Annotated in this window: 62 protein-coding genes (1 of these 62 cut by a window edge); 28 read left to right on the top strand and 34 right to left on the bottom strand. The window is 61.4% G+C overall.

Annotated elements, in window-relative coordinates; genetic code table 11:
- Positions 1–423: 423 nt before the first annotated feature.
- Positions 424–849 carry a universal stress protein gene (locus A3OO_RS0100880; protein WP_018405945.1) on the bottom strand — a complete coding sequence of 142 codons (426 nt, stop codon included), beginning with the start codon at positions 847–849 and terminating at the stop codon, positions 424–426.
- 156 nt (positions 850–1,005) lie between these two features.
- Here A3OO_RS0100880 and A3OO_RS0100875 point away from each other — a divergent pair, with 156 nt between their 5' ends.
- Entirely contained in the window at positions 1,006–1,386 is a 381-nt protein-coding gene (locus A3OO_RS0100875) for a PRC-barrel domain-containing protein (protein ID WP_018405944.1), read from the top strand.
- Positions 1,387–1,856: 470 nt separating this feature from the next.
- Here the strand turns inward: A3OO_RS0100875 and A3OO_RS20940 are convergent, their stop codons facing one another.
- The 3 genes from A3OO_RS20940 to A3OO_RS0100855 form a co-directional block, all read right to left on the bottom strand.
- The gene (locus tag A3OO_RS20940; protein WP_018405943.1) at positions 1,857–2,225 is read right to left on the bottom strand and encodes a CsbD family protein; all 369 of its coding nucleotides are present in this window, start codon (positions 2,223–2,225) and stop codon (positions 1,857–1,859) included.
- Between the two features lie 1,035 nt (positions 2,226–3,260).
- Entirely contained in the window at positions 3,261–4,634 is a 1,374-nt protein-coding gene (locus A3OO_RS0100860) for an HWE histidine kinase domain-containing protein (RefSeq protein ID WP_018405942.1), read from the bottom strand.
- Complete coding sequence (locus A3OO_RS0100855) at positions 4,627–5,709, bottom strand: HWE histidine kinase domain-containing protein (protein WP_245257069.1); 1,083 nt, start codon at positions 5,707–5,709, stop codon at positions 4,627–4,629. Before A3OO_RS0100855 ends, A3OO_RS0100860 begins: the two co-directional genes overlap by 8 nt.
- 401 nt (positions 5,710–6,110) lie before the next feature.
- On the opposite strand from A3OO_RS0100855, the gene A3OO_RS0100850 reads away from it, so the two are divergent.
- The 3 genes from A3OO_RS0100850 (at position 6,111) to A3OO_RS0100840 (ending at position 7,630) form a co-directional block, all read left to right on the top strand.
- Positions 6,111–6,944: a sensor histidine kinase gene (locus tag A3OO_RS0100850; protein WP_083909722.1), complete on the top strand. Its 834-nt coding sequence runs from the start codon at positions 6,111–6,113 to the stop codon at positions 6,942–6,944.
- A gap of 206 nt (positions 6,945–7,150) precedes the next feature.
- Entirely contained in the window at positions 7,151–7,333 is a 183-nt protein-coding gene (locus A3OO_RS20935; RefSeq protein ID WP_018405939.1) for a hypothetical protein, read from the top strand.
- A 114-nt stretch (positions 7,334–7,447) separates the two neighbouring features.
- A complete protein-coding gene (locus A3OO_RS0100840; protein ID WP_018405938.1) occupies positions 7,448–7,630 on the top strand; it encodes a hypothetical protein in 183 nt (60 codons plus the stop codon).
- Between the two features lie 173 nt (positions 7,631–7,803).
- Here the strand turns inward: A3OO_RS0100840 and A3OO_RS23375 are convergent, their stop codons facing one another.
- Complete coding sequence (locus tag A3OO_RS23375; protein ID WP_156824719.1) at positions 7,804–7,947, bottom strand: hypothetical protein; 144 nt, start codon at positions 7,945–7,947, stop codon at positions 7,804–7,806.
- A gap of 434 nt (positions 7,948–8,381) precedes the next feature.
- Here A3OO_RS23375 and A3OO_RS20930 point away from each other — a divergent pair, with 434 nt between their 5' ends.
- Positions 8,382–8,591, top strand: coding sequence for a hypothetical protein (locus A3OO_RS20930; protein WP_018405936.1), 210 nt, complete (start codon positions 8,382–8,384; stop codon positions 8,589–8,591).
- A gap of 489 nt (positions 8,592–9,080) precedes the next feature.
- On the opposite strand, the gene A3OO_RS0100820 is transcribed toward A3OO_RS20930, so the two are convergent.
- The 3 genes from A3OO_RS0100820 to A3OO_RS0100810 all read right to left on the bottom strand — a co-directional run bounded on the left by A3OO_RS0100820 (position 9,081) and on the right by A3OO_RS0100810 (position 10,238).
- Positions 9,081–9,296, bottom strand: coding sequence for a hypothetical protein (locus tag A3OO_RS0100820; RefSeq protein ID WP_245257068.1), 216 nt, complete (start codon positions 9,294–9,296; stop codon positions 9,081–9,083).
- A gap of 280 nt (positions 9,297–9,576) precedes the next feature.
- Positions 9,577–9,846 carry a hypothetical protein gene (locus A3OO_RS0100815; RefSeq protein WP_156824717.1) on the bottom strand — a complete coding sequence of 90 codons (270 nt, stop codon included), beginning with the start codon at positions 9,844–9,846 and terminating at the stop codon, positions 9,577–9,579.
- Positions 9,843–10,238 (bottom strand): S24 family peptidase, encoded by a 396-nt coding sequence (locus tag A3OO_RS0100810; protein WP_198008729.1) that lies wholly within the window; start codon positions 10,236–10,238, stop codon positions 9,843–9,845. The genes A3OO_RS0100815 and A3OO_RS0100810 overlap by 4 nt, the downstream gene beginning before the upstream one ends.
- Positions 10,239–10,566: 328 nt before the next feature.
- On the opposite strand from A3OO_RS0100810, the gene A3OO_RS0100805 reads away from it, so the two are divergent.
- On the top strand, positions 10,567–10,782 hold the full coding sequence (locus A3OO_RS0100805) for a transcriptional regulator (protein ID WP_342446748.1): 216 nt from the start codon (positions 10,567–10,569) through the stop codon (positions 10,780–10,782).
- Between the two features lie 16 nt (positions 10,783–10,798).
- On the opposite strand, the gene A3OO_RS23365 is transcribed toward A3OO_RS0100805, so the two are convergent.
- On the bottom strand, positions 10,799–10,936 hold the full coding sequence (locus tag A3OO_RS23365) for a hypothetical protein (RefSeq protein ID WP_156824716.1): 138 nt from the start codon (positions 10,934–10,936) through the stop codon (positions 10,799–10,801).
- 364 nt (positions 10,937–11,300) lie between these two features.
- Between A3OO_RS23365 and A3OO_RS0100795 the strand changes: the two genes are divergently transcribed.
- Positions 11,301–11,531, top strand: a complete 231-nt coding sequence (locus tag A3OO_RS0100795) for a hypothetical protein (protein ID WP_018405929.1) — start codon at positions 11,301–11,303, stop codon at positions 11,529–11,531.
- A 212-nt stretch (positions 11,532–11,743) separates the two neighbouring features.
- Here the strand turns inward: A3OO_RS0100795 and A3OO_RS0100790 are convergent, their stop codons facing one another.
- On the bottom strand, positions 11,744–12,073 hold the full coding sequence (locus A3OO_RS0100790) for a hypothetical protein (RefSeq protein WP_156824715.1): 330 nt from the start codon (positions 12,071–12,073) through the stop codon (positions 11,744–11,746).
- 180 nt (positions 12,074–12,253) lie between these two features.
- Here A3OO_RS0100790 and A3OO_RS0100785 point away from each other — a divergent pair, with 180 nt between their 5' ends.
- Positions 12,254–12,736 carry a thermonuclease family protein gene (locus A3OO_RS0100785; protein WP_018405927.1) on the top strand — a complete coding sequence of 161 codons (483 nt, stop codon included), beginning with the start codon at positions 12,254–12,256 and terminating at the stop codon, positions 12,734–12,736.
- A 256-nt stretch (positions 12,737–12,992) separates the two neighbouring features.
- Here A3OO_RS0100785 and A3OO_RS0100775 read toward each other — a convergent pair whose 3' ends face one another.
- From A3OO_RS0100775 to A3OO_RS20900, 16 genes are all read right to left on the bottom strand, one after another.
- Positions 12,993–13,256 carry a hypothetical protein gene (locus A3OO_RS0100775; RefSeq protein WP_018405925.1) on the bottom strand — a complete coding sequence of 88 codons (264 nt, stop codon included), beginning with the start codon at positions 13,254–13,256 and terminating at the stop codon, positions 12,993–12,995.
- The gene (locus tag A3OO_RS0100770) at positions 13,250–13,900 is read right to left on the bottom strand and encodes a hypothetical protein (RefSeq protein WP_018405924.1); all 651 of its coding nucleotides are present in this window, start codon (positions 13,898–13,900) and stop codon (positions 13,250–13,252) included. The genes A3OO_RS0100775 and A3OO_RS0100770 overlap by 7 nt, the downstream gene beginning before the upstream one ends.
- Positions 13,897–14,322 (bottom strand): hypothetical protein, encoded by a 426-nt coding sequence (locus A3OO_RS0100765; RefSeq protein WP_018405923.1) that lies wholly within the window; start codon positions 14,320–14,322, stop codon positions 13,897–13,899. Before A3OO_RS0100765 ends, A3OO_RS0100770 begins: the two co-directional genes overlap by 4 nt.
- Entirely contained in the window at positions 14,322–14,768 is a 447-nt protein-coding gene (locus A3OO_RS0100760) for a hypothetical protein (RefSeq protein ID WP_018405922.1), read from the bottom strand. Before A3OO_RS0100760 ends, A3OO_RS0100765 begins: the two co-directional genes overlap by 1 nt.
- The gene (locus A3OO_RS0100755; RefSeq protein ID WP_018405921.1) at positions 14,761–14,976 is read right to left on the bottom strand and encodes a hypothetical protein; all 216 of its coding nucleotides are present in this window, start codon (positions 14,974–14,976) and stop codon (positions 14,761–14,763) included. The genes A3OO_RS0100760 and A3OO_RS0100755 overlap by 8 nt, the downstream gene beginning before the upstream one ends.
- Before the next feature lie 30 nt (positions 14,977–15,006).
- Positions 15,007–16,677, bottom strand: a complete 1,671-nt coding sequence (locus A3OO_RS22490) for a hypothetical protein (RefSeq protein ID WP_018405920.1) — start codon at positions 16,675–16,677, stop codon at positions 15,007–15,009.
- A 286-nt stretch (positions 16,678–16,963) separates the two neighbouring features.
- On the bottom strand, positions 16,964–17,113 hold the full coding sequence (locus A3OO_RS24140; protein WP_245257067.1) for a hypothetical protein: 150 nt from the start codon (positions 17,111–17,113) through the stop codon (positions 16,964–16,966).
- Positions 17,114–17,286: 173 nt separating this feature from the next.
- Entirely contained in the window at positions 17,287–17,781 is a 495-nt protein-coding gene (locus A3OO_RS0100735; protein ID WP_018405917.1) for a RuvC family protein, read from the bottom strand.
- Positions 17,778–18,089, bottom strand: a complete 312-nt coding sequence (locus A3OO_RS0100730; RefSeq protein ID WP_018405916.1) for a hypothetical protein — start codon at positions 18,087–18,089, stop codon at positions 17,778–17,780. Before A3OO_RS0100730 ends, A3OO_RS0100735 begins: the two co-directional genes overlap by 4 nt.
- The gene (locus A3OO_RS0100725; protein WP_018405915.1) at positions 18,086–18,439 is read right to left on the bottom strand and encodes a hypothetical protein; all 354 of its coding nucleotides are present in this window, start codon (positions 18,437–18,439) and stop codon (positions 18,086–18,088) included. The genes A3OO_RS0100730 and A3OO_RS0100725 overlap by 4 nt, the downstream gene beginning before the upstream one ends.
- A complete protein-coding gene (locus A3OO_RS20915; RefSeq protein ID WP_018405914.1) occupies positions 18,436–19,998 on the bottom strand; it encodes a DUF3631 domain-containing protein in 1,563 nt (520 codons plus the stop codon). Before A3OO_RS20915 ends, A3OO_RS0100725 begins: the two co-directional genes overlap by 4 nt.
- Complete coding sequence (locus A3OO_RS0100715) at positions 19,995–20,240, bottom strand: hypothetical protein (RefSeq protein WP_018405913.1); 246 nt, start codon at positions 20,238–20,240, stop codon at positions 19,995–19,997. The genes A3OO_RS20915 and A3OO_RS0100715 overlap by 4 nt, the downstream gene beginning before the upstream one ends.
- 259 nt (positions 20,241–20,499) lie before the next feature.
- Positions 20,500–20,793 (bottom strand): hypothetical protein, encoded by a 294-nt coding sequence (locus A3OO_RS20910; protein WP_018405911.1) that lies wholly within the window; start codon positions 20,791–20,793, stop codon positions 20,500–20,502.
- A 96-nt stretch (positions 20,794–20,889) separates the two neighbouring features.
- A complete protein-coding gene (locus A3OO_RS0100700; protein WP_198008727.1) occupies positions 20,890–21,474 on the bottom strand; it encodes a hypothetical protein in 585 nt (194 codons plus the stop codon).
- Positions 21,475–21,568: 94 nt separating this feature from the next.
- Entirely contained in the window at positions 21,569–22,840 is a 1,272-nt protein-coding gene (locus tag A3OO_RS20905; RefSeq protein WP_018405909.1) for a tyrosine-type recombinase/integrase, read from the bottom strand.
- Between the two features lie 274 nt (positions 22,841–23,114).
- Positions 23,115–23,366, bottom strand: coding sequence for a CsbD family protein (locus A3OO_RS20900; RefSeq protein WP_018405908.1), 252 nt, complete (start codon positions 23,364–23,366; stop codon positions 23,115–23,117).
- A gap of 192 nt (positions 23,367–23,558) precedes the next feature.
- Between A3OO_RS20900 and A3OO_RS0100685 the strand changes: the two genes are divergently transcribed.
- Entirely contained in the window at positions 23,559–24,071 is a 513-nt protein-coding gene (locus tag A3OO_RS0100685; protein WP_018405907.1) for a DUF1643 domain-containing protein, read from the top strand.
- Between the two features lie 37 nt (positions 24,072–24,108).
- Here the strand turns inward: A3OO_RS0100685 and A3OO_RS0100680 are convergent, their stop codons facing one another.
- Genes A3OO_RS0100680 through A3OO_RS0100670 form a run of 3 tightly spaced genes read right to left on the bottom strand, consistent with a single transcriptional unit; the run spans position 24,109 to position 27,466 of the window.
- On the bottom strand, positions 24,109–24,432 hold the full coding sequence (locus tag A3OO_RS0100680) for a hypothetical protein (protein ID WP_018405906.1): 324 nt from the start codon (positions 24,430–24,432) through the stop codon (positions 24,109–24,111).
- Positions 24,429–26,912 carry a cytochrome c oxidase subunit I gene (ctaD, locus tag A3OO_RS0100675; protein ID WP_018405905.1) on the bottom strand — a complete coding sequence of 828 codons (2,484 nt, stop codon included), beginning with the start codon at positions 26,910–26,912 and terminating at the stop codon, positions 24,429–24,431. Before ctaD ends, A3OO_RS0100680 begins: the two co-directional genes overlap by 4 nt.
- On the bottom strand, positions 26,909–27,466 hold the full coding sequence (locus A3OO_RS0100670) for a cytochrome c oxidase subunit II (RefSeq protein WP_018405904.1): 558 nt from the start codon (positions 27,464–27,466) through the stop codon (positions 26,909–26,911). The genes ctaD and A3OO_RS0100670 overlap by 4 nt, the downstream gene beginning before the upstream one ends.
- Positions 27,467–27,592: 126 nt before the next feature.
- Between A3OO_RS0100670 and A3OO_RS0100665 the strand changes: the two genes are divergently transcribed.
- Positions 27,593–28,105, top strand: a complete 513-nt coding sequence (locus A3OO_RS0100665; protein WP_018405903.1) for a DUF2231 domain-containing protein — start codon at positions 27,593–27,595, stop codon at positions 28,103–28,105.
- Here A3OO_RS0100665 and A3OO_RS0100660 read toward each other — a convergent pair.
- Together A3OO_RS0100660 and A3OO_RS0100655 are read right to left on the bottom strand one after the other, a co-directional pair.
- Entirely contained in the window at positions 28,075–28,587 is a 513-nt protein-coding gene (locus tag A3OO_RS0100660) for a CopD family protein (RefSeq protein WP_026222564.1), read from the bottom strand. The genes A3OO_RS0100665 and A3OO_RS0100660 overlap by 31 nt on opposite strands.
- A gap of 279 nt (positions 28,588–28,866) precedes the next feature.
- Positions 28,867–30,453, bottom strand: a complete 1,587-nt coding sequence (locus tag A3OO_RS0100655; RefSeq protein ID WP_245257066.1) for an MFS transporter — start codon at positions 30,451–30,453, stop codon at positions 28,867–28,869.
- Positions 30,454–30,662: 209 nt separating this feature from the next.
- On the opposite strand from A3OO_RS0100655, the gene A3OO_RS0100645 reads away from it, so the two are divergent.
- Together A3OO_RS0100645 and A3OO_RS0100640 are read left to right on the top strand one after the other, a co-directional pair.
- Complete coding sequence (locus tag A3OO_RS0100645; protein WP_018405899.1) at positions 30,663–31,874, top strand: cation:proton antiporter; 1,212 nt, start codon at positions 30,663–30,665, stop codon at positions 31,872–31,874.
- Between the two features lie 125 nt (positions 31,875–31,999).
- Positions 32,000–32,242 (top strand): hypothetical protein, encoded by a 243-nt coding sequence (locus A3OO_RS0100640; protein WP_018405898.1) that lies wholly within the window; start codon positions 32,000–32,002, stop codon positions 32,240–32,242.
- A gap of 52 nt (positions 32,243–32,294) precedes the next feature.
- On the opposite strand, the gene A3OO_RS0100635 is transcribed toward A3OO_RS0100640, so the two are convergent.
- Positions 32,295–33,863, bottom strand: coding sequence for a phytoene desaturase family protein (locus tag A3OO_RS0100635; RefSeq protein WP_018405897.1), 1,569 nt, complete (start codon positions 33,861–33,863; stop codon positions 32,295–32,297).
- A gap of 120 nt (positions 33,864–33,983) precedes the next feature.
- On the opposite strand from A3OO_RS0100635, the gene msrB reads away from it, so the two are divergent.
- The 13 genes from msrB to A3OO_RS0100560 all read left to right on the top strand — a co-directional run bounded on the left by msrB (position 33,984) and on the right by A3OO_RS0100560 (position 51,145).
- Positions 33,984–34,385 carry a peptide-methionine (R)-S-oxide reductase MsrB gene (gene msrB, locus A3OO_RS0100630; RefSeq protein WP_018405896.1) on the top strand — a complete coding sequence of 134 codons (402 nt, stop codon included), beginning with the start codon at positions 33,984–33,986 and terminating at the stop codon, positions 34,383–34,385.
- A gap of 686 nt (positions 34,386–35,071) precedes the next feature.
- Positions 35,072–36,805 (top strand): formate--tetrahydrofolate ligase, encoded by a 1,734-nt coding sequence (locus A3OO_RS0100620; protein WP_018405894.1) that lies wholly within the window; start codon positions 35,072–35,074, stop codon positions 36,803–36,805.
- Positions 36,806–36,869: 64 nt separating this feature from the next.
- Complete coding sequence (locus A3OO_RS0100615; protein WP_018405893.1) at positions 36,870–38,063, top strand: aminotransferase class V-fold PLP-dependent enzyme; 1,194 nt, start codon at positions 36,870–36,872, stop codon at positions 38,061–38,063.
- A 90-nt stretch (positions 38,064–38,153) separates the two neighbouring features.
- Positions 38,154–39,095, top strand: a complete 942-nt coding sequence (locus tag A3OO_RS0100610; protein WP_018405892.1) for a D-2-hydroxyacid dehydrogenase — start codon at positions 38,154–38,156, stop codon at positions 39,093–39,095.
- A 157-nt stretch (positions 39,096–39,252) separates the two neighbouring features.
- Complete coding sequence (locus A3OO_RS0100605; protein ID WP_018405891.1) at positions 39,253–40,113, top strand: NAD(P)-dependent methylenetetrahydromethanopterin dehydrogenase; 861 nt, start codon at positions 39,253–39,255, stop codon at positions 40,111–40,113.
- A gap of 12 nt (positions 40,114–40,125) precedes the next feature.
- Positions 40,126–40,758 carry a methenyltetrahydrofolate cyclohydrolase gene (gene fchA, locus A3OO_RS0100600; RefSeq protein ID WP_018405890.1) on the top strand — a complete coding sequence of 211 codons (633 nt, stop codon included), beginning with the start codon at positions 40,126–40,128 and terminating at the stop codon, positions 40,756–40,758.
- 34 nt (positions 40,759–40,792) lie between these two features.
- Positions 40,793–41,965 (top strand): malate--CoA ligase subunit beta, encoded by a 1,173-nt coding sequence (locus A3OO_RS0100595; RefSeq protein ID WP_018405889.1) that lies wholly within the window; start codon positions 40,793–40,795, stop codon positions 41,963–41,965.
- 17 nt (positions 41,966–41,982) lie between these two features.
- Positions 41,983–42,870 carry a succinate--CoA ligase subunit alpha gene (sucD, locus tag A3OO_RS0100590; protein WP_018405888.1) on the top strand — a complete coding sequence of 296 codons (888 nt, stop codon included), beginning with the start codon at positions 41,983–41,985 and terminating at the stop codon, positions 42,868–42,870.
- A gap of 101 nt (positions 42,871–42,971) precedes the next feature.
- Positions 42,972–45,725, top strand: coding sequence for a phosphoenolpyruvate carboxylase (locus A3OO_RS0100580; protein ID WP_018405887.1), 2,754 nt, complete (start codon positions 42,972–42,974; stop codon positions 45,723–45,725).
- A 22-nt stretch (positions 45,726–45,747) separates the two neighbouring features.
- Complete coding sequence (locus A3OO_RS0100575) at positions 45,748–46,719, top strand: HpcH/HpaI aldolase/citrate lyase family protein (protein ID WP_018405886.1); 972 nt, start codon at positions 45,748–45,750, stop codon at positions 46,717–46,719.
- 169 nt (positions 46,720–46,888) lie between these two features.
- A complete protein-coding gene (locus A3OO_RS0100570; protein WP_018405885.1) occupies positions 46,889–49,018 on the top strand; it encodes a PA5441 family protein in 2,130 nt (709 codons plus the stop codon).
- Positions 48,988–49,740, top strand: a complete 753-nt coding sequence (locus A3OO_RS0100565) for a DUF3142 domain-containing protein (protein ID WP_018405884.1) — start codon at positions 48,988–48,990, stop codon at positions 49,738–49,740. Before A3OO_RS0100570 ends, A3OO_RS0100565 begins: the two co-directional genes overlap by 31 nt.
- Before the next feature lie 130 nt (positions 49,741–49,870).
- Positions 49,871–51,145, top strand: a complete 1,275-nt coding sequence (locus tag A3OO_RS0100560; RefSeq protein ID WP_026222561.1) for a glycerate kinase type-2 family protein — start codon at positions 49,871–49,873, stop codon at positions 51,143–51,145.
- Position 51,146: 1 nt separating this feature from the next.
- On the opposite strand, the gene A3OO_RS0100555 is transcribed toward A3OO_RS0100560, so the two are convergent.
- Together A3OO_RS0100555 and A3OO_RS0100550 are read right to left on the bottom strand one after the other, a co-directional pair.
- On the bottom strand, positions 51,147–51,410 hold the full coding sequence (locus tag A3OO_RS0100555) for a BrnA antitoxin family protein (protein ID WP_018405882.1): 264 nt from the start codon (positions 51,408–51,410) through the stop codon (positions 51,147–51,149).
- Complete coding sequence (locus A3OO_RS0100550) at positions 51,394–51,696, bottom strand: BrnT family toxin (protein ID WP_018405881.1); 303 nt, start codon at positions 51,694–51,696, stop codon at positions 51,394–51,396. Before A3OO_RS0100550 ends, A3OO_RS0100555 begins: the two co-directional genes overlap by 17 nt.
- A gap of 89 nt (positions 51,697–51,785) precedes the next feature.
- On the opposite strand from A3OO_RS0100550, the gene A3OO_RS0100545 reads away from it, so the two are divergent.
- The 3 genes in view from A3OO_RS0100545 to A3OO_RS0100535 are tightly spaced (at most 23 nt apart) and all read left to right on the top strand, a layout consistent with a single transcriptional unit that may run on beyond the window.
- Positions 51,786–52,637 (top strand): NADPH-dependent oxidoreductase, encoded by an 852-nt coding sequence (locus A3OO_RS0100545; RefSeq protein WP_018405880.1) that lies wholly within the window; start codon positions 51,786–51,788, stop codon positions 52,635–52,637.
- A gap of 23 nt (positions 52,638–52,660) precedes the next feature.
- On the top strand, positions 52,661–53,368 hold the full coding sequence (locus A3OO_RS0100540; RefSeq protein WP_018405879.1) for a class I SAM-dependent methyltransferase: 708 nt from the start codon (positions 52,661–52,663) through the stop codon (positions 53,366–53,368).
- A 3-nt stretch (positions 53,369–53,371) separates the two neighbouring features.
- On the top strand, positions 53,372–53,967 hold the 5' portion of the coding sequence (locus tag A3OO_RS0100535; protein ID WP_018405878.1) for an MFS transporter. It continues 724 nt past the right edge of the window; only the first 596 of its 1,320 coding nucleotides appear in the window; it begins with the start codon at positions 53,372–53,374; the stop codon falls past the right edge of the window.

The raw sequence follows: 53,967 nt of genomic DNA, 5'->3' as shown, positions 1-53,967 counted from the left end.
TGGTCCTTGCGGCGCTCGGCCTGCCACGCTGCCTCGGCGCTATCTGGCCGGCGTCGCCTCTCTAGCGACTCCTGTCAACTACTTGTCCGCGGTTCAGAGCCGCGGGCTTTTTATGGTTCATCCGCTGGCTTCGAGCCTCGCCCGTCGTCAGCTTTCCGCGCCTCTTCGATCAGGCGCGCAAGCTGCTTCTTTAGGACGGAACCTTGGATCTGACGCCTGTCGTATCCTTCACGGTCAAGGCGTGCGACGATATCGCTGACCCTTCTGCAGTCTCCGGAGCGAGCAAGTTCGAACGCTCGCTCAATTGTTGTCTTGTCGGCATCCATGGCAGTTATGGCTACCTAGCGCCCTTGTATGGGCGTCGATCGGTCATGGCATTGCTCGCCCTTTGTTGCGGTTGGGCTATCCTGCACCCCGTAGCTGCTACTGCCGCACGACGAGCACTGAGCATTTTGCGTGGTATACGATGGCGCCGGCGTTCGAGCCAATGAGAAACCGATCCATTCCTGGCCGGTGGGAGCCTACGACGACGACTTCTGCGCCCCACTCCTCGGCCTCCGCCAGAACCTTTTGATAGACGGGACCGAACAGCACAACGGTCGAGATTCGGCCGGTCGGATGAGCGATGCTAGCCGCTAAGGCGGCGATCTCCTTCTCGAGGCCTTGCTGAATATCCTTGTCGAAATTTCCCTTGACGTAGTCGAGGAAGGCGACGGGAATAAGGGTCTGCACATTGACCAGCCTGAGTTCGCTATTGAAAGCCCTGGCGAGCGCCGCTGCTTTGTCGATCGCCTGCTTGGTCATCTCAGATTCAGTGAGATCGATCGCGACAAGAATCTTTTTGAGCATCGTCGCCTCCCTGGCTGACCCTTTTAGGAAGTAAGATGCGGAGCTTTAGTGCCGAGGCAACGGTCTCTTACGCACATCTTTGCGAGCATCGTGCTCTCGGCCGTTCGAAGGCGGCGGTCCAGGAACATTGCGGCGTCCTACGCATAGGAGAGCGCAATGGCGACTGCAGCCTCAAATCCGAAAATCAACCTGATATCGAGCCAGCACATCGATGGCGCGGCCGTTTACGACAAGAGCGGCAAGGAAATCGGCAAGATCGACCATTTCATGATTGATATGGAATCGGGCCGCGTTCTTTACGCGGTCGTCGAATTTTGCGGCGGCATGTGCCTGCATCCCGGCCATCATCCATTGCCTTGGACATCGCTGAAATACGACAGAGACTGTCGTGGATACTTCGCGGATGTCACCCAGGACTTGGTCGAGAGCGCGCCAGACTACACCGACGAAAGCTGGATGGATCGTGAGTGGGAGACGCGCGTGCATCAGCATTATAGCGCTCGGCCTTATTGGCAAGAAATCGGCGGGCAGCAATAATTGTGGGACGGCGCCTCTCACAGAGACGATCGTTAGCCACCTTGCGCACGGCCGTGAAAGCCGCGGGCTTTTTTTCAGCCTCACGCCAGGCGCATCGCCATTCGTGAACTTGACGGCGGCGGCCTCAAGCGCGGCGCGGATGGCGCCAGCTTCGGTGCGAGGACCGCTCGCCGATTTGTGCTGAAGACATCGACCATCTCACGAAAAAGCCCGGCCATTTCTGACCGGGCTGAGGAACCAAGGAATTGCCGGCACACGCGGCGCCGGCGCATGGTCGTGAGATAAGCGCTAACGCCGGGAATGCAAGCCGACCGTCCATGAAATTCGCAGTCAGGATTCGCGCTTAAGCCTCGCCTTGCTCAGCTTCCAGCGCGCGCTATCATCGCGTCGCAATCTGCGCCGGGCCCGCACCCTGGCGCGGCTAGGGCGGCGAGACTGAGCTCAGCCGGTCTCTCCGCCCGACCGATTTGCTATTCTTTTTCATCGGCGTTTTTTGCTTCGCCTATAAACTTCTGCAAATCGCCTATGGCTTGCTGCACGATTCCGGCCACAGCAAGCTCCGGAGAGCGCGTAGAGAGAGCTACGGCCAGCTTCGTCTTGCCCATTGCCTCATTTGCGTAGCCTCGCAATTGGTCCACTGATCTGCACTGAGTAAGACAATCGAGGGCAACCGACACAGCGTCCTTCACTTGGTCAATTGCGTGCTGGATATTCTGCTGAACTTCAAGGCTTTCGGCCTCAAGCGGCGCTTTCGTCGAATCGGCCAGCGTGTCGATTCCCCGCTTGATCTCTCCGATCGATTGACCAACGAGATCTTTCGTTGTCTCTGCATTTGACATCAGACTTATCCTCGTAGGGATGCTACAAGTTTTTTGGGGACGACGACCGCTCATCGCAAGCGGCTCGTCGTTGTGACATACACATCAATTTACGCCTATCTCAGTGAGATTAAGCGCGAGCGCGAACGCAAAAACGCCCCGCCGTTACATCCACGTCGGGGCGCTCAGTCGCGGCGGGCGGGGCCGTCACTCCATACAATTTTAGGCGCTAAACCCCTGGTCCATCACGGTCCCGGCGAAACCGCTGCGGTGAAAGGGTCCGTCGTTATCTGATATGCCCGCTTGGGAGTTTTCCGCAGGGATGGCAAGTCTTTTTGCCATGAGCCCAATGCCAGCAGGGACAAACGTGTGCGTAGGCTGACGTCGTAGCTCCCGTGTCATGCGCATATCTCCACTCGGGCGACTGGAATAGCCCACGACCAAGCCTCCGGCTGGCCATGTCCAAACGATAGCACTTACGTAGCTTCAATCGTCAACCCGCACCCCAACCCGTGAACACAAACGCAAAAAACGCCCCGGCCGTACATCCCGGCTCGGGGGTGCTCACGTAGGGATACGCTTCGCTATTTCTACAGGCTCAGGTCACGCTTGGCACTTGCCGAGGTAGAGAAGCGCGCTAGGCGCGTTTTCGGTTCTGGCCGCTTCGACCATAGCCGAATCTCGAAAACGCGCCAGTTTGCCCTCGGCAACCGCGCCAAAGCCGGCGCGCGCCGTAGCGTGAACGCAAAAACGCCCCGGCGCGCTGACACGCGCTCGGAGCGTTCCTGACCGGCGTCTCAGCTCGCCGGCGTGCCCACAATATAATTCGAAGGCTCGGGCTGTACAAGGCCTACTGCTCGCCAGCATCCGACGCTCGGTGCGGGCTGCAACATTGGGACGTCTGCGTTTCGCGCTTCCCTATATTTGACGGACCGAACACGGGCGCGGACTTACAATCGGTCTTATAATAGAGCTACGTTTGAGATGGAATTGAGCGGACAATCGCGGACGCTTGTTGATCAAAATATCCAAATTTCTGGCGCAGCGCTCGGAGAGTCATGCACCAAGACGGGCCTTGCTCATACTCAGCGTAGCGATAACTCCCTCTTGGTCCCAGTCGAAAACTATCGTGCCGCCGAGCTGGCTGAAAATGGTCTTGGTGACGAGCTGGCTCCCAAAACCTGCGCGTCCTTTAGGGGCAACAACGGCGGGACCGCCCCTCTCGGTCCAAGTGATAATCAATTGGCTATCGTCGGCTATGCCCGCCACGTCGAGTGTGCCGGTTGCCTGTGAGAGCGCACCGTATTTGATAGAATTCGTAGCCAACTCGTGGACGACGAGGGCAAAAGCATTGGCCGATGCCTCCCCCACCAACAACTCGGGCACGGAGACGCGGACACGAACTCCGATCCCTCCCTCCTCGTCGTAGGGCGCGAGAAGTGCGGCGAGCAGTTCGCCAAGAGGAGCGGCCTTCTTCGGCTCCCCCAGAACGGGACGGATAAGATCGTGCGCGTGGCTTAGGGCCGTTAATCGCTTGGTCAGGTCGAGCGACATTTCTTTCGAGGTTTTCGTCGAACGCGCCGATATTGCGGTGAGCGCGGACGCGATAGCGAATAGGTTCTTCACCCGGTGAACCATCTCCCCCGAGAGCATCTCACGGGCTTCCTCGGCCAGCTTCCGACCCGTCACGTCAAGGAAGACTCCAAACATTGTTCGGCCGACGATACCCTCGTCATCGCCTCTCCCGCGTGCTGATATCCAACGCACCTTGTCGCCATGCAGAATACGGAAGTCGATTTCGTAAGGGCCTAGGACTTCTCGCGTCGAAGCGAAGGCGGCTCTCACCCTGTCGAGATCCTCGGGATGGATGTGTGATGACAGATCCTCAAAGGTGACAACCCCTTCGTGCACCCCCCACATGCCATGGGCGCGCTCGTCTAGGGCAATCTGGTCTGTATCGACATTCCACGACCACAGCGCGACACCCGCTGCCTCGGTGGCAATCCGGAGACGATTGGCGTCCCACTCCGGTGGGCTAGTTGCCTTCTCTAATGTCGGGTGAAGTCCCGGGGTCAATAGTTCCGTGAGGGCCCCGGCTAACGCCGAACGCCCAAAGGGCTTTTGAAGCAGGGGAGCAGCAGTATAGTTCTTTTGCAGGCTGTCATTGTTATAGCCGGTCGCAAAGACGAACGGCACGCCCTGCGCTGACAGTGCGTCCGCGATGGGGTAAGATTTTTGCCCGTTTAGATTTATGTCGAGCACAGCGGCGTCGATAGTTTCCACGTCGATCATCGCGAGGGCCTGATCGACGCCGGCGGCGGGGCCGAGGACCGCACAGCCTAAGCCTGTAAGCATATCTACGAGCGTCCAAGCTACGATCGCCTCGTCTTCAACAACGAGAATGCGCCGGCCAGAGAGTCCGTTATTCATGCTCGTCGACCGGCCCTCGGCTTATGGGCATGATGATCTCGCAAACCACACCTGTGGGCTCATAATCGAGGTAGACCTGTCCACCCAGGTCCTGCGCCAAGTCTCTTTGGATCAGGCGCGATCCGAAACCCTTATGTGTCGGCGGTGTCACTGGCGGCCCGCCGCTTTCTTGCCAACGCAGACGCAGTTGGTCTCCCTGCGGGGAAGGCTCGACTTTCCAGCTAATGTCGATTCTGCCGGCATCGTTTGAGAGAGCACCGTGCTTTACAGCATTGCTTGCCAGCTCATGGAATACCATGGTGAGAGTCAAAGCTGATTTCGGTTGCAGGCGAACATCCTCGCCCTGGACTGAAAAGCGGGAAACCCGGCTTTCGTGTAGACCAAACGGCTGAAATACTAAATCCAGGATTTTGCACAGGCTCACCCTGTCCCAGCTCTCGCGCCCCAACAGGCTATGCGTTTTTGACAGCGCCAGGATGCGCCCTTCGAGAGCATCAACGACCTCCTCGTCGGCCATCCCCCGCAAGGTCTGCCGGGCGATTGCCAGCACGGTCGCGAGCGTATTTTGCGTGCGGTGGTTCAACTCCTCCAGGAGAAGCCGGAGGCGCTCTTTCTCGCGATGATGTTTGGTAATGTCCGCGAAGGAGGCGAATTGCTGTACGACATCCCCGCTGTTATCTCGGACAGGACTGATGAAGATGGAGGCGCAGAATGCGCTGCCGTCTTTGCGGCTGTAGCTGATTTCCGGGTCGGTGTCTAACTTACCCTCGAAGGCGAGTTCGATTTGCGACAGCGCAGTTGGATCGGCCCCGGGCGCCATCAGAGAATTGAACGTCTCGCCGAGTACCTCTTTCCGGGTATATCCGGTCAAAGCGAGAAAGCTGTCATTGGCGAAAATGATGCGATGGCCGGGTTCTTTCGCATTTGTAAACACCATAGGCATGCGTGTCGTTTCGGCTGCGACGACGAATGGCCCCAGGTCACTCTGAAAGGTCTCAACTTCCGATTCAGCGACCTTCTGCTCCCCGGACTTGTTTTCTTCATTTGCCATGGCCGCCCTTTCATCAACTTCCAAGCGAGTGTTCGCTCTGGGGACCAGATTTTTTTTCTTCTTTCTCTAACAATCGCAACGCGGCACAAATAACTTCGCCGCGCCTCAATAACGGCCGAGGCGGCCCCTTCTCAATAGAACGCTCCAGCTCGGGCGTGAGCGATACGTTCCTGGTCTTGCGCGTGGCCCTGCCAAAATGATCTTCTATAATTTGAACCTGTGTCAATGTTGACTGGAGAGCTTCTCGGCGGGCGAGAGGCGGTTTGGGGGTCAATATTTGCGATCCTTTCGCCAATCCACGGCGGTTGGACCTGACCGGCCCAAATTCCCCGCTTCGCGTTCTTCGCCTCCTGCTCGGCGCCAATATAGGCGCTCGAATATCGGGATACGCCATGGCGTGACCATTTCTCACAAGCCAAAGCTCGATGTCCTCGCCTCGCACTCAAGCACTGCGACGGCGGCGCCGATGGACGCGAGGCGTCGCCGTTCTGCTGCTGTCAGCGGCGGCGGCCTGGTACTTGTTTTACCCGGCGGCATATAGCTTTGAGATAAAGGACGCGAGTACGGTCGTCGCGGTCGTTGGATTTCTTCTGGTCGGCGGTTTTCTCGTCGTGCTGGTCGCTGGGATGACGGACCTCATCAAGCGGCTCGAATTCGCCAACCGAGCTCAAGAGAGCCTCTTTCAAGAACTGCAGCACCGCGTCGCCAACAACCTGCAGGTAGTTGTGGCCATGCTGCAGGGTGTCAGACGCGATTTGTCCGACGAAGCCACTGCTGAAGCAATCGCGAATGCCCAAGACCGCATCGCAATGATGTCGGATTTGCATCGCCGTCTCTATGATCGGACAGCTTACGAAAACGGCTTGGCGCCACTGATGACGGACGTGCTCCACGAAGTTTTTCGAGACCTGCCCGTTCTTGTCCGCGTCGAAATCGCTCCTGGCATCGAACTTTCGCTGGACCAGATGACTGCGATCTCCCTGCTCGTCAATGAGGCTGCGATGAACGCGGCGAAGCACGTTTTTCGGAAGGGAGCGGGGACGACCTTCAAGGTCGAATTGCTCAAGCAGACAGACGGCTTGCGCTTGCTCATCCATGATGACGGACCAGGGATAAGGCGGGATTCGGCGGGCGAACGTCAGTCGTTGGGCATGAGCATCATGCAAACGTTTGCGCGCCAGCTCGGCGGCTCCCTGCGATTAAACGGTCCGACGGGAACAACTCTCAAGGTCGAATTTCCATCCCGGTCTAGTCACTGAAAACAACGGGGGCATTGAGCCGGGGCGTGCCCGCGCTGGGGCGAGGTTCGAGTTGAAGGAGCTGCGACGCGCGACAGGCTGGGGCTCCGCATCCCTGAGGTCTACCCTATACTTCAGTCACTGCTAACATTTTATTTTTTCTATATTTTCCCTTCCCGGAACAATCCGGATGGGTAGGAGTTTCGCTGCCTTGAGGGAGTATTACCATGCCGCACAAACGGCCGGACAATTGGCGGAAGTTGGACACTTCTGTCGTGAAAGCTAAGTCCCAGGCCTTGGAAACGATCGGCAAGCTTCTGCGATCCAAGTTTGACGACGTCCTAACCGAGCCGCTGCCCAAGGGAATGGCTGAATTGCTGATCGAGTTGCGCGCCAGCAAGCCAACGTGAAAGAGCGGCCACCCTTCCGCCTCTGATTTGTGGACGATGGCCTGCAGCTGACGAAATCGAAACTTCGTTGGCGCGCGTCAGCCGCGAACTATAAAAGGCTCTGGGAGAGCCAACATGCGCACAAGCATCACCACCCTCGAGCGCGCGTTCGTTCTGGCGCGCTCCGGAAATTGCGGTTCCATCGACAATCTGATCAGACGCCTTGATCGCGAAGGCTATAACGGACGCCAGGTCCTGGGACCGGTGCTTAGGAAGCAGCTTCGAGATTTGATCAAAGAAGCCGTGAAGCGCCGCTAAGGCCGTCCCGCAGACGATCGCACGGGCTCTGACGTCGGAGGCGGGCGAAGCGGCTCGTCGAATTCTCGCATGACCGCTGGAGGCGGCAGCGGGCCAACCCAGCTAGTGCTGACGATCTTGTGGTTTCCGGCGGTGGGGCCTGTTGCTGTTCTACTGGCGCCGGATGATTTGACCTATTTCGGCTCGATCTTCTCGCCACTCGCGCGAACCTTCTTGCGGTTGAGAAACTTCCGGCAAATTTGCCGAATGTCGCGGTCGCTGATCTTTTCCCCGCGCTCTGCGTCGCGCTCAATCGTGCGCCGGTCCTTTCTAGTCACAGCGGCTGTCGCCTCTGAAAAGCTCTCCGTATCCGCAGCGACAAATTGTCGTTGCGGTCCTACGTTTGCGCTTCTAGCCGTCTCAGGGTGCAATTCCAGGTAGATGGACTTCCGGCGCGCCGTCTGAGCGGCTCTGTCTGCGGCGCTCAATTCGGAGCGCATCTATGGCTCAGGCGCGAGCAAGAGTTAACGCCGCTCGACACGTCCGACCCTGAAATTTTCACCGGCTAGTTCTCCGAAGACCTTGAGGCGATCGCCGTTCGGGAGGCACAAAAGCGCGGCACGCGCATGTATGCCATAGGCGCGTCCGCAAGCGAGCACTCGAGTCTTTCGACGCGCCAATCAAGGCGGCCCGCCTCTATACCATCACAAGCTGGACAAGCTGCGCCAGTAATCTGTGATCCCGCTGGGGGTGCCAGTCGAAGGCAGCCACAATGCCAGGCATCAATCGATCGGCAGAACCTCGATATGCGGTCATCGTCTTTGAGGGGGCGAGGTGCATTGCATTGCATCGCGAGGATGACCCAATTCGAGCGCGCGAGATTTTTGAGTATGCCGTCGTTGACGAGTCGAAGGTCGATCTCCGCGTCGAGTTTTACGACAGGCTTTACCTGATCGAGGCTTGGTCTAGCGAGGATGAATAGGAAAGGTGCCGGGCCTGTCGCTGGCAGGTTAGTTCTGTCACGTTGCCCGCAGTTCACGGCCGCGGCCTTTTTAAAGCGCCGCTCCCGCACGAAAAAGCCCGGTCGTCGCCGGCCGGGCTGGAGGTGCTGCGCAACCCTGGGAGGGTTGTGCCGGCACGGTGCGCGCCGACACTGAAGCTCGTAGAGTTAGTGCGGGGGCAATGAGATTCAACTCCATGAGACGCAAAAACGCCCCGCCGTTACATCCACGGTCGGGGCGCTCCTGGCGCCGGCAAAGAGGAGATCAAAACCGGCGAGTTGCGGAAGCCTAATCCCTCGCAGCTTACGCCGCAATTCCTCGGGCGCGAGCCTTGCGCCGATCTTTCGCCGCCGTCCAGGCCGTGGCCAGGCATTGCCCGAACGACCAGCCGAGCCCGAGGCGCGATGACAGCGCAATGATGGTGCGAAGCGGCAAACGGTGAAGCCGTGCCTTGACGTTGGAAAAGTCAGTCATGAGCGCTTCTCCCGCTTGCGCTCCAGCCAACGCTCGGCGTCGAACGCCTCTGCCAAGCGCTCCATTTCCCGGGCGGCGTCTTGCACAAGCTGCATAACTCCCGACCCGACCGAGTCGTCGCGTTCGCCCAACACATCGTCGACCGCAGCGGAGATACCCCACAAGCGACGGCTCATATTGTTGAATTGGTCCGAGAACTCGCCAAGTGTCATCGGACCCTGCTCATCCGCTGGACAATAGAACAGGCGAGCCGCCTTCGCGATTGCCTCAGCGCGTTCGGTTTCAATGCAATCGAATGTCCTCATTGTGAGGTCATGATCGACGCCAGCGGCGTGGAGCTGCGCAATTATGTCGGATGGACGCTCGCGCGCCTCGGTTCTGGTATCTTGTCGAGTAGCCATGATGCGGAGTCCTTTTTCGTGTTGTGGTTAGGCCGGGAGAGGAGGCTTGCCGCATGCCTTTCCCGGCCGCTTTCTCGGGCGGTCCTTCAAATCAGGCCGCGAATGATCCGGCGATGCGGCCGGAATGCGTGGTGTAGAGACGGCATAGGGGCATGCGCGGCGCAGGCCGGTCGGCGAAGCAGGAACGGACGGGAAGTCCGACGTTGCTTTCCTCGCGTTGGCGGGCGGCCTTGGCCTTTTTCCATTCCGCCGACAGCGCCTTGGCGAACCATTCCCGATAGGAGCCGCCGACCGATTGAGCTCGCCAGCGGGCGGTGAAATGCGCGGCTCTCATGATGGCGGAGCGGTCGAAGGGCATCACGCGTCCCTCCCCCGATGGTGTTTGCCGCTGCGGTTCTTGACGCGGCGGGACGCGAACCCAACCGTATCGTCCAGGCCATCCCCGGCCGCTATCTCTCGCATCACCCCGACGCATCTATGGACTGCAAGCAGGTCTTCGCAGGGAATGGCGAAGTTGCGCGGAGGGTTGAGCTGCTCGGCAAATAAAAGCGCGCACATGCCGCTCTCTGGGTGCTCGCGATAAGGGAACTTTACCCATGAGGGCGGCGCCATATAGAGCCGCTTGCCCATGGCTTGCGGCTGTCCTGGCTTCACCAGCTCGGGGCGTTTCCACAGGATATCGAGATCGCCGGGCTTGTAGGGAGCGCTCTTGTCGAAGATCAGCCGGGAGCCTTCCTGAATTTCAGGCTCCATGCAGACGCCCCTGACGATCACGCCGTATCGGTCAGGCAGTTCGGAGGGATCGAGAACAAGGCGAGGCTGCGAGGCCTCTGCGGCCTTCGACGGGGGGATAACTGTGCAAGAGGAACGTTCGATCGAAACACGCATGGCTTTCGTCCTCCGTTCAGGCAAGTCTCGGGCGTTCGCCGAAACGAGAGTTTCCGGCGTCGTTTGCTCTTGAGAGCGGCATGTGATAGTTCAGCTATTAAATGATAGTCAGCACATTGTCAATGTCTGACCTATCAAATAATAGGTGAGATATTAAATGATGACGAGCGAACAGGTAAGGGCGGCGCGCGCCTTGCTGCGCTGGGAACAAAGAGATTTGGCCGAAGCGTCTATGGTTTCGCTGCCTTCAATTCAGCGGCTTGAAACGAAGCCCGGAGAATTGGCGGCGCAGGCTCGCACCGTCGCTGCCATCCGGAACGCCCTCGAAAAGGCGGGCGTGATCTTTGTCGACGAAAACGGGGAAGGCCCCGGCGTCCGGCTCAAGAAGAAAAAGGCGAAATCAAAATAGAACGAGAACCGTCGTTCTATTCCTGCGGACGCCATGCCGCGACATAGGCGTCGAGTTCTTCCCCAGTGTGGGCGTTCCACCAACGATCGTCATGGAAAACGACTGGGAACGGAACCGGATATTCGCCGCGGTGATCCTCAGCGAGCACGTACACAACGGCATCATTCTCAGGTGGTTCCGCGCTGTTCCATTCACTCACGGCCTTAGTTCTCCCTCTCGCGAATTATTCGCAACAGAGATGGCGTGGCAAGCATTCGTAATCGAGAACTGTTCCAGTTTTCTGGCGGCTTGCTCAATCGCCAAAAAACTAGATCTATTGTTGCGTGGACTTGGGGTGCCGCAGCCTCAAGCCTCAGGCGGCCCGTCACCTTACATAGAGTGGCGGGCCGTTTTTGCGGCGGCATTGACGATCCGGTTGGCAAAGGCCGTTGCGAGAGGTCATGGGCGAGCCGGCTTCGAGTTCATCGCCGAAACGGCGGCGGGCCGGGGGTTCGGTTGAAAAAGAAGGGACGAGGGAAATGAAACTATTTCTCTATTCCGCTATTGGCATACTTTTTGTCGCTGTTGTCGTGCTCGGTTCAACGGTCGTGCGCCTTGAAAATTATCGCTACGCAAATTTCGTGGGATTCTGCAGCGACTATGACATCAAGAACCCAGTAGAGCGAATCAATCGCGAAGAATGTCTAAACAAGATGCAGACTCGCACGCATTGGATTGGGCATCTTCTTTATGCGTTGCGGATCATCTAATCGCATAGTTGAAAGGAGCGCCTAACGTCGACGTTCCTCGCCTCCCCGCGCTTACTGCGGGTCCGAGGCGGTTACGTGGCTGATGACGCCTTACGGTTGAAATCTCGCCAATATTTTTGTTGTCTGCGCGTGGTGGCAAACCGGCCGGGCGAAAGGCGATAATGACGACCGGGAAGACCAGGACGAACGATCGCGGGAACGCACGCCTGCGATCAACCACCGTTTCCGAGGCGATTTTCAACGAAACTGACGATCCCGGCGGTGATCAACACGCCGCAAAAAAATCCGATCACGCCACCAACGTTGCCTTCTGTCGTGTAGACGATTCCATTCTCGTCAATGTAGCCCACTCTTCCGCGCATCACGTCCGCGAGGCGGTCATCATCGACGAAGGCCTTCTCTTCAAAAACTCGACCCTGATTGCCTATCAACCAAGCTCCAATCCAGATTGTCAAAAAGATACTCAGATAAAGCAGCCCTCGCGCTGCTGCCCAAGCTTTGGATAAACGAGCCCCCATCGTAATCCCCATCTCATCGAGCACAGCAGCGGTTTTGCTTCTCTGAATTGTCCGCAGGACGGGATGCGAAGGCTTTCGATCTTTCTAGATCCGTCCCTCGGAGTGCTCATAAGGTCGCCGATATGGCCCTTGGTCTAGCAACCGCGCTCGTAACGTCCGATAAGCGTTTTTACACTGCGCTTTCATGAAGGGCCACAAATCGGCATGACGACGTGCCTGCTCATAATTACAGCCTTCGTATTGTTCCCTGGCATCTGCTTGGCTGACATCGTGGGGCGAGCGTCGGTCATAGACGGCGATACAATCGAAATTCAGGGACAGCGCATCCGCCTCCATGGGGTTGATGCGCCTGAGAAGGGGCAGCCATGTTTCGACGCCGCGAACCAACCCTACCGCTGCGGACAGAACGCTGCGATGGCTCTGGACAAATTTATCGGACAGTCGCCCGTGTCGTGTGGAGAGAAGGATGTTGACCGCTATGGGCGGACCGTCGCTGCCTGTCGGGTCCGGGGCGAGGATGTAGGGCTTTGGTTGGTCAGAAGCGGCCAGGCCTTCGCATATCGCCGCTATTCGTCGGACTACATCGGTGCGGAGCAGGAGGCCAAGAACAATCGTCGCGGCATGTGGGCAGGACATACTCAAGCGCCTTGGGAATGGCGCAAAGAGCAACGCCATTTCGCTCGATAGCCTGCGCGGCAGTGCTGCGAAGGCTTTTGTTGAAGGCACGCTGACGGCAATTCGCCTTGCGAAGGAACGCCCATGCTGCAAATGCAATGGCAGGTGGTCAGTGCCCAAGCAACAGCATCATGCCGCCCAAAATCTCGGCGACGACAATGGATGCGATCACGGCGTTCGCAATCGGTGCGCGGATCATGCGCGAATTTGTGCGCGCAGGCGCACCGAATTTCAATTAGGCACGTCGTCGCAGACCGACACTCGACGCTCAGTTAAGGCTCACCTTATCTGGAAAGCTTTTGTGAGAGAGCCGCAGGAAGTAAGCCCAGGCCGTTTCAGCATCACGCGCGGCCGCAGCCGCCTTCTGGATCGCGTCCAGAGGCTCCACAATGGGCTTGTCGTGCAGGACGCTTTCGGTAAAGTCGAGAAGCGCCCGGTTCGCCGCGAAGGCGGATCGAAGGGCTTGCCGGAACGCCTCTTTAGATTCGGCGCTCTGGAACGGCGGCGGCGGCTTCTTTGGCTTTCTCACCATTGACGACCCGAGCGGCGACGCAATGCGCTTGCCGCATAGTCCGCCCGCACCTTGGCCGCATCCCGGTAGCCTTCGGCAATAGCGACATCCGTATCGGACGGGCCGAATGGGAGGCTGCGTCGATATTTGTACAAGCCCGCGCCAGCGCTGGAGAGCAGCGTCCCCGCCGCCTGCATCCGTGCCGCGCTGCGCGCCCTGCTGACCGCGACGCCCTTGGCGTTGTAAGTGTTGACGCCTTGGAGCAGGGCGTTCTGAGACTCGTAATTGAGCTGGTTGGACTGCTCCAGTCCGCCGAACATCTCCAACGCCTTGTAGAATTCGCCTTGCCGCTCGATCAGCGCCTCTTGATTGATGACCGTCGTGTCGTTGGCCCCGCCGCCAGACGCTGCGGCCAGCGCGCGCGACTTTGAAAGCAACAGGTCCTTGTCCTGCGCCTTAGCGAGCGCTTGGCGCTGAGAGCCGGCAAGAGCCGTATCCGCGGCGTATTTCAATCCCTGCGATTTATTGGCAGCATTGATAATGTCGTAAGGGCGCGAGGCATCGAGCGCGGCGGCGCTATCCATACCAGATCGATATTCGCCATAGCCGCCGAGAAGCGTCCCCGCTGCGCTTACCCCTGCCATCGCCGCCTCAATCCCGCTCATTTCCCTTGCTGCTCCCTCAGCCCCTTCTCAAGCGCAAATATGATCCGCCTTGCCGCCTCCAGCGGAGATAGCTCGACGGTTTCGATCGGCCCGCCGTCCTTGCCTGAGTGCTCGAGCTGTTGCTTATCGAACCACTCGCAGCCGCCCATGTTTTTCAGGCCAAAGGTAATCATGGTCGATTGGCCGCCAGTGCCACCCTCGCGGGCGACTTTCAGGCCGATCTTCTCCCATTCCAGGAGACGTTTCGCCTTCGCGCGATTGAGCGCTTCCAGAAATTCTGGATATTCCTTTGCCCAATTGTCGATTGTGGAGCGGCTGACTCCGATGTGTCCCGCAAACGCTGTTGCGGAATATCCCTGCGCCATGAACGCTTCCATCTCATCGCAGAAGCGTTCTTCGTATTTTGAAGGGCGGCCAGCCATTAGTTGCCTATCGCCGCCCGTTCTTGGGCGATGGCGGCGAGCGTTTCCATCGCCACGTTCTTGTTGTCGAGGCCGCCCCGCAGAATGACGCCATCCGTTCTGACGACGCACCATTTGTTGACGGGCCCACGCCATTTGACGCGAAGGTCGTCGCCGACAGTTTGGTCCTCTTCCTCTTGCCCGCTCATATCGAAGCGGCTCAACTCGACGACGCGTGCGCCACAGTGCCAAACATCGCAGACGAGAAGCTGCATGCGCCACTCGCAGGAATCCGTGGCGACGATGATTTCGTCATAGGGCCGCAGCTGCGAGGCGACATGCCGCCAAAAGTCCGGCTTCAGCACGTCCTCGGGCTTTACGAGCTGCTCGACGGTCACGAAGTAAATCGTGCGCGTATGCTCCGCGAGCTGGAAGCGACGTTGAAGCAGGGCGGGCGTGTCAGTCATGTTGCTCGCTTTCTGAAATTGAGGCGACGACTTCGCGAATGATAGATGCGGCGTCGTTGTCTGCCGCGTTCATTTCTTCGGCGAGGCGAAGCCCTTCGCGAAGGTTGTAGTGAGCCCGGCGAAGCGCAGCGCCGCTCGGGTCGACGGCGGACAAACTTGCATCCAAGACGCAAGTCAAAGCGGTCGCGATTTGGTTGGCGTCGAGCATGGCAGATCGAACTTCGCTCATTCCAGCCCCTTACTTGCCCAAGCAGACGTAATTGAAGCTCGCCGAGCTGGTGCCAGCGCCAAGCGTGATGGTGAAGGATGCCGACGCGGGAGCCGAGACGCGCACAGTCGTTCCAACCGCAGCAGCATTCGCTGCCGTTACGACACATGACGCCGCTGTCGGATAGGCATTGGCGAAGGTGAGCGTGCAGGCGGTCGGCGAGCCCGTGCCTGTAGTGAAATTGCCGCTGATGTTGGTTGAGTTCGCATCTACGGCAGGGGTTGTGCCGCACGACGAAGCGACCGGGACGGCGCTACCGGAAATGATGTTCCGGCCAATAAGATTGGTGGCCGCAGTGACATTCCCGCCTGAATAAAAGGGCGAACTGGAAACAAGCAAATTGCCGGACGGGTCGCCCCAAAGACCGATTGAAGACGTGCCGTCAGGTTTCATCCATTGAATGGCGGCAAATTCTGGCAGCTCAGCAAACACGCCGCCGGTGGACAGCCCATAGGTCTTATCGATCGCCCCGTCGAGCATAACGATGCCCTTTTGGGCAATCGCGGTTGCAGGCAGCCCAGCGCCGACGCCCCCGGCCATGAAACCGAACGCCGTGATTTCATGCGGCACATTGTAGGTAGCGGTGTGCACGCCGGACTGCGACCCGCTCGTATTGATCGCCGCGCCGCCGGGCGTCGCCGACACCTGATAAGTGTCATCTGTCTTGTTGACGATGTAGTAGGTAGTAGTGCTCGCCGTCAGGCCAGTCGGCAGAGCCCCGGTTGTTGTGATTTTGACCGTGTCGTCATTTTTTCGATTATGCCCGACATGCGTGATAATGCCGGGAGAGGCAATCGAGATTGTGACCGTGCCGGACCCGCCATTAGCCACGCCCGTCGTCAGCAAGAGCGGATAAATCAGACCGGCCGATACGGTGTTCAGCGCTGCATAGGGGCGAAGGGTTTGGAACGTCGGACGTAGGTTTATCGCATCAAACTGGTTTGTTGCGATACCTTCTCCCTTTGCGGCTCTGATGGCGCGAACGTCCACGCCAACCGCAATGCCGTTCGCATCGTCGTTGACGCCGATAAACACGCCGCCTTCCGCCCCGGCAGTCGGCGTTCCCGTCCATGTCCTATAATCACTGGTTCGCGCATAGCCGGTGATGGCAAGCGCTCCCATAGGCGTGCCAACAGCCAATGAAGCCACTGAGTTTGCCCGAGGGACATACTGCTCAATCCAAGAATACGGCGGGTTAAGCCCAGCGTAGCCGGCGCCGCCGCTCGATAGCGCTGCCTCGCCGACGAATAACCGGTTCATGCGATGCACTTTGCCGATCGTCGGCGTGCCGTAGAAATCGCCTTCGAAAAACCGCTGCAACGAAGCGATGATGGTGCTGGTGTCTGTGACCTCCCCCTTTGTATTGATTGTGGTCGCGAGCGGGGAGCCCCAAGTGTTGGTGGCAGTCCAAGTGTTGGTGGCAGTCCAAACGTTTGCGGCGTTCAACTTCGGAAGATTGCTCACGCCAGCGCTGGTGATGGTGGCGAACTGGTACCAAACGCCGTTGAGATTGATCCCAATTCCGTAAGGCGTTGACGTGCGATCCAGCCCCCATGTCAGGCCCGTATACGTTTGCGCATTCGCCAAAGACGTAATGGCGCAAAAGAGCAGCGCCGCGAGAGTCCGCGTCGTTTTCATCATTGGATTTTTCCGATGCTTAGAGAGTTCAGCGACGCGTGTTCTGATGTGTTCTTCGCGGGCTTAGCCGGGAGAGCCGTTGGCTCAATCGCGCCTGCGAGGGCGCGGCGTACAAATTCGCTTGTCGATAGCTGATTGGCTTCCGCCGCTCGCTTTACGGCTTCCGCGAATCCCCTCGGCGCGCGCGCCCGCACGGTTTCGATGAACCGGGCGCCGTTCTTTGGACGTGAGACAGTTCCCGTCTGCATGGCGCGACGATGCGCCGCTCGATGCGAAGCGCGCTACAGAGCTACTGCGCTTGTTGCGAGTTCTGTTGCTGCTGCGGAATTTGTTGCATGTGGCATAGACCCGCGCGCCGGAAATAGGTTTTCACCAATTCGCTCACGCGATCGCCAGCAAGATAGGCGCGCAGCGCGCGAGCGTCGTCGTCTAGAAACATCGCCAACGCCACGCGGCTTACCATCCAGGGACCGCCCGCCACGCGACGGCCGATGTAATGGGTCTGACACCAACTGCGGAGGGTTGATTCCGATCGGCCGGCGACTTGAGCGGCTTGCCGCAGCGCGATCGCTTCGCGTCTGTCATAGGGGATTAGGACTTGCGGAGAGCCGGTCACGCCGCAGCCCTCGCCTCTCGCAATAGGCCGGCAACAGCGATCAGCGCCGCCTCCGCCCGCCCATCGTCTTTGACGCGCGCGAACAAGTCAGCCTTGCCAGGCCATCGTCGGATGGCTTCCGAGCGAGCCGCGTCCTTCGCGCCATCCTTGCCCGGCGGAATGCCCACCGCGCGTTTCCAAGCGCATGGCGTGAGGAAAGCCACAGGGAGGCCAGCAGAAGCGCAAACGCCTTCGATGACGCCTTTGGACCGCCCGAAGGCAAAAGCCCCTGTAGGGCCTTCCTTGGGCCGCGCGCCGACGTATTCGACGAATGCCTGCGACGCCTGCCAGCGGCGCACGATGCTCGCCAGAAGCGGCGCATTCACGTTCGGACGATTAGCGGGGCCGTCGCGCAGGATTGGCATATCGGCGACTTCGATCAGTTCGCCGGTCGGCGAGAGCAGCGCAAGCGCGCCCTTCGCGCCAATGTCGATTCCGAGGATGTTGGTCATTGCGGCGCGCCCTCCGCGATCGCATCAAGAGCGGCCCCCAAGATCCCGGCGGGCCGTCCCGCGCCGTCGCGCGTCAGAGCAGCCCGGATTGCCTCAAGCGGTGTCCCATGCTGCAAGGCTATCGACATTGCCACCGCAGCATCGCGAGCATCATCCGCGGCGTCGTTTGATGGCTTTGCAGCGTCGATAAAAATTTCTGCGAGCCTTCCATCGGGGAAGTGGGAGAAGGTCGCGGTATAGGCAGCGCCGCGAAATTCAAAGCCGATGGTTTCGCCCGCGCGGCGGTTGGGGAGGCGGCGGCGGCTCATGCGCGCCCCCTTGTCGGCAGACACTCGCCGCATATCCAAACGTCGCGACCGTCATCGCCGAGCCAGGCGAATTCCGCCAAATGGCCGCAGCGGCAGAAGCGATCGGTTAATCCCTCGCGAGCGGCTCTGGCATTTTGTCGATCGGCGTCGCGCTGGAGACGCTCGGGATCGTATGCCGCCGTGACTTCGGAGCGCAGTTCCTCAATCAGCTCGTCACGGCATTCGGCGAGCGCGGGCTTGAGACGCTCCAATGTTTCCGCTGGACCGCGGCAGGCGAGCTTGCCGGCGGGCGAGACGGAAATGGACAGGCCCGCGGCTCGGGCCTCTTTGAGAAGACGGGCGGCGCTCACAGCTCCACCTCGATTTCATGAGGCGTGTCTTCTCCAGAGGTGGGGGTCGGAACTGGAACATTGGAACAATCCAAGTTTTCCGTCTTTTTCGCCGTTCCGTTCGCGTTCCCGTTCCACTTTGATTTTGGAACAGGCGACGAATTGACGGCGGAGTCGGCATGTTCCGATTCTCGAACTGGAACCGGAACGGCCTCCGAACGCCCAGACGCCTCGGTTTCCTGCGATGTTCCATTGTTCTGTTTCTGAGGGGTGCTCCCAGTGGAAGCATGGTCCTCGCCATCAAGATAACGACTCCAAGCGTCCTCGAATTGCCGGCGCTCGAATCCCTGCGCCGTCGTGTAGGTGTCGAGACGGACCTTCTTTGTCTTGATCGCATAGGCGGCGAGACGCTTCCGGAACTGGGCCGCCGACATTGGCTTGCCTTTGTTCCAAGTCGCCCATGGTCCTTCCTCGTCGGCGACAAGACGACGTAGAAGTTCTTCGCGCGACAGCTTGTCCGCCACGTCCTGGCCAAACGCGTCTCGTATCGAGTGAAGCAGTTGCTCGCCGAGAGATAGGTCTTCACGATCATTGGCGCAGCACATCATCAGCGCGGCGCGCCGCACTTCCTGCGGCCACGAGCCTCCGGCCAGGTCGGCGATGGCCAGTAGATGTTCCCAATTGTCCTGTTCGCGATCGCCTAACGCTTCCGGCAGTTGCGGCCTCGCGCGAGCGATAGCGGCTCCGTAGTCATGTCCGAAGCGCGCCAGACGCCCGGCGAGCGCATCGAACAAGCCGTGCTTGGCGTGACGCAGCCGCTCTACTGTTTCGCTTTTCAACTTCCGACGCAGCGCCAGGATAATCCCGCGCGACATGACGGTTTCGGGCAACCGCCCAATGCCGGCAATCGCCTTCGCGCCCCATGTGGAAAACTGTTTGACTTCGAAGTCGTCGCCTACTGTGCGGATGACATAGGCCGACGTGCGAGTGTGGCCGCTGTTGATAATGCCGCGCAATTCCTCGTTCTCTTTGAAAAAGGCGTCAGCCTCGTCAATGAGCAAAGTCGGCGTCTTTGCTTCGATGACGCGGAATGTCGCGGCCGGCGAGATATTCGACGCGAATAGTGGGCGCTTGGACAGGCGGCCGACCACGTCCAAGAGCTGCGACTTCCCGCATCCCTTTTCTGGCGCCGTGATAATGGCGAGCGGCGAGACTTGGGCGTGCTCGATGATCCAAGTGAACGCAATCCATAATACTGCGGCCGTCCTCGTCGAGTCGTCGCAAATGATAAAGCGCCGGATCGTTGCATCAATGTCATCGAGCAGTTCGCCCACGTCGATGGGCTCGGCGCAAGGATCAACGTCCGCGCAAAGGTCGACCTGCTTATGCTCGTCGGCTTCAGCGCGCGCTTTGGCGACCAGGCTATCGAGTGTCGAGACGCGACAGCCTAGCTCCTCGGCCGCGGCGAGGCGCTCGCGGTCATAAGCGATTGGATCAAGCGCCGCGAGACGGGCGATTTCAGGATTGAAGCCATCGGACGTTTCCGGCGGTGCCAAGCGCTGTTGCGATTGATCGCTCACGCAGCCTCGCTTTCCGCGCGGCGCGCGTTCTCAAACTCGGCAAGGTCTTTGAACGTCTGGGTCGCGGCCCGAACATGCAGGATCAATCGCCGCAGTTGGTATTCGAGCCCGACATCGTCGCCGAGTTCTGCATAGCGAGCGATAATCTCGGCGCTGGCGCCGATGACGCCGGCGAGTTCGGCGATGTGCTGACGGCACTGTGCGCCGGCGCTGGGGATGGAGAGGGCGGGGCGTGCGGTCATGCGCTCGCCCCGATGTACGAGAGCAGCGATTGAAAATTATCGCCCCCTGCGCCGGTCGCGTCGTCGCGCCACCGCCACGTCAGACGATTGATGCGTAGCCCCGGCCACCGGCGGGCGAGCGTCGCGCGGCTCGGAAGCTCTTTGAGATTGAGGCCGGAGGTGCTATTTTTGGAACCGTCGACGCCCGCCAGGCTGTGACATTCCCAAGGGTCGCTTCCGCATCGCGCGGTTGCGGCCCTCGCCGTTTCAAGTGCCATTGCTACGTAGCGGCCTTCGCACGATGTTCGGAGGTGGAGCGCGCCACCGTCGACTTGCTGGCCACCCAGTCGACATAATCGCCCCACCGATACAGGGAGCGGTTCCCGTATTTGGTGAATTTCGGGCCCGATCCTCGCGAAGCCATCGTCGCTAATGAACTCTCGGCGACGGGGACGTTCGCCTGCTCCGACTTTTCTGCGAGTTGCCGACGCGACAGGATCGTGTCGCGACTAAGTAGCGCTTCAAGCGCAGCAATGATTGCAGAGAGTTCGTTCTTTGAATTGCCCAGTAGCATTATGCCGCCTCTTGTTCGAGTTTGCGGCAATCTATTTCTCATCCCGGAGCGTGAAAGTCTTCAACTTCTCGCCAGAGCAGCGTCGATTTGTGTACGCTATCCATCAATATTGCCGTACACCTTCCTGGCCTCGTAATAGCGTGCCTTCAAGGCACGCGCGTCTTTTTCAGTGCGCCCGAAAATATCCGGCCTGAGCTTCTGAAGCTCACGGATGGTATGGAGCGTTTCGCCGCGCCTGAGCTGCTTCTTGACGATATTGATCGTCGCTACAAAGGCCGGACCATATTTTGGGGTTTTCTTTTCGGCTTTAGTGAAGCGCCCCAGCGCGATGCCGCACCGAAGCAATTCTCCGGCGAAGTAAAGGACATCTGCCTGCCTGGCGGGCGTCGAAACGCTCAATAGCTTGTCAAGCAGCTGCAAGGTTTCGTTTAGCTGTCCGCGGTTTTTTTGCAGCTCGGCTTTCTCTTTTTGATTGACGGACTTTGAACTGAGCGCCCATTTGCTATTCTCGAATATGAGGGCGCGTATTTCCTCCAAGTGAGCACGACGCTGCTGCACGTCGCGGGTGAGCGCGGCTTCCCGTTCGGCCCGCTCCTTCTCGAACTCGATGTCTTCGGGCGTTTTTTTGCGGCCCAGAATGGTGCCAGCGGCATTTGGAGGTCGGTCGTTCAATCCACCCATCGCGAGCCCTCGCGAAGCGCCCCAAAGGTGCGTGGGGAAGCGAGGGGGCTTAGTCTCGCTTGTCGCGCCGTCGCGCTATCCCCACGCATCTCGCTTAATCTCTCGTTCCTCTGAGGGGGACGACGACGCCCGCAGGCTGCGCGTCTCCCATCAATTCGGAAATCTTGCTCGCAACTGCATCCGCGGCTGCCAGCAGCACCGCGTCGGCATGATGGGCATACTTGCTCGTCATCGTCGCCTTGCGGTGTCCGATTATCGCGGCAATCGTCAGCTCGCTGTATCCCAGGTCCGCCGCGATCGAGGCAAACGAGTGCCGCAACACATGCGGCGTCACGTCGTCAGAAAGTCCAGCCTTCGCGGCAATGCGGACCCAAACCTTGCGGAATCCGCTCATATGCTTGTCGATTCCCACGGAAGCCGGAAACACAAGCGCGCCGAGGCGCGGGAGATCGTGCAACACGTCGCATGCCGCATGGGAGAGTGGGCGCAGTGAAAAGCCCGTCTTTGTGTCCGGGAGCCGCCCCGTCCGCGTCACCAAATCGACTTCCGACCATCGGAGCGCGAGCGCTTCGCCGCGCCGCCAGCCAGTAAGCGCGAGAAACTTCGCGGCGGCGACCGCAGCCGGCCATGTCGTCGGCGGCATGGTGCGAAGAGCCTCGCCGAGTGCGGCGAATTCAGCATCCGAGGCGCGCCGCTGGCGTTCCGCATAGGCATGGCGCGCGACGCCTACAGCTGGATTGTCCGGGCGGAGCCCTTGCCGGACGGCGTAATTAAAGATCGCGCCGAGCAACCCCATGGCGCGAGTCGCGGTCCCGCGTCCGCCCGTCACGATCGCGAGCCCGTGCTTGCCGGTCTTAATCCGCGTTGCAGTCGCGCCTTCACTCACTTGATTGTTGAAGTGCTCTATATCTTGGCGGGAAACCGCAGCGACCTTGAGATCGCCGAGCAAGGGCTTGATGTGGCGCTCGATCCTGCCCCTGTCACCGTCCAGAGTGGCGGGTTTCTTCATGACGCCGCGTCGCGTGAGCAGGCGTCCGGCCTTCGCTGCCGCAAGATATTCGTCGCAGAGTTGCGCGACGGTCGCGGCCTTACGGCCTTGCCGCTTTTCCATCGCCGGATCGCCGCCCTTCGCCACGTCGACGAGAAGCCGCCGCGCCTCGGCGCGCGCGAGGTCCGGCGTCCAAGGTGAACCATGCCGCCCAATGGTCAACCAGCGCTGGCGTCCGTCCTGAGTCCGGTATTTGAGCACATAGGTGACGGCGTCGCCTCTTTGCCGCCGAGCGCCGAAGCCAGCAACTGCGCCTTTGCCGTCATCCCAAAGGGTTTTGCCCATTGGGATCGTCGCGATGGTTTTAATGGTCAGCATGGAAGCAAAGCCATGGTAGCTAAGAGCGATTAGCAACCAGATAGCTACCACATGACCGCAAATCCCAGCAATCTAAATCCAAGCATCGCAATTCAGAATTATGGAAAAGCAGTGCATTCTTGGTTGAAATCCACCCGCCACAACCGCCATCAACGATAGGGCGCTCCCTTCACACGGGAGGGGTCACAGGTTCAATCCCTGTGCCGCCCACCATTAAGCGCCGCACGGCGAACCTCCCCCTCGTAAGGAGAGGGAGGCTCGCGAGCGGCATCTCTTATTCGGTAGCCTTGTGAACGGCGTCCTTGGCGTTTTTGGCGACTTCCTTCGCCTTGGTCGCCGCGGCATCAAGCGCATCGGCAATGGCGTCCTTGGCCTCTCCGAGCGCCGTCTGGCCCTTCCCCTTCATTTCCTGCAACACGCCCTCGCCTTCCAGTTGGGGAGAGTCGATCACCTTTCCGGCCGCCTGCTTCGCAGACCCTGTCGCTTCATTCAGGGCGCCTTTAAGTTTATCGCTGGTCGAACTCATGAAAACTTCCTCCTTGTGAAGATCGCTACGTGGCCATCGCCACGGTCAAGACAAATGAATAACCGCCGTGCTGCAGATATGTTCCGGTTTCGGCCGATTTATTAGTCGGACTTCGATGCAATGACGATCGTAAGATCATTCGCTACATTTGAAAGCGCCGACGCCGGAACAGAGCGCCGAAGGGTCAGCTCAATGCCTCGCCTCTCCGGCGTAGCGTGCGAGATTGAGAGAGCCGCCGTCATCTCAAAGTGCGGCGCGTATCGCTACAGTCTCACGCGCAAATGGAGCGATGCGCCGAATTTGCCCTTCGTCATGCTCAATCCATCGACGGCCGACGCTAAAGAGGACGATCCGACAATTCGCCGCTGCATCGGCTTCGCGCGGCGTGAAGGCGCGGGCGGACTCATCGTCGCCAATCTTTATGCGCTGCGCGCGCCCTCGCCTGAGGCGCTGTGGTCGGCGCGCGATCCGCTCGGTCCGGAGAATTTGCAAACGCTCGCTGGCCTCGCCGCGCAAGCGGTCGATCAGTCGCTCCCCATCGTTTGCGCGTGGGGCGCGCTGGCCCGACAAGATCGAATTGACGGCGCGCTGCGAATGTTTCACGCCTCGGGCGCGAGTCTCGCCTGCCTCGGCAGGACGCAGCGCGGCGCGCCGCGCCATCCGCTCTATGTTCGCGCCGACCAGCCGCTGGAGCGTTTTCCGTAAAAGGCCGCGCCGCGCCTGAGCGTTCGGCCTGAAGCCCTCATGCGCAATGTGAAAGCGCCAAGGCCGGAAACAGAGTCCATGCGCCCGCGACGAGAGCCGCGACGGCGAGAATGATGCTGATGTGCGCGACAAAGGGAGAGGCGGAGCGAAAGCGCGGCGAGCGTAGCGCGACGAGAACTGCGACGAGAATCAAAAGCGCGACGAAAAACACAAGCGTCATGGCGGCGTGGAAGAGCGTCGCGCCATTGACCGGGATGCGATGCCAGCCTGCCGCGCAGCCCACACCCTCCAGCCCATAGAGGGCGCTGAACAAGGCGAGCCACACGAGCATGGCGATGACGATCCGAACGACGTCCTTCATGTGAGATAGCTCGAGAATTGCGTCGCGATGAGGCTGGTTGCGGCGACAAAGGCGGCATAATCGGTCCAGAGGCGCACAATGTTGACGTTCGATGTTCGGGGACACGACGCGCCGCCGCGCAAGGTTCGATATGCGAGCGAGCAAATCATGATCGCCGCGATCGCCGCATGAATGAACGCATAGGCGATCATCACGAAAATCGTCGCGCCATAGGCGTAGTCCGTCAGTTGGCCTGCGCGCGTTAGCGCCATCGCAAGCGCCGCCATTGTCATTGCGGCGCCGGCCAGGGCGAGGAGAGTGCCGTGTGAGGACGGCGAACTGCGGGAAACGGCGCGCCCCGCGAGGCGTATGCCGATGACCTCCACTGCTGCGCCGATGAGACCGAGGGCCAGTTCAAGAACGGAGAGCGACAGCCATTGGGGCGGCGGCCAATTGGGTCCGACGGTCCAAAGAAATGCATATCCGAAGAAGAGAGAGCCAAAGAGAACCGTGTCCGCGACAAGCAGGAAGACCGATCCCCACCAGCCGGGAGACCGATCAGTCTCGATGGCCTGGGGCAGAAGCGTCGCGCGCCCGACATTCTGAAGTCCAGGATACGCAGCCGCGTCTTGCGACCAGCCCCAGCGCAGCGAAAGGCCGACGACGAGCAACAAGGCGAGCGGAACGATCCAATAGGCTCTAATCAGCGCGGCGAGGAACGCCGCTCCCGTGGCCGCCGCAAGCGTGATGGGCAGCGTCGAATTGCCGGGGAAGATGACCAGAGCTTCAGGCCTGCCGCTCGCCGCGTCGACGGTCAACGTCTCGCGCAAGTCTCCGCGCGGCTCGCCAAGAAAATATTCGCCGCGGGCGATTTGATCCCCGATGGCTGGGTCCGCCGCCAGCGGTTCACGACTGCGGACGATCGGTATGCTGGCGAAGTTATACGGGGCAGGGGGCGTCGGCATCGCCCATTCGAGCGTTCCGGCGTCCCAGGGATTGCGCGAACCTTGGATCGCGAGAAGCGCATGCAGCGCAATGTCGAAAACCACCATCGCGACGCCGATCGCCATGACGAAGCTGCTGATCGAAGAAAACAGATTGATTGCGGTCCAGCCGGCGTCCTCAGGATACCAGGCGATCCGCCGTCGCTGGCCGAGAAGGCCGACCCAGTGCATCGCCAAGAAGGCGCCGTTGAAACCGAGAAAAATGAGCCAAAAGGCCATCTCGCCGATTCGAAAGAAGCGCTTGCGGCCGGTGAGCTGGGGAAGCCAGTAATACAGCCCTGCGAGCATCGGAAAGACGAATCCGCCAAACAGCACATAATGCAGATGCGCGGTGATGAAGGCCGTGTCATGCGCCTGCCAGTCAAACGGCACGATCGCCACCATGACCCCCGTCAGGCCGCCAATCACGAAGGTGAAGAAAAAGCCGATGATGTAGAGCATCGGTAGCGTGAGCCGCGGCCACCCTTTCCATAGCGTGCCGAGCCAGGCGAAAATTTGGATGCCTGTGGGAACCGCGACGAGCGTCGAGGCGGCCGAGAAGAACGCCAGTCCCATATGCGGAATGCCTGTCGCGAACATGTGGTGCACCCAGAGCCCGAAGCTCAGGAACGCCAGCGCGACGGCCGCCGCCACGACCCATCGATAACCAAGCAGCGTTGTGCGCGCCATCACCGGAAGGACTGTGGAGATGACGCCGGCGGCGGGCAGGAAGATGATGTAGACTTCCGGATGGCCGAAGAGCCAGAAGAGGTGCTGCCAGAGCAGGGGACTTCCGCCGAGCGCGGATTCGAAAAAGGGAAAGCCGAAGGCGCGTTCCAGTTCCAGCAGAATGGAGCCAAGGATCAGCGGCGGAAAGCCCATCAGGATCATCAGCGCGGTGACGAGCGCATACCAGGCGAAGATCGGCATGAGGTCCAGCGACATGCCCGGCGCGCGAAACTTCAGGATCGAGACGCAAATCTCGACGGCCGCGGCGATGGCTGACACTTCGACGAAGGTGACGCCGATGAGCCAAAAGTCGGCGTTGACGCCGGGCGAATGCGCGCTCGAAGACAGCGGCGGATACATGAACCAGCCGCTGTCTGGCGCAAGGCCGGCCAGCAAGGCGAAGACCAGCATCAACCCGCCGAACACGTAACACCAGAAGCCATAGGCCGAGAGGCGCGGATAGGCGAGATCGCGCGTGCCCAGCAGCTTCGGCAGCAGATAGACGGCCGCGCCTTCGAGCAGCGGAATCGCGAAGAGGAACATCATGACTGTTCCATGCATCGTGAAGATCTGATCGTAGATCGCGGGCGCGACGAACGCCGAATGCGGCGTGGCGAGCTGCGTTCGGATCAACATTGCGAGGACGCCGCCGATCAGAAAGAAGAGCGTCGCGACAAGAAGAAACATTCTGCCGATATCGCTGTGATTGACCGTCGAAATGACGCCTCTCCAGCCGGGCTGCGAAGACCAGATTCTGCTGAGGGCGCGATGGCGCGCGAGCGCGTTCATTCTTTTGCGCGCCCGAGAAAGGCCGCCCAGCTCGCCGGATCATGCGCGATCACGGTGAAGGCGTCGCCGCTATATCCGGGGCCGCTGAATTCCGCGCCGACTCCGTGATATTCTCCCGGCGCCGCGGCTTCGATCCTCAGCACATTCACCTGCCCCGGAATGGCGTCGAGCTTGCCGGCGAGCCGAGGGGCCCAAAAACTGTGGACCACGTCGAGCGAGGTGATCTCGACCTCGACGGGCCGGCCGGCCGGGATGTGCAGAACGCACTGCGTGCGTCCGGCGGCGTCAGCATAGCCGAAGCTCCATGACCACTGACGCGCCTCTGCGCGCACGGTCACGACGTTTTCGTTAGCTTTGGGAAGAAGCGTTTCCCCCAGAACCAGCCCATAAATCAGAAGCGCGGCCAGGGTGACGAGCGGGAAGGCGAGGCCGAGGCCATACAGCCAAAAGCGCTCCTGCCGACGCTCGCTCTGATGGGGAGCGGGCGTTCGGCGATAGGCGATCAGCAGCAGGAGCATCACCAGGGCGAATATCGCCGCTGACCCCGTCAACATCGTCCACCACAGCGTGGCGATTCGAGCGGCGGCCGGGCCCGCCGGATCGACTGTTGATAGACCGCCGGCGCAACCAGCGACCGCTAGAGGCGTTAAGAGGACGAGACGACGCGCGGAGGAACGCCGGTGGCGAACAAACGAAACGGTAAGAAGCGAAGCTTCATTGATCCGATCGAACAGCTTCCAGAGTTTTACGACACCGAATCTCGAGTGGCGGTGCTTGGCCATCCGATTCACGCGATGTCCGTCGCCTTTCCGATCGCGCTGACATTCACCCTGCTTGGCGCCGATCTCCTTTACTGGTGGACCGGCGACGTCTTCTGGGCGCGCGCCGGCGTATGGTCCGCGGGCGGAGGTTTCCTGCTCGGCCTTGTGGCGGGGCTGTCGGGAGCCGCGGAATTGCTGCTCGTCGCCGGCATACGCGCCAGGACCGCGGCCTGGTCGCATTTCATTCTTGCCGTATTGCTGCTCGCTCTTCTCGGCGTGAATTGGGGCTATAGGCTGTACGACTACGAAGCCGTCGTGCTGCCCTACGGACTTCTTTTGTCGATCTTTTGCGTGATCATGGTGTCGGTGACCGGATGGCATGGCGGCAAGCTCGTCTTCGACTATCGGCTGGGTGCCAAAAAGGGGAGCTGACCGCCCTGCGGCTGCGAGAGCCAGTGCGGAAAGCGAAGCTCGCTGAAGTCAGGCTTGTCGAGCACGAGAAACAGGATCGCGAGGATCGGGATAAACGCCGCGACCGGCTGCAGGACGGGATGCGGCGGCTGATGAAGCCCTTGGGTTTCCCCCATCGATGTGACCGTGTGCCCGACCCAGCCATGGGTGAGGACCAAAGCGCCGACGAAGACGAGCTTCAAGAACATCCATGGCGTGAACGCGTCGCGCAGAAAGACGAGCGCTGTCCCCGAGGCCACCGCCAGAACCGCGGCAGGCGTCACGCCAAGCGTATAGGCGAAATGCGTATAGCGCCGGATTCGCACATAGTCCGACTGGCTGAGCGCCGGGTCGTGGTGCGACAGCATCAGCGGCAAGGCGATGAGGCCCGCGCACCACAGCGCAAGGGTTAGGACGTGGAACGCCAGGAAATGGGGAACCAGCGGCGCGAGCGGGCCCATCATCGAAGGCGGTCCTGAGGTTTCGCGCAGCGGTTGAGAGCGCGCACAGCTCCGATATCCGCGCTGCTGCCCGGAGGAACAATGCATGCAGCCATGCGCGCGGAGACGGCGATCAATGTGCGATGAACCACGGGCGCTTTCGAAGGAAAAATTCAAAACTGTAACGATTGAAGCTGCGCTGTGTTCCCAATCCAGAGCTAATCTTTACGCGAGGCGTGCGTGAATGAAGCGAACCGCTGCGTTAAAGCTGATGAGGGCAGTTTCGATCTTTTGCGCCGGATCTTACGGCTGCTCCATCAGCTCCTCGGCCGTAAGCCGGGTGAGCGTCTGGCTGCGTTTCTTGGACGCGTAGCTCGGGGAGGCGAGCCAGATGATCCCCGCCAGCAAGATGAACGTCATCGCGCCGAACAGAAAGGCGTCGTTGAGCGCCAGGATCCCCGCCTGTTGGCGGATGAGCTGCGCCGCCCGGCTGCGGGCGGCATTCGGCGACATGCCCATCGCCTGCATGCGCTCGAGGAACGAGGCGAGCAGGTCGAGCGAGGCGAAGCGGCGTCCGCCGAAATGATCGGCGAGGTCGAGCTGATGGAAGGGCGTGCGGCGGAAAAAGAGAACGCCGAGCAGCGTGATTCCCATGGCGCCGAACACCGTGCGCAGCATCGCGAGCTCCTCCGCGGCGCGGATCAGTCGTTCGCCGGCGAGTCCGGTCATGGCGAGCGTCGCGAGCGGCGCAAAGAACATCGCGAGGGAAAAGCCGAAGAAGAACATTGGCGTCGTGACATTATCGAAAGAGGCGCTCTTGTCGTAATGGCCGAGCCACACAAAGGTCACCGCGAGGCCAATGAAATTGAGGAAAATGATGAGTCGCGCGTCGACGTTTCTCGTGATCTCATGCACAACGGCGGCGGCGGCCATCGCCAGGAAAATCATGGCCAGATAGACCATGCCGGCGAGTGAAGACGTGTAGCCGAGCAGCACCTGCAGCTGCACGATGAACACCGACAGCAGGCCCTGAATGATCAGAAAGCCGATCAGCGAGCAGAAGGTCGCGATCGCGAAATTACGGTGCAGAAACAGCCGCAGGTCGAGGGCGGGCCGCCGCTCGCCGAACTCCCAGAAGATGAACATCGGCAAAGCGAGGAGAACGACCAGAAGCAGCCATGCGAGCACGGGCGAGGCGAACCAGTCGAAATCATTGCCCATGTTGAGAATCGTCTGCACGCAGAGCAACACCGTCGCGAGCAGAATGAAACCGATCGTGTCGAAGCGCGTCACGCGGCGCTGAACGTCGCGCCGGTAGAACAGCGCCCAGATAACGGCCGCCGCGGGCAGCGCGACCAAAACGTTGGAATAAAACAGCCAGCGCCAGTTGAAATATTCGGCCCAGAAGCCGCCCATGAAGACGCCAATGGTGAAGGGCGCCATGCTCATGACGCCCCAAAAGCCGACGCCGAGCGTGCGCTGATCATCCCGATATTGCCCAAGCGTCACGGATTGCGCGAGCGGAAGGGCGACACCGCCAATCAGGCCGAGCAGAAAGCGCATCGGCGCGAAAAACCAGATCGTCTCGCTCGCCGCGCACATCAAGGAAACGGCCGCGTAGGCGACAAGGGCGCCGACCAGCACGCGATAGTCGCCAAGCCGCCCGGAAAGCCACCGCGACAAAGGAAGGCCGAGCGCGATGCCGACCATATGGTCGGTCGTCGCCCATGTGCCGTAGCTCGGCGTCACCCCCTCGAGGCTTCCGGCGGCATAGGGCGCGAGCACCGTATAGCCCGGCACATTCGACAACATGACGACGTTCGCCGCGCCCGCCGCGACGTTGAGCAGCAGGAATCGCCAGCCTTTCATTCGCGCCTGCTCTGTCACCACCGTTGCGCTCCAGCCAGGAGCGCAGGACGCCAAGCCGATCGCAGGTCGGTTGAAGAGCGCGGGCGCATAGTTTCCTCATTTGCGGCGTGCGAGTCATCACTCAAAAAAGCGCATTTGTCACGAAGCGCAGCTTGGCCAAAAAGCGCCGCAAGCTTGTCAATGGCCGGCGCCATACGCCATACCAGCCGCCTGGAAAGCGGAGAAGGCGCATGACGGGGATCTGGTTTCAGGCGGCGCTCATATTTGGCCTTGCGCTCATCGCCGCGATGATCGCGGCGAGATTTCGCATCTCCACTGCGCTGACCGAAATTATCATCGGCATGTGCGCCCGGACGCTTTTCGCCGCGACGGTCGGCGTCGAAATCTTCAGCCCTCAGGAGCCATGGGTCAAAACGCTCGCCGGATTGGGCGCCATCGCGCTGACGTTTCTCGCAGGCGCCGAACTCGATCCCGACGTCTTCAAGCTGAAGTGGAAGGAGGCTGCGTCGGTCGGCGCCGCGAGCTTCCTCGCGCCCGCCATCGGCTGCTGGGCGGTCGCCTATTATCTGCTGGGGTGGGAGAGTTCGCCGGCGCTGCTTGCCGGCATCGCGCTCGCCGCCACCTCCGTCGCCGTCGTCTATACGGTGATGATGGAATATGGTTTCAACCGCACCGATTTCGGCAAGACCATTCTCGCCGCCTGTTTCATCACCGATCTCGGCACGGTCGTGACGCTCGGCCTCGTATTCGCGCCCTTCACCTGGAAGACCGCCGTGTTCGTCGTGGCGGTCGGCGCGGCCTTTGTCGGATTGCCGCGGGCGACGCCTGTGATCTTTGCCAAGTTCGGCGGGCGCCCTTCGGAATTCGAGACCAAATTCCTGTTCTTCGCGCTGATGGCGCTCGGCGCGCTCGCGACCTGGGCCGGGAGCGAAGGCGTCTTGCCGGCCTATCTGATCGGCATGGCGCTCGCGGGCTCCGTCGGGCGCGACCATGCGCTCATTCGTAAGATTCGGGCGGTGACTATCGGCCTGCTGACGCCCTTCTATTTCATCCGAGCCGGATATTTTGTCTCCATCCCGGCCGTTCTCGCCGCGCCGCTTGGCGTCGCCGCCTTTCTTGCCGTCGAGATGGCGACCAAGATCGTCAGCGTCTATCCCGTGGCGCGTCGATTCGGGTCGCCGCACAAGGACGCCATGTATACGACGCTGCTGATGGCCTCCGGCCTCACATTCGGCACGATTTCGGCGCTTTTCGGCCTGTCAAACAATATCATCGATGAAAGCCAGTATTCGACGCTCGTCGCCGCGATCATCGCGACGGCGATCGTGCCCACGATGATTGCGAACAGTCTCTATTTGCCGCGCCATCGGCTGCCCGGGGAGATGGCGCCGCAGCGCGTTCATTCCACGGAGCCGGCGAAGGAGTCCGTCCTCGAAGGATAAATGCGACTTGATTCCCGGCGGGCGCGATGCAATCAACGTCCCCATTGTCGCTCGAGGAAGCGCGCCTGGCGAGTGGCGCGCCTGCGGTACGCCTCGAAGCGCGGACAACAGGAAGGACAATCTGAATGCGCATCATTCTGAGGCTATCGGCTATTCTGGCTCTTTTTGCGCTCACGCCGGCTTTCGCTCAAGGCACGCCCGAACAGCGCGAGGCCTGTGAAGGCGACGCGAATCGCGTCTGCGAGGCGTATATTCCGGACGCCGTCGCCATCGAGCGATGCCTGAGAGCCAATGCGGGATCGATCAGCGCCGCCTGCAAAGCCGAACTCGGCCTCGCGTCGGCGGGCGGCAAAAAGCGCAAGCGCTAACAACGCGCGGCGCAACGCGTCGCCGCGCCCTCAATCCGCGCCTTGCGCATCATCAGGTCGCGACGGCGAGCCGCCTTTCGGCGAGCCGCGCGGCCTCGGCGCCCGATAACATCGCGCCGTTGAAGCCATGCTCGCCGCCAAACGCCGACGCGAGATAGAGTCCGGCGATCGGCGTTTGCGGCGTTCGCGGAAATCCCATCAAGATCGGCGCTTCGGCGGGCAGCGCCGCAAAGCCGTACACGGCGCCCTCCGGCGTGTTGAGATAGCTCGCCATCGAATAAGCGTTGAGCAGCATGCGCGTCGTGACCAGGCCGGAAAAGCCTGGATAGTCGCGATCGAGAGACGCCTGTATGGCGTCGAGCCAGCGTTCGCGGCGCGCGAGCGCCGCGTCGCGCGGTAGATCACGCCAGTTCTCGATGCGATCGAGGCCCAGCACGCTGACGAGGATCGGCGGCTCGTCCCAAAGACCTGAGTCGACTGCGGTGAAATTGGCGATCGTATGCAGGGGCAATTCCCCCTTGGGATCTTCCGCCATCGCGCCGGCGCCATCGCCATATTGATCGAAGCGCCGCATATTTTGCGGCATCACGACGGTCGTGAAATCCGTCAAGCCGACTGTGGACGGTTTCGCGCTCAAGCCGAAATTGGCCGAAAACAGCGATGTTGAAAGCCGGCGGGACCCGAAGGTCTCCTCCATTTTCGCGCGCGCTGGCGCGTCCATCATCGCCGCCGCCTCCGAAGGCGCGCAATTCGCCATCGCCACCCGCGCTTCTATGCGTTCCTCGCTGTCGCCGGCGCGCCGCGCGACATGGCGTATGGCGATCACATTGCCGCCCGCATCGGTCTCGATGGCGCTGACCTGCCGGCCCATGCGCACCACGCCGCCCGTCTTGGTGATGCACTTGGCGAGCTTCAGGCTCAACTGTCGCGAGCCGCCTTTAATATAGGCGCCCCCCGAACCGATGTAAGCGCCCTGCGCAATTGCATAATAGATCCACCACAGCCGGCGCGGGTCGTCGCCGTAATAGGCGAGATTGGCGCCCAGCGCGCATTTCAGGGCCTCGCAGCCGGCGAAATCGCGCTCCATGATCTCGTGCAATGAATTCTGCCAGCCGGCCGCGGCGGGCGCGACTTCCCAGAGTCCGCGCGCCAATTTGGCGAAGGAGCTTTCCTCGCGGGCCTGTTTCAAGGTCCACAGCGCGTCGTGAATCTGCTCGACCTCGCCGAGAAATCTTTGGATGGCGGCGCGCTTGTCGGGGAAACGGGCGGCGAGCGCCTCATAGGCGGGGGCAAAGCCGAAAGGCAGTTCGAAGGCCTCGCCAACCGGCCCGCCGCGCACTGTATAGAGCGCCCCGGTGGGCAGCCATTCGATTTCATCGAGAATCCCCAGGCGGCGCAGGATGTCGTGCTTCACGTCGCGGGGGTTGCGCGCGTCGGAGGTCTGATGAAGCGAGGCTTCCACAGTCAGCGGACCGACCTTGTAAACCGACGCCGCGCCGCCGAGGCTGAAATTACGTTCGAGCAGACAGACGCTGTAGCCGTCATGCGCAAGCATCGCTCCCGCCGTCAATCCGCCCAGTCCCGAGCCGATCACCACGGCGTCGAATTTCTTGTCGCTCATTCTCGAATCTTCTTTCCCACTGAAAGATCGCCACTCTATCCCGCGAGGCCCCTCTGGCGAAAGGCGGCGGTCGATACAAGATAGGACCCAAGTCCACGAATCTCAGACAAGGCGCTGGCGATGGCCGACGAGATCTTTCCCGTAACCCGCACAGACGCCGAATGGCGTGCGCTTCTCACGCCCGAGCAATATGACGTCATGCGCGGGCATGGCACCGAACGCCCGGGAAGCTGCGCGCTCAATCATGAAAAGCGTCGCGGCGCATTCAACTGCGCGGGCTGCGGCCAGCCGTTGTTTCGCTCGGGCGAGAAGTTCGAAAGCGGCACCGGGTGGCCGAGTTTCTTCGATCCGCTTCCCGGCGCGCTCGGCTCGACCGTCGATCGCGGCTACGGCATGGTGCGCACGGAAGTGCATTGCAGCCGTTGCGGCTCCCATCTCGGGCATGTCTTCAACGATGGCCCGCCGCCGACCGGCCTGCGCTATTGCATCAATGGCGTCGCGCTCGACTTTCAGCCCGAATAGCCATCCAAAAGACTATCGAGCCTCGCGATCGCCCGATAGAGTCAACGCTGCGACGCTGACTGCGACAAATTTTTTTCGAGGGACGTCGCAACGGATGCTGCGCCCGCTGGCCTGCGGTTTCTTCGGATAGGTAAGGATTGGGCTCGGTTTCTTCCCCGCGCAAGCGGCGAGCCTGTCCAGACCCGTCGCATCAGCTTTTCGGGCGTGTAGGAAACGTCACAATTCTTGTAGCAAATGCGCGCATTGATAAATGCGCGCGCAGCCTGTCTATTCCTGTTCTATTGGGTAGGTGAAGGATAGGCGGCCGGCCCGGCTTGTCGAATAAGCGATTCGCCTCGCGGGTGTGTCGCGCGAGCGGGAGCCGCATCGCGGCGCCCGTGACGTCGTCACGCCGCTTGCGGCTCTGCCGGCTTGACGATCAATTTTGATTCCCGTCATACGAGGTGTCCGCCAATGAAATTTCAGTAAGCGGATTCATGCGCGCGTCGGCTCGTTGCGGCGAACCGCGGGCCTTGATGCGTGAATTGGAGAAAACTACGGTCGCAAAAAAGGCTGCAGCCTGCATCGGCAGGATTTCAGCCCGGTCGGCCGGGAGCGGGATCGGCGGCGCCGACGCTCGGTTCTCGACGACCGAAAAAAACGAATTGTGGGCTTGTGCGACGCAGGCCTGATAGGGAGTGGACTGCATGTCAGAACGGTCAGCCGCCGCGCCGGGCGCGAGCGGAAAGGACAATCAGCATCTTGCGCCGAAGTCCGACATCGAGATTTCGCAGGCCGCCAAGATGCTGCCGATTATCGACGTCGCGCGCGACAAGCTCGGCATCCCGGCCGAACATGTGCAGCCCTACGGCCACTACAAGGGCAAGATCTCCCTCGACTACATCTCCTCGCTCGACAGCCAGGCCGACGGCAAGCTGATCCTCGTCACGGCGATCACGCCGACGCCCGCCGGCGAAGGCAAGACGACGACGACCGTCGGCCTCACCGACGGCCTCAATCACATCGGCAAAAAGGCGCTGTGCTGTCTGCGTGAGCCCTCGCTCGGTCCCTGTTTCGGCGTCAAGGGCGGCGCCGCCGGCGGCGGCTATGCGCAGGTCGTGCCGATGGAGGACATCAACCTCCACTTCACCGGCGACTTCCACGCCATCGGCGCAGCGAACAATCTGCTCGCGGCGCTGATCGACAATCACATCTATTGGGGCGGCGAGCCCAAGATCGACTCGCGCCGCGTTGCATGGCGGCGCGTCGTCGACATGAACGACCGCGCACTGCGCTCGATCGTGTCGTCTCTCGGCGGAGTCTCGAACGGCTTCGCCCGCGAGGATGGATTCGACATCACCGTCGCTTCGGAAGTGATGGCGATCTTCTGCCTGGCTTCGGACTTCGCCGATCTGCAGCGGCGGCTCGGCGACATTGTTATCGCTCAGACCCGTGACAAAAAGAGCGTGCGCGCCTCGGAAGTGAAGGCGGCGGGCTCCATGGCCGCGCTGCTCAAGGACGCGATCGCGCCCAATCTCGTGCAGACGTTAGAGAACAACCCGGCGATCATCCACGGCGGGCCTTTCGCCAATATCGCGCATGGCTGCAATTCGGTGATCGCGACGAAGGCCGGCCTGAAGCTCGCCGACTATGTCGTGACGGAGGCGGGCTTCGGCGCCGATCTCGGCGCGGAGAAGTTCTTCGACATCAAGTGCCGCAAGGCGGGTCTCAAGCCCGACATCACGGTGATCGTCGCGACGATCCGCGCGCTCAAGATGCATGGCGGCGTCGCCAAGGACGATCTGAAGGCCGAGAATGTCGCCGCGGTCGAGAAGGGCTTCGAGAATCTGAAGCGCCATATCGGCAATGTCCGCAAATTCGGCGTCCCGGTGCTCGTCTCGATCAACAAGTTCTCGTCCGACACCGCGGCCGAAATGGCGGCGCTCGACAAGCTCTGCAAGGCGGAAGGCGTCGAATGCGTCGTCGCCGACAACTGGGGCTCCGGCGGCGCCGGCGCGGCGGATCTCGCCAGGGCGGTCGTCAACACCATCGAGACGCAGCCCTCGAACTTCAAGCCGCTCTATCCGGACGACATGCCGCTTGCCGAGAAGGTGCGCACGATCGCCAAGGAGCTCTACGGCGCCGCCGATATCTCTTATGATTCGACCATCAAGGCGCGCTTCGCCGAGCTGGAGAAGGAAGGCTTCGGCAACTTCCCGGTCTGCATCGCCAAGACGCAATACAGCTTCTCGACGGATGCGAACGCCAAAGGCGCGCCTTCGGCCTTCACGATCCCGATCCGCGAATTGCGTCTCTCCGCAGGCGCCGAGTTCATCGTGGTGGTGTGCGGCGACATCATGACGATGCCGGGACTGCCGAAGGTCCCTGCCGCCAACAACATCTACGTCGACGATTCCGGCCGCATCGCCGGCCTGTTCTAGCGCGTTCACGGCGTCATCGACGCCGCGCGATTCTGAAACCCGCCGCTCGAAAGGAGCTTGAGAAATGTTGAATTCCAGAATTCCCGGCAAGAACTTCCTGTTTGTGCCGGGCCCGACCAATCTTCCCGACCGCATCGTGCGCGCCATGTCGGTCGCGTCCGAAGACCATCGCTCGCCGACGTTCCCCGATCTCGTCAAGCCGCTCTTCCCCGGCCTGAAGAAGATCTTCGGCACTGAAAAGGGCCACGCCTTCATTTTCCCGGCGTCGGGCACCGGTGGCTGGGAGGCCGCGATCACCAACACGCTGTCGCCGGGCGACAAGGTTCTGGCGCAGCGCTTCGGCCAGTTCTCCCATCTGTGGATCGATCTTTGTAAGCGTCAGGGCCTGGACGTCGTCGTGCAGGAGCGCGAGTGGGGCACCGGCAATGATCCGGAGCTGATCGAAGAGACGCTGAAGGCCGACAAGAATCACGAAATCAAGGCTGTTCTCGCCACGCATAACGAGACGGCGACGGGCGTCACCTCCGACATCGCCGCGGTGCGCCGCGCGATGGACAACGCCAAGCACCCGGCGCTGCTCTTCGTCGACGGCGTGTCTTCGGTCGCGTCGCTCGAGTTCAAAATGGACGAGTGGGGCGTCGACGTGATCGTGTCGGGCTCGCAGAAGGGCTTCATGCTGCCGGCCGGCCTGCTGCTGATGGCGGCGAGCCAGAAGGCGATCGCCGCCGGCAAGTCCAACAAGGGCCGCCGTGCTTATTTCGAATTCCAGGACATGATCGCCCAGAACGCGAACGGCTATTTCCCTTATACGCCCTCCGTGCCGCTGCTCTATGGCCTCAAGGAATCGCTCTCGATCCTGTTCGAAGAGGGCCTCGATCAGGTCTACAAGCGGCACCATCATCTCGCCGAGGGCGTTCGCGCGGCTGTCTCCGCGTGGGGCCTCAAGTGCTGCGCCAAGGAGCCGAAGTGGAACTCCGACACCGTCACGGCGATCGTCGTGCCGGAGGGCTTTGACGCCGCCAAGGTCATCGAGATCGCCTACAAGCGCTACAATCTCGCGCTCGGCGCCGGTCTGTCCGAAGTCGCGGGCAAGGTGTTCCGCATCGGCCATCTCGGCGACCTCAACGAGCTGATGCTGCTCGGCGCCATTGGCGGCGCGGAGATGGCCATGTGTGACGTCGGGATCCCCGTGACTCCGGGTTCAGGCGCTGCGGCCGCGCAGGCGGTCTATCGCGCCAATCCGCTGCTCAAGATGTAAATCGGCGACCGGCGGTCGGAGCCTTCCGACCGCCTGAGCCCGATGCACGACTGCAAAAAAAAGAATTGAGAAAGAGGGGGATACCAGGACATGTCGCACAAAATCGTCTTTCTCGATCGGGAAACGCTCGACGCCAATGTGCGCAAGCCGAATTTTCCTCACGAATACACGGAATACGCCCAGACCGCGCCCGACCAGATCGTTGAACGCCTGAAGGGCGCGACGATCTGCATCACCAATAAGGTGCCGCTGCGCGAAGCGACATTGAAGCAGCTTCCCGACCTCAAGCTCATCGCCGTCGCCGCGACCGGCACGGACGTCATCGACAAGGCCTATACGAGCGGCAACGGGATCGTCGTCTCCAACATTCGCAACTACGCGTTCAATACGCTGCCCGAGCATGTGTTCGCGCTGCTCTTCGCGCTGCGGCGCAATTTGGTGAACTACTATAATTCCGTTCGGCAGGGGCGCTGGGGCGAAGCCAATCAGTTCTGCTACTTCGATTATCCGATCTACGACATCGCCGGCTCTACGCTTGGCATTATCGGCTATGGCGCTCTCGGTAGAGAAATCGAAAAGCGCGCTGCCGCGCTCGGCATGAAAGTGCTGATCAACGACGTCGCGGACGTGCCGAACAAGGTCGATGTCGCGACCGTTTTGCGCGAGGCGGATGTCGTCACGCTCAACTTGCCGCTGACGCCAGAGACCAAGAACATGATCGGCGCGAAGGAGCTTGCGTCGATGAAGAAGTCAGCCTGCATCATCAATACGGCGCGCGGCGGCATCGTCGACGAGGCGGCGCTCGCCGACGCGCTGCGTAAGGGAATCATTGGCGGCGCCGGCTTCGACGTGCTGACGGTCGAGCCGCCCAAGAACGGCAACATCCTGCTCGATCCGACGATTCCCAATCTCATCATCACGCCGCATGTCGCCTGGGCCTCGAAAGAGGCGATGCAGGTGCTGGCCGACCAACTCGTCGACAACATCGACGCCTTTGTCGCCGGCAGCCCGCGCAACCTCGTGACGGCGTGAGGCTTACGCCCCCTCCCGGCGCTTCGCGCCACCCTCCCCCGCAAGCGGGAGAGGGGACCAACGCCCGAGGTTGCGCGAATGCGCGTCGATGGCCGAGTCTGCTCCCTCTAGCGCGGGGGAGGGTTGGCGAGGGGATCAGTGAAAGGTTCGAGTTCCAATGACCAAAAAACTGCTTTTCCTTTTTGATACCGATCCGGTTCCGAGCGTTTTCGACACGGTGGTCGGCTATGACGGCGGCGCCGACCGCATCATCGGCTATGGCGGCGTGACGCGCGAAAACGTCGGGGCGCTGGTCGACGGCTGCATCTACACGCGTGGTCCGAAAGAGAAGCAATATACGGCGATCTTCGTCGGCGGCGGCGACATGACGGCCGGCGAAGCCGTATTCAAAGCGGTGAAGAAGCGTTTCTTCTCGAATTTCCGCGTGTCGGCGATGCTCGATTCGAACGGATCGAACACGACCGCCGCGGCCGGCGTGGCGCTGCTCGCCAAGGCGAGTTCGCTTAAGGGCAAGAAAGCTGTCGTTCTCGCCGGCACCGGCCCTGTCGGCATGCGCGCTGCGGCGATGCTCAACATCGAAGGCGCCGAAGTCGCCATCACCTCGCGTCAGAAGGCGCGCGCCGAGGCGGCCGCCAAAGCCATTCAGGAGCGCTTCGGCTTCACGCCCGCGGCGATCGAAGCCGCGGACAACGCGGCGCGCGCTCAGGCGGTCAAGGGCGCTCAGATCGTCTTTGCGGCAGGCGCCATCGGCGTCCCGCTGCTCGACGAGACGGATTGGCAGAACGATCCCACAATCGAACTCATCGCCGACTGCAATGCGCAGCCGCCGCTCGGGGTCGGGGGGGTCGAGGCGACCGACAAGGCCAAGGAGCGCCACGGCAAGATCGTCATCGGCGCGCTGGGACTGGGCGGGCTCAAGCTCAAGTTGCATCGCGAATGCGTCGGCAAGCTGTTTGACGCCGCCGACCAGGTGTTCGACTGCGAAAACATTTATGCGCAAGCCAAAGAGCTCGCCTGACCGAGGAAAGATATGAGCGCCAAGACCGATACGATTGGAAAATTCCTCGACGAACTCGCCAGCGATGCGCCGACTCCCGGCGGCGGCGGCGCGGCGGCGCTCTCGGGCGCCATGGGCGCGGCGCTCGTTTCGATGGTGTGCAATCTCACCATCGGCAAAAAGAATTACGAAGCCGTTTCAGCCGATCTGCAGCAGACTCTCGCCAAGGCTGAAACGCTGCGCGCCGAGCTGACCGCGGGCGTCGATGAAGACGTCGTCGCCTTCAACACGCTGATGGGCGCCTATGGCCTGCCGCGCGGCACCGATGAGGAGAAGGCGAAGCGCTCGGAGACGATTCAGTCGGCGCTGAAGGAAGCGACGCTGGCGCCGCTGAAGACGTGCAAAATCTGCTATGACGTCATCAGCCTGTCGAAAGAGGCCGCCGACAAGGGCAACCTCAACGTCATCAGCGACGCCGGAGTCGCGGTGCTCGCCGCCAACGCCGGGCTGCGTAGCTGCGCGCTCAATGTCTTCATCAACGCCAAGGCGATCAAGGATCGCGGCTTCGCCGAGCAGCAGCTTGCCGAAGTCAATGCGCTTCTCGCCAAGGCCGCGGCCGAAACGGAAGCGGTCTATGAGACGGTCAAAGCCAAAATAGGCGGCTGAGGAAGCCGCGCCGCAATGCGAGGAGAGGACTGAAATGGACGTCCACGAGTATCAGGCCAAGGAAATACTGGCGAGCCACGGCGTCGAAGTTCCGCCCGGCACCGTCGCTTTCAGCCCGGACCAGGCGGTCTATGCCGCGACGGAGCTTGGCGGCTCGCATTGGGTCGTCAAGGCGCAGATCCACGCCGGCGCGCGCGGCAAGGCGGGCGGCGTCAAGCTCTGCCGCACCTATCATGAAGTGCAGCAGGCGGCGCGCGATCTGCTCGGCAAACGGCTCGTCACGTCGCAGACCGGGCCGGAAGGCAAGCCGGTGCAGCGCGTCTATGTCGAAGTCGCCGATCCTTTCGAGCGCGAGATTTATCTCGGCTATGTTCTCGACCGCAAATTGGAGCGCGTGCGCGTCATCGCTTCGAAGCACGGCGGCATGGATATCGAAGAGATCGCCAAGAACACCCCTGACGAACTGCTCCAGGTCATCGTCGAGCCCGCCGTCGGCCTGCAGCAGTTTCAGGCGCGCGAACTCGCCTTTCAGCTCGGCCTCAATATCAAGCAGGTCTCGCGCGCGGTGAAGACGATCATGGGCGCCTATCGCGCTTTCCGCGACAATGACGCGACCATGCTCGAGATCAATCCGCTCGTCGTCACCAAGGACGATAAGGTGCTGGCGCTCGACGCGAAGATGTCCTTCGACGACAATGCGCTGTTCCGCCGTCACAATATCGTCGACATGAACGACCCCTCGCAGAGCGATCCGCGCGAGGCGCAGGCGTCGGAGCACAGCCTGAATTACATCGGTCTCGACGGCGAGATCGGCTGCATCGTCAATGGCGCCGGACTCGCCATGGCGACGATGGACATGATCAAGCACGCCGGCGGCAATCCGGCGAACTTCCTCGACGTCGGCGGCGGCGCTTCGCCGGAGCGCGTCGCGACCGCGTTCCGTCTCGTTCTGTCGGATCGACGCGTGAAAGTCGTGCTCGTCAACATCTTCGCCGGCATCAATCGTTGCGACTGGGTGGCGCAGGGCGTCGTTGACGCCGTGCGCGCCGAGAAGATCGAGGGCGTTCCGCTCGTCGTGCGCCTCGCCGGCACCAATGTCGAAGCGGGCAAGAAGATCATCGCCGAAAGCGGCATTCCGATCATCCAGGCCGACACGCTGGCCGAAGCCGCCGAGAAGGCTGTCGCCGCCTATCAGGGCGCCAAGTAAGCGCCGGAGAACGACACATGAGCATTCTCATTGACGAAAAGACGCCGATCCTGGTCCAGGGCATCACTGGCGACAAGGGCAGTTTCCACACCAAGGAGATGATCGACTACGGCAGCAATGTCGTCGCCGGCGTCACGCCCGGAAAGGGCGGTAAGACTCACCACGGCGTGCCGGTGTTCAACACCGTCCGCGACGCGGTGCGCGAAACCGGCGCGCAGGCGTCGATCACCTTCGTCGCGCCGGCTTTTTGCGCCGACGCGATCATGGAGGCCGCCGACGCCGGCGTCCGCCTGATCTGCTCGATCACCGACGGCATTCCGGCGCAGGACATGATGCGCGTGAAGCGCTACTTCCTGCGCTTTCCGAAGGATCGCAGGCCGATGCTGGTCGGCCCGAACTGCGCCGGCATTATTTCGCCGGGCAAGGCGATGCTCGGCATCATGCCTGGCCACATTTACAAGCAGGGTCCGGTGGGGCTGATCTCGCGCTCCGGCACGCTTGGCTATGAAGCGGCGTCGCAGTTGAAGGCGCTCGGCCTCGGCATATCGACCTCGGTCGGCATCGGCGGCGATCCGATCAACGGCTCGTCGTTCCTCGACCATCTGGTGCTGTTCGACAAAGATCCCGAGACCCAGGCCGTGCTCATCATCGGCGAAATCGGCGGTCCGCAGGAGGCCGAAGCCTCCGCCTGGATCAAGGAGAATTTCTCCAAGCCGGTGATCGGCTTTGTCGCCGGCCTCACGGCGCCCAAGGGCCGCCGCATGGGCCATGCCGGCGCCATCATTTCGGCGACGGGCGACAGCGCTGCGGAAAAAACCGAGATCATGAAGTCTTACGGGCTCACGGTCGCGCCGAGCCCGGCGGAATTCGGAACGACTGTCGCCAAGGTATTGCAGAGCGCTTGAGGAATGCTGCATCGGCGTCGGCGCCGTCGCGCGCCGCTGTCAGGCCGTATTTCGCGAAGCCGTTCATCCTGCGCGGCGTCGTGAGCGCCTAAGGAGTTTTGATGACCGCCGAGACCCAGACATTTAAGAGCCTGTCTTCGACCGGCCTGCCGTCTGCTTACGCGACTCGCTCGGTCACCGAAGCTTCCGACTTCCTGCGCGAGCAATTGCTCACCGTGATTCGCCGTCACACGCCGGAGATCGAGGCCGTCGTGCGCGACTCAAAGGCGGGCGCCGGTCTGGAGCCGCGTCAGATGGCGCGCGCGCTTCAGGCGCAGGGCATCCTGTTTCAGCTCGTGTCTATTGCGGAGCAGGCGTACGCCATGCGCCGACGCCGCCGGATCGAGCGCGAAAAGGGCCACGACAAGCTGCTCGGCACATTCGATTACGTCTTGTCGAGCGCCGCGGCCTCGGGCGTCGCTCCCGACGAAATACGCGCGCAATTGCAGTCGCTGCGCATCAGGCCGGTGATCACCGCCCATCCGACCGAGGCGAAGCGCGTCTCGATCCTCGAAAAGTATCGCCGCATCTATCTGCTGATGCGCGAACTCGAATCGACCCGTTGGACGGACCGCGAGCGCGAAGCGCTGGTGAAGTCGATCTATGATCAGATCGAACTTCTGTGGCTCACTGGCGAACTGCATCTCGAAAAGCCCACGGTCGACCAGGAAGTCGCCTGGGGCCAGCACTTCTTCCACGAGAGCATTTTCGATCTTGCGCCGGAGCTTCTGTCATCCTGCGAACGCGCGCTGCGACGCCACTATCCCAATGAAACATTCGAGGTCGCGCCTTTCTTCCAGTTCGGGTCCTGGATCGGCGGCGACCGCGACGGCAATCCGTTCGTGACGAACGACGTCACCCGCCGCACCATGCGCGAAAACGCTGCGGCGAGTTTGAATTATTACCGTACCCGCTTCGTCGATCTCGCGCGCATGCTGTCGATCAGCCAGCGCGCCGCCGATATCCCTCAGTCTTTCCGCGAGGAGTTGGCTGAACGCCTCGGCGCGCTGCCGGACGGCGCAGCGATCGAAGCGCGCAATCAAAATGAGCCCTACCGGCAGTTCGTGATGACGATTCTGCGCAAGCTCGACCAGACGCTGCGCGCCGTGAACGCCGAACCGGCGACAGGTCCGCGCTATGCGAGCGCCGACGAACTCATCGCCGACCTGCTGGCGCTTGAAAAGGCGCTCAATGAAGCCAAGAGCGACGCGCTCGCGACGGATCTCGTGCGTCCGTTGCGCCGCGCGGTGGAAACTTTCCGCTTCAGCACGGTGCGCCTCGACATCCGCCAGAACACGACGCGCACGACGCAGGCGCTCGAGGAGCTGTGGCGCCTGAAGACCGGCGGCGAGGCGCCGCCCGACCTCGATGCTCCCGAATGGCGCGAATGGCTGCTCGCCGAGCTTGCAAAGCCGCGGACGACGCCTCTCTCGCGCGACAAGCTTTCCGCCGATACGCGCGACGTCATCGAAATGTTCGAGGTGGTCGCCGAGATGCGGACGCAACTCGATCGGGAAGCCTTCGGCGGATTTATATTGTCGATGACGCGTTCGGCGGTCGACGTCCTCGGCGTGTATCTACTCGCCAAGGAGGCGGGGCTTTTTCTCGACGAACCCGGCGTCGAGATCCTCACGCTGCCGATCGTGCCGCTCTTCGAGACGATCGGCGATCTGCGCGCCGCGCCGGCGATCATGCGCGATCTCTTGCAGGTTCCGGTGGTGCGCCGCTCGACGCGCTGGCAGGGCAATCTGCAAGAGGTGATGATCGGCTATTCCGACTCCAACAAGGACGGCGGCTTTCTGTCGTCCAATTGGGAGCTGTTCAAAGCGCAGGCCCGCCTCAGTCAGGTCGGACGCGAGCAGGGCGTCGCCATCGCCTTCTTCCATGGGCGCGGAGGCTCAGTGTCGCGCGGCGGCGCGCCGACCGGCCATGCCATCGCGGCGCAGCCGGCGGGCTCTATTCGCGGCCGTTTTCGCGTCACCGAACAGGGCGAGGTCGTCTCGTTCAAATACGCCAATCGCGGGACTGCGGCCTATCAGATGGAGCTTTTGGCGTCCTCTGTGTTCCAGCATGCGCTGAAGTCCGAACGCGAGGAAGCGCTGGCGCCGCACGCGGAGTTCGACGAGGCGCTCGAGGAGATTTCCGGCGCCTCTTTCGCCGCATACGCCAAATTTATCGGCGATCCCGATCTTGTCGCTTACTTTCAGGCTGCAAGCCCACTTGAAGAGATTTCGCTGCTCAACATCGGGTCGCGGCCGGCGCGTCGCTTCGGCGCCAAAAGCCTGGCGGATTTGCGTGCGATCCCCTGGGTCTTCGCCTGGGCGCAGAACCGCCATTCGATCACCGGCTGGTACGGCGTCGGATCCGGTCTGAAGAATTTCGTTGACGTGCGCGGCGACCGCGGTTTCGAACTCTTGCGCCGGATGTTCGAAGATTCGCGCATGTTCCGGCTCATTATCGACGAGGTCGAGAAGACGCTCGCGCTCGTCGATCTCTCGATCGCCAAGCAGTATGCGGGTCTTGTCGCTGACGAAGCCGTGCGAACAAAAATCTTCAAGGCGATCGAAGAGGAATTTGCACTGACGCGCGAGATGGCCTTGCGCGTCACCGGCGGCGTCGAACTGGCGGAGCGCTTCAAGGAATATCAGGCGAGGCTTTCGCATCGCCTGCAGACCATCAACGAGGTCAATCGCGAGCAGGTGGCGCTGCTTCGCCGGTTCCGCGAGGCTCAAGACGAAGCGGAAAAAGAGGCCGTTAAAGTGCCTCTGCTGCTCTCGATCAGCTGCGTCGCCGCCGGCCTCGGGGCCACAGGCTAATTCAACAGGAAGGGGAAAAAATATGAGCTTCACTTTAATCGAGCAGGCCACGCCGCGTCTGCATCGTTCGGAACTCGCCGTGCCAGGCTCAGCGCCGGGCATGTTCGAGAAGGCCGCGCAGTCAAAGGCCGATCAGATCTTTTTGGATCTCGAAGACGCCGTCGCACCCGACGACAAGGAACAGGCGCGTAAGAACATCATCCAGGGCCTCAACGATATCGACTGGGGCAAGAAGGTGATGACGCTGCGCATCAACGGTCTCGACACGCAGTACTGCTATCGCGACGTCGTCGACGTTCTTGAGAACTGCCCGCGTCTCGACATCGTGCTGATCCCGAAGGTCGGGGTTCCGGCCGACGTCTACGCGATCGACATGATGATCACGCAGATCGAGCAGTACAAGAAGCGCACCAAGAAAATCGGCATCGAAATCCTGATCGAGACCGCGCTCGGCATGGCCAATGTCGAAGCCATCGCGCAGTCGTCCAAGCGCCTTGAGGCGATGTCCTTCGGCGTCGCCGACTATGCGGCGTCAACCCGCGCCCGCACCACCGTCATCGGCGGCGTCAATCCTGATTACGGCGTGCTGACCGACAAGGACGAGAGCGGCAATCGCGAATATTACTGGGCCGATCAGTGGCATGCGGCGCAGACGCGCATGATGGTCGCGTGCCGCGCTTACGGCCTGCGTCCGATCGACGGTCCCTTCGGCGACTTCGGCGATCCGGACGGCTATATCGCCGCCGCCAAGCGCGCCGCGGTGCTCGGCTATGAGGGCAAGTGGGCCATCCATCCCTCGCAGATCGAACTCGCCAATCAGGTCTTCACGCCGTCCGACGCCGAGGTCACGAAGGCGCGCCGCATTCTCGACGCGATGACCCAGGCCGCCAAGGAAGGCAAGGGCGCCGTTTCTCTCGACGGCCGCCTGATCGACATCGCCTCGATCCGTATGGCCGAGGCGCTGATCGAAAAGGCCAACGCGATGGCGGCGTAAGCCGCAGCCCGCCAAAGAGCGGGGCATATAAGGGGCGAGGGACGGCGTGACGCCACCCTCGCCCTATTTTTGAAGCGTCAAAATTCGTCTTGATTTATTTTCAACAGACGCGCGCGATCCGGTAGGAAGCCGTCTGACGCAGCTTGCCGGCCACGTTCAGGGAACCGCCATGCGCCAGCTTTTTTCGACTCTCGCATCGCTCATGCTGCTGTGTTCCGCGAGCCAGGCGTTCGCTTGCGCCGGCGATGGTCTCGGCCGCGCCGGATGGAAGCTGGATCACAAGGACTTTTCCAATCGCGACAATTTGCCGTTCCTCAGTCCGGGCAATGACAGCCGCGTCAACGCGCAGTTCCTGATGATGGATGCGCGGCCTTGGCCCGTCGACGCGCGAAAGGACGAGGTGAAACTCGACATCTATCCCGACTATTTCGTGCTTTTCGCGCGTGACGCTTTTAACGACGCCTTCGCGCGAAACTCCTGCGATTATGCGGGCCGGCCCGTCAAAGACGTGACGACGACGCCGAGCGACTTCTTTGACGAGGGCACGCGATGCGTCTCTGCTCAAAGCGGCGAGGACGCCTTTATTCAGGCTGTGCAGGCCGAAAAGGCTCTAAGCGAAGCTGAGCGCGCTGCGCTCATCCGTTCACGCAAGGAACTAACGACGGCCTGCCAGGGAAAGGATGCGGCGCCCACCGCCTCAAAGGCTTATGTCGCGGGTGCCGACGCATCGGCGGCCGCGCGCGAATTCGCCGCTTATCTTGCCGGCGCGGAGTCGTTTTACGGCGGCGCATTCGACGCTGCGCTCACAGCTTTTCGCAGCCTCGCGAAAGCGCAGAATGTGTGGGTGCGCGAGAGCGCACGCTACATGATCGCCCGCACGCTTCTGAACAAGGCGTCGGTCGGCGCGTTCGCCGAATTGGATGGCGCGCCCGAGCCAAAAGTGTCGGATCGCGAATCGCTGAAAGCGGCGGAATCCGAATTCAAATCCTATCTCGCCGACTATCCGCACGGTCGCTACGTTGCGTCGGCGCGCGGCCTGTTACGTCGCGTCTATTGGCTCGCTGGCGACCGGTCTCAGGCCGCGACTGAGTATGCGTGGCAGCTGAGGCATGCGCGCGATCCGGACGCCAATCTGCGCAGTTCGGATCTCGCCGCTGAAATCGACTCGAAACTCGGTCTCGACTCAAAAGATGTTCATGACGCAAATCTTCTCGCGATCGACGATTTGACGATGATGCGGCCCACCGATGCGTCGCAGAAGAAGTTCTCGGCGGCCGATCTCGACGCGCAGGCGCGAGACTTCGTGGGCCATGAGGCGCTGTTCGCCTTTCTGAAGGCGGCGGGCGCCTACTATGTCGACGGGAACTATGCGACGGCATTGAAGTTGTTGGGCGATGCGACGCCCGGGCCGTTGTCGCCCCCCTATCTCGGTTTCAGCCGCGAAGTTCTTCGCGGTCAGGCGCTGATGGCGTCGGGGCAGTATGCGGCGGCGATCGACCACTGGAGGCGGCTGCTGCCGCTCGCTACGCAGCCCTGGCAGAAAGAGGTGGTCGAACTCGGCCTCGCGCTGAGCTGGGAACGCTCCGGAGAGGTCAACAAAGTCTTCTTGAAGGACACGCAACTGTCGTCGCCGCGGATTCGTTCGATGCTGCTGCGATATGTTGCAGGTCCGATCCTGCTGCGGATGGCCGTCGCGGACCCGGACTCGGCTGAGGAGCGCAAGCTTGCGCGCTTCGTGCTTCTTCTCAAAGAGGCGACGCACGGCCAGTATGCGGGCTTCCTTCGGGATTATTCTGCGGAGGGACTGGCGAAGGACGACGCCGACACCGCACGGCCCGGGCAATATCCCAATTACCAATCCAGCGTCTTGCTGTGGAGCGGCGGCGCCGACAAGGGCTACGCTTGTCCAGACCTCAAGTCGATTGTCGGCGAACTCGCCGCCAATCCTCAGGACCCGCACGCCATGTTGTGCTTTGGCGACTTTATCCGCATGAACAGTCTCGATGGCTTTGAGGCGTCCCGGCCGGCGCCCGACGAACTTGGCGGCGGCAAATCCATATTTCCCGGCGAACCCTATGCGCGTGGCGAGGTCTATAAGAAGCTCATCGGCTCGCCCGCGACGCCTGCGCGCGACCGGGCTTATGCGCTCTACCGCGCGATCAATTGCTACGCGCCGGCGAACAACAACACTTGCGGCGGCAAGGACGTCGAGAAGGCGCAGCGCAAAGCCTGGTATGACCAGCTCAAGGCGCAATATGGCGCGACGACATGGGCGAAAAGCCTGAGATTTTACTGGTGACGATGTTGCGGCGTGTCGCCGCCGCCTGTCTTCTCGCTGTTGGCGTCATTTGGACAGCGGCGGCCGACACGATTGTGCGCGCGGCGGATTACGACGCCTATTGGCTATGGGCCGGCGTGCGCGCGCGTCCCGAACTCGTTTCCGCCAAGACCATCTATCTGCTTCAGGCCGAGATCGGACCCGATGATTCAGGCGAGATGCGCGTAAAGGCGCAGGGCGCCACCGAGCCGAGCCCTCATCCGCAAGCATTATGGCTGGTCTATCGCGTGCGCAGCATCGACTGGACGCCCGCGATTTTTGCCGCGGTCAAGCGTCGGCTTGCCGAGTGGCGCGCCAAGTCGGACAAGGTCATCGGCGTTCAGATCGACTTTGACGCCGCGACGCGTGGCCTGACCACATACGCGGCCTTCCTTGCAGAGCTACGCCAGACATTGCCGGCGGATTGCGCGCTCGGCGTTAGCGGCCTGATGGACTGGGCCTCTCAGGCCACGCCGGAAGACATTGACAGACTCGGTCGGAGCGTCGACGAGGTCGTGTTTCAGACCTATCGCGGCCGCGCCACCGTCGACCATATCGACGATTACCTGGCGCGCGTCGGACGTGTCCATACGCCTTTCCGGCTCGGCCTCGCGGAGGGCGCCGTCTGGTCGCCGCCGGAAACGCTGGCGCGTCACCCATATTTTCGCGGCTATGTCGTGTTTTTGCGTAATCCATCGCAATGAGCGAGTCGCGGCGCGCGACTCCGCGCCCGGTTGACGGGCGCTTGAGATGCTGAAAAGACAGCGCCGACGGTTGTCGCAGCTCCGCGGCGCTAACCGAACGAATTGCCAAAAGAACAAGGTAAAATGCGCGATGTCCGACGATTTCCGCACCCTCCTTCGCGCCATGTTTGACGCCGCCGTCGGCGCTGCGTCGCCAACGGTCTGCCTGCCGCCCTATCTCGCGAAAATCGCGCCGCCGAAGGGCCGCACCATCGTCGTCGGCGCGGGCAAGGCGGCCGCCTCCATGGCGGCGGCGGTGGAGGCGCATTGGCAAGGCCCGCTCGAAGGGCTTGTCGTGACGCGCTACGAGCATGGCGCGCCGACAAAACACATCGAGGTGATCGAAGCGTCGCACCCGGTGCCTGACGCGGCCGGACGCGAGGCGGCCAAGCGCATTTTGCAGAAGGTACAGGGGCTTTCGCAAGACGATCTCGTTCTCGCGCTGATTTCCGGCGGCGGCTCGGCGCTGATGGCGCTGCCGGCCGAGGGCGTCACGCTCGAGGAAAAGCAGGCGGTGAACAAGGCGCTGTTGAAGAGCGGCGCGAACATCTCCGAGATGAATTGCGTGCGTAAGCATCTCTCCGCCATCAAGGGCGGACGTCTCGCGCGCGCCGCGGCGCCGGCGCAGGTCGTCGCGTTGATGATTTCCGATGTGCCGAATGACGATCTTTCGGTGATCGCCTCCGGCCCCACGGTCCCCGATCCGACCACGCGCGAAGATGCGCTCGCCGTCATCGCCAAATATAAGATCGACGCGCCGGCGGCGGTGCTCGCGCATCTGCAAAAGAGCGAATGCGAAACGCCCAAGCCCGGCGACGCCATCTTTGAGAAAGTGCAGAACATTCTCATCGCCACGCCGCAAGGCTCGCTCGACGCGGCTGCGGGCGTGGCGAAAGCGGCGGGCTTCACGCCCTGCATTCTGGGCGACCTTGAGGGCGAGTCGCGGGACGTGGCGCTCGTCCACGCCGGCATCGCGAAACAGATCGCGCTTCACGGTCAGCCCTTCGCGCCGCCCGTCGCCATCATCTCGGGCGGCGAGACGACCGTCACCGTGCGCGGCAAGGGACGGGGCGGACGTGACGCGGAGTTCTTGCTCGGACTGACGCTCGCGCTCGAAGGCTTCGGCGGCATGTCGGCGATCGCTTGCGACACCGACGGCATCGACGGCAGCGAAGACAACGCCGGCGCGATCATGACGGCGGATTCATTCGAGCGCGCGAAAAAGGCGGGCGTCGATCTGAAGGCGCATTTCGCCAACAATGACGCCTACACGGCATTCGAAAAGCTCGGCGATCTCATCGTAACCAAGCCGACGCGCACCAACGTCAATGACTTCCGCGCGATCCTGGTGCCGAAGCGGGTGTAAATCAGCGAACTTTCTCGGCAAGCCAGATTTTTATCAGCGACTGATAGGGCACGTCGCGCTTATTGGCCGCGATCTTGATCTGCTCGAGCAGACTGACCGGGAGCCGTAGGGAAATCGAGGTTGTCGACGGTTTGAGATTCGGCATTCGAACGCGCTTCGCCTTGCTCCAGTCGACATGTTCCGCGGAGTCGTGACTTTCCCAATAAGCACGTTCGTCTGCTTCGGTTGCGAACGTCGGCGGCGGAGTCTTAGTCGTCTTGCTCATAGCGTTGTCGTTCCTTGCGACTCATATCGCGGGCGGAGATAACTCGAATGCGCGTCCCGTTGGAGCGCAGCGTGAATGTGACATGCAGCAATCGAGATGCGTCCGTTCGACCGAGGGCGTGATAGCGTGGCTCGCTCTCGTTGTGAGCTAAGTCGTCCGTCACGATCAGCGGATCATTGGCAAACATCTGCTCAGCCTCCGCTTGGCTCACGTCGTGCTTTTCGACGCTCTTGCGCGCGTTGCCGTGATCCCATTCGAAACCGGCGACATGCTCGAAATTGACCATTTGTGTATATTTCCATAATATACATCAGAGTCAACAAAGCGACAGGGCGGAATGTTGCGCCAGCAGAGCAACCCGCCTAAAGGAAGCCCATGAACAAGCCTTTGAGCCCGCAACCATTCGATCCGCGCGGCGCGGCGGCGATGTTTGAGCGCTATCGCCGCGACGATTCGCCAAAGCCCAAGCAGTGGAACGACACGCTCGATCTCATTGTGGCGCATCGTTCACATCGGAATTTCCTGCCCGAGCCGCTGCCGGAAGGCGCGCTGGAGATCATCGTCGCGGCCGCGCAGTCGGCGTCGACATCGTCGAATCTGCAAGTCTGGAGCGTCGTCGCGGTGCAGGACGAGGCGCGCAAGACCCGTCTCGCCGATCTTGCCGGCGGCCAGAAGCACGTCCATCACGCCCCGCTGTTTCTCGTCTGGCTCTGCGATCTCGCGCGGCTCGAAAATCTCGGGCGCGAGAAAGGGCGTGATGGCGCCGGACTCTCGTATTTCGAATTGTTCCTGACCGGCGTGGTCGACGCCGCGCTCGCCGCGCAGAACGCGGTCAGCGCACTTGAATCGATCGGCCTGGGCTGCTGCTATATCGGCGCGATGCGCAACAAGCCGGAAGAGGTCGCCAAGGAATTGAATCTGCCGCCGAACGTCTTCGCCGTCTTCGGCATGGTCGTCGGCGTTCCCGATCCGGCCGCCAACGCCGCCGTCAAGCCTCGTCTGGGTCAAGGAGCGGTGCTTCATCAGGAGCAATATGAATGGGGCGACGCGCAGCGCGAGGCGATCGAAACGCTCGATGAAAAGTTCAAGGAATTCCAAAAGGAGCAGGGGCTGCCCGATCAGGGGTGGATTCGTCAGGCGCTGTCGCGCGTGCGCGGTCCGGATGCGTTGAGCGGTCGCGACCGCATTCGCGAAGCCCTCAACGCGCTTGGCTTCGCTCTTAAGTGAATCGACGAGAAAAAGGCTGGCTTATGAACGCCGATGTAAAGAGCGCATACTCAGGCGAGATTTTCGATCTCTGGGACACCTATGAGAAGGTCGTCGTCAAAGATTTCATGTTTCACGCGGCGCTCGGGGAAGAGGTCGAGCGCGCCTTGCGCGAGCGCTTCGAGGGGCGCGCCTTCTCTCTGCTCGATCTCGGCTGTGGCGATGCGCATGTCTTTGCGCCGATTCTGCGCCGCATCCCGCCGGCAAGCTACAAGGGGATTGATCTTTCTGACACCGCGCTCGCGCTCGCAGCCGAAAATCTGAAATCTCTGCCATGCCCCGTGCAGCTCGCGCACAGCGACATGCTGTCGGCTCTTTCCGAGGGCGTCTCCTATGATGTCCTCCACAGCAGTTTCGTTCTGCATCACCTGGCGACCGAGGATAAAGCCGAGTTCTTCCGCCGCGCATCGCGCGCGCTCGCGCCGGGCGGCCTGCTGTTGCTGGTCGATACGATGCGCGAGGAAGACGAAACGCGCGACGACTATCTGAGGCATTATTTCGCTTGGATCGAGAAGGATTGGACCGGCCTTTCGCGAGCTGAGAAGGACGCGATTTTCGATCATGTCTCGACAAGCGACTATCCGGAGCCATTGTCGCTTCTGGAACAGCAGGCGCGCGCGGCAGGTCTTAAGCGCTTGCCCGGCGATGTTCCGCATCGCTGGCACCATCTCATGCGCTTTGAGCGGGCTTAACTAATGTCGGATGCGGCGGTCGCAGCGCCCCCCAAGCTCGGCGCGCCGCATGAAACCGTCGACGCCGACCGCGTCGTCGCGAAAGTGGCGCGGCGACTGATTCCGTTTCTCGTCACCGCTTTTATCGTCGCCTATCTCGACCGCGTGAACATCGGCTTCGCCGCCCTGACAATGAATGCCGAACTTGGCTTCACGCCGGAATTCTTCGGCTGGGCCGCCGGGGTTTTCTTTATCGGCTATTGCCTGTTCGAAGCGCCGAGCAACTACGTCATGCATCGCGTCGGCGCGCGCCTGTGGATTGCGCGCATCATGGTGAGTTGGGGCCTTGTTTCGGCGCTCACCGCCTTCATCTGGAGCGAGGCGAGCTTCGTTGTATTGCGTCTGTTGCTCGGCGTGATGGAAGCCGGTTTCGCGCCGGGCGTCATTCTCTACCTCACCTATTGGATTCCCGCCGCCCAGCGCGCGCGCGTTCTCGCCAGCTTCCTGATTGCGGTTCCTCTCGCCAGTGCGATCGGATCGCCGATCTCGGGATTCATCCTCGCCTCGCTGAACGGCGTCGGCGGGATCAGCGGCTGGCGCTGGCTGTTCCTGATGGAGGC

This window comes from Methylocystis rosea SV97, from assembly GCF_000372845.1.
GTDB classification, from domain to species: Bacteria; Pseudomonadota; Alphaproteobacteria; order Rhizobiales; family Beijerinckiaceae; genus Methylocystis; species Methylocystis rosea.
The sequence above is the reverse complement of the archived record's forward strand: the minus strand, read 5'-3'. Positions and strand labels throughout refer to the sequence as shown.

Bases quoted from the DNA above. Each gene is read 5' to 3' on its own strand.
- A3OO_RS0100755 (WP_018405921.1), bottom strand. From the start codon at position 14,976: ATGCTCGACGCCAACCAAATCGCGACCGCTTTGACTTGCGTCTTGGAT.
- A3OO_RS0100555 (WP_018405882.1), bottom strand. From the start codon at position 51,410: ATGAGCAAGACGACTAAGACTCCGCCGCCGACGTTCGCAACCGAAGCA.
- A3OO_RS0100565 (WP_018405884.1), top strand. From the start codon at position 48,988: ATGGGCGAAAAGCCTGAGATTTTACTGGTGACGATGTTGCGGCGTGTC.
- A3OO_RS0100810 (WP_198008729.1), bottom strand. From the start codon at position 10,238: ATGGAGCCTGAAATTCAGGAAGGCTCCCGGCTGATCTTCGACAAGAGC.
- A3OO_RS0100875 (WP_018405944.1), top strand. From the start codon at position 1,006: ATGGCGACTGCAGCCTCAAATCCGAAAATCAACCTGATATCGAGCCAG.
- A3OO_RS0100760 (WP_018405922.1), bottom strand. From the start codon at position 14,768: ATGACTGACACGCCCGCCCTGCTTCAACGTCGCTTCCAGCTCGCGGAG.
- A3OO_RS20910 (WP_018405911.1), bottom strand. From the start codon at position 20,793: ATGCTACTGGGCAATTCAAAGAACGAACTCTCTGCAATCATTGCTGCG.
- A3OO_RS0100820 (WP_245257068.1), bottom strand. From the start codon at position 9,296: ATGACACTTGGCGAGTTCTCGGACCAATTCAACAATATGAGCCGTCGC.
- A3OO_RS0100595 (WP_018405889.1), top strand. From the start codon at position 40,793: ATGGACGTCCACGAGTATCAGGCCAAGGAAATACTGGCGAGCCACGGC.
- A3OO_RS0100770 (WP_018405924.1), bottom strand. From the start codon at position 13,900: ATGAGCGGGATTGAGGCGGCGATGGCAGGGGTAAGCGCAGCGGGGACG.
- A3OO_RS0100685 (WP_018405907.1), top strand. From the start codon at position 23,559: ATGCCTCGCCTCTCCGGCGTAGCGTGCGAGATTGAGAGAGCCGCCGTC.
- A3OO_RS0100775 (WP_018405925.1), bottom strand. From the start codon at position 13,256: ATGGTGAGAAAGCCAAAGAAGCCGCCGCCGCCGTTCCAGAGCGCCGAA.
- A3OO_RS0100795 (WP_018405929.1), top strand. From the start codon at position 11,301: ATGAAACTATTTCTCTATTCCGCTATTGGCATACTTTTTGTCGCTGTT.
- A3OO_RS0100610 (WP_018405892.1), top strand. From the start codon at position 38,154: ATGTCGCACAAAATCGTCTTTCTCGATCGGGAAACGCTCGACGCCAAT.
- A3OO_RS0100545 (WP_018405880.1), top strand. From the start codon at position 51,786: ATGAACAAGCCTTTGAGCCCGCAACCATTCGATCCGCGCGGCGCGGCG.
- A3OO_RS0100765 (WP_018405923.1), bottom strand. From the start codon at position 14,322: ATGGCTGGCCGCCCTTCAAAATACGAAGAACGCTTCTGCGATGAGATG.
- A3OO_RS24140 (WP_245257067.1), bottom strand. From the start codon at position 17,113: ATGTTTCTAGACGACGACGCTCGCGCGCTGCGCGCCTATCTTGCTGGC.
- A3OO_RS0100575 (WP_018405886.1), top strand. From the start codon at position 45,748: ATGAGCTTCACTTTAATCGAGCAGGCCACGCCGCGTCTGCATCGTTCG.
- A3OO_RS0100730 (WP_018405916.1), bottom strand. From the start codon at position 18,089: ATGAGCCGCCGCCGCCTCCCCAACCGCCGCGCGGGCGAAACCATCGGC.
- ctaD (WP_018405905.1), bottom strand. From the start codon at position 26,912: ATGAACGCGCTCGCGCGCCATCGCGCCCTCAGCAGAATCTGGTCTTCG.
- A3OO_RS0100540 (WP_018405879.1), top strand. From the start codon at position 52,661: ATGAACGCCGATGTAAAGAGCGCATACTCAGGCGAGATTTTCGATCTC.
- A3OO_RS0100700 (WP_198008727.1), bottom strand. From the start codon at position 21,474: ATGGGTGGATTGAACGACCGACCTCCAAATGCCGCTGGCACCATTCTG.
- A3OO_RS0100560 (WP_026222561.1), top strand. From the start codon at position 49,871: ATGTCCGACGATTTCCGCACCCTCCTTCGCGCCATGTTTGACGCCGCC.
- A3OO_RS0100550 (WP_018405881.1), bottom strand. From the start codon at position 51,696: ATGGTCAATTTCGAGCATGTCGCCGGTTTCGAATGGGATCACGGCAAC.
- msrB (WP_018405896.1), top strand. From the start codon at position 33,984: ATGGCCGACGAGATCTTTCCCGTAACCCGCACAGACGCCGAATGGCGT.
- A3OO_RS0100850 (WP_083909722.1), top strand. From the start codon at position 6,111: ATGTCCTCGCCTCGCACTCAAGCACTGCGACGGCGGCGCCGATGGACG.
- sucD (WP_018405888.1), top strand. From the start codon at position 41,983: ATGAGCATTCTCATTGACGAAAAGACGCCGATCCTGGTCCAGGGCATC.
- A3OO_RS0100570 (WP_018405885.1), top strand. From the start codon at position 46,889: ATGCGCCAGCTTTTTTCGACTCTCGCATCGCTCATGCTGCTGTGTTCC.
- A3OO_RS0100860 (WP_018405942.1), bottom strand. From the start codon at position 4,634: ATGAATAACGGACTCTCTGGCCGGCGCATTCTCGTTGTTGAAGACGAG.
- fchA (WP_018405890.1), top strand. From the start codon at position 40,126: ATGAGCGCCAAGACCGATACGATTGGAAAATTCCTCGACGAACTCGCC.
- A3OO_RS0100620 (WP_018405894.1), top strand. From the start codon at position 35,072: ATGTCAGAACGGTCAGCCGCCGCGCCGGGCGCGAGCGGAAAGGACAAT.
- A3OO_RS0100670 (WP_018405904.1), bottom strand. From the start codon at position 27,466: ATGTTGACGGGGTCAGCGGCGATATTCGCCCTGGTGATGCTCCTGCTG.
- A3OO_RS20935 (WP_018405939.1), top strand. From the start codon at position 7,151: ATGCCGCACAAACGGCCGGACAATTGGCGGAAGTTGGACACTTCTGTC.
- A3OO_RS0100635 (WP_018405897.1), bottom strand. From the start codon at position 33,863: ATGAGCGACAAGAAATTCGACGCCGTGGTGATCGGCTCGGGACTGGGC.
- A3OO_RS22490 (WP_018405920.1), bottom strand. From the start codon at position 16,677: ATGATGAAAACGACGCGGACTCTCGCGGCGCTGCTCTTTTGCGCCATT.
- A3OO_RS0100680 (WP_018405906.1), bottom strand. From the start codon at position 24,432: ATGAAGGACGTCGTTCGGATCGTCATCGCCATGCTCGTGTGGCTCGCC.
- A3OO_RS0100840 (WP_018405938.1), top strand. From the start codon at position 7,448: ATGCGCACAAGCATCACCACCCTCGAGCGCGCGTTCGTTCTGGCGCGC.
- A3OO_RS0100640 (WP_018405898.1), top strand. From the start codon at position 32,000: ATGCGCATCATTCTGAGGCTATCGGCTATTCTGGCTCTTTTTGCGCTC.
- A3OO_RS20905 (WP_018405909.1), bottom strand. From the start codon at position 22,840: ATGCTGACCATTAAAACCATCGCGACGATCCCAATGGGCAAAACCCTT.
- A3OO_RS0100660 (WP_026222564.1), bottom strand. From the start codon at position 28,587: ATGATGGGCCCGCTCGCGCCGCTGGTTCCCCATTTCCTGGCGTTCCAC.
- A3OO_RS0100715 (WP_018405913.1), bottom strand. From the start codon at position 20,240: ATGACCGCACGCCCCGCCCTCTCCATCCCCAGCGCCGGCGCACAGTGC.
- A3OO_RS0100615 (WP_018405893.1), top strand. From the start codon at position 36,870: ATGTTGAATTCCAGAATTCCCGGCAAGAACTTCCTGTTTGTGCCGGGC.
- A3OO_RS0100785 (WP_018405927.1), top strand. From the start codon at position 12,254: ATGACGACGTGCCTGCTCATAATTACAGCCTTCGTATTGTTCCCTGGC.
- A3OO_RS0100645 (WP_018405899.1), top strand. From the start codon at position 30,663: ATGACGGGGATCTGGTTTCAGGCGGCGCTCATATTTGGCCTTGCGCTC.
- A3OO_RS0100880 (WP_018405945.1), bottom strand. From the start codon at position 849: ATGCTCAAAAAGATTCTTGTCGCGATCGATCTCACTGAATCTGAGATG.
- A3OO_RS0100605 (WP_018405891.1), top strand. From the start codon at position 39,253: ATGACCAAAAAACTGCTTTTCCTTTTTGATACCGATCCGGTTCCGAGC.
- A3OO_RS0100580 (WP_018405887.1), top strand. From the start codon at position 42,972: ATGACCGCCGAGACCCAGACATTTAAGAGCCTGTCTTCGACCGGCCTG.
- A3OO_RS20940 (WP_018405943.1), bottom strand. From the start codon at position 2,225: ATGTCAAATGCAGAGACAACGAAAGATCTCGTTGGTCAATCGATCGGA.
- A3OO_RS20930 (WP_018405936.1), top strand. From the start codon at position 8,382: ATGCCAGGCATCAATCGATCGGCAGAACCTCGATATGCGGTCATCGTC.
- A3OO_RS0100735 (WP_018405917.1), bottom strand. From the start codon at position 17,781: ATGACCAACATCCTCGGAATCGACATTGGCGCGAAGGGCGCGCTTGCG.
- A3OO_RS20900 (WP_018405908.1), bottom strand. From the start codon at position 23,366: ATGAGTTCGACCAGCGATAAACTTAAAGGCGCCCTGAATGAAGCGACA.